The following is a 56450-nucleotide window of genomic DNA, read 5'->3' on the forward strand; positions in this document are numbered from 1 at the left end:
CACCGAGCTCTTCCTGCCCTACCTCGAGGCCAACGGGTACGCCGTCCGGATCGAGGAGTCGCCCGCCGTCTACGCAGACGCGGAGGCGATGGCGGCCACCGACCTGGTCCTGCAGTCGATGACGATGTCGGAGGCGACGGACGAAGAGGTCAGCGGTCTGCGCGCCGCGGTCGCCGCCGGCACCGGCCTCACCGGCTGGCACGGCGGCATCGCCGACTCGTTCCGCGCATCCTCCGACTACCTGCAGCTCGTGGGCGGCCAGTTCGCGACCCACCCCAGCAGGTCTCCGGATGCCGTCGCCGCCGACGAGGCGAACGGCAATGTCCTCCCGTACACGGTCGAGATGACGGCACTGGGGCGCGAGCACCCGATCACCGCGGGCATCGGGGACTTCGAGCTCGAGACCGAGCAGTACTGGGTACTGCACGACGACCTCATCGACGTGCTCGCCACGACGACGCACCCCGTGCGGCCGTGGCATCCCTGGCATCGGCCCGTTGTCTCGCCCGTGGTGTGGACGCGGCTCTGGGGCAGGGGCTGCGTCGTGGTGAGCACGCCCGGGCACAGCCTCGACGTGCTCCGCGACCCGAATGTCCGCACCATCATCGAAAGAGGAATCCTGTGGGCCACCCGTACCGCGTAGGAATCGTCGGGCTCGGCAACATCTCCGGGCAGTACCTGTCGACCTTCGCCGGCGCGAGCAGCGTCGTCGTCACGGCGGTCGCCGACCTCGACACCGACCGCGCGGAGGCCGTGGCGGCGACGCTGCCCGCGGCGGCGGTCCTGAGCGCCGACCAGCTGGTGGCCTCGCCCGACGTCGATGTCGTGCTCAACCTGACCATCCCCGCGGCACACCGCGAGATCGCGCTCGCCGCGATCGGCGCGGGCAAGGACGTCTACGGCGAGAAGCCCCTGGCCGTCACCCTCGAGGACGGCCGCGGCATCGTCGAGCGCGCCGCGGCGGCGGGGACGCGGGTCGGGTCGGCGCCGGACACGGTCCTCGGTACGGGAACCCAGACCGCGCGATCGGCCATCGAGCGCGGCCTGATCGGCGCGCCGATCGCCGCCTCGGCGGTCATGGTGACGCCCGGGCACGAGCTGTGGCATCCGCGCCCCGCCTTCTACTACCAGCCCGGTGGAGGCCCGCTGCTCGACATGGGGCCGTACTACGTGTCGGCGCTCGTGCAGCTGCTCGGCCCGGTGCGGATCGTCACGGGCGCCGCGAGTGCGCTGCGGCCCCACCGCACGGTGGCGACGGGGGAGCTCAAGGGGCAGACCATCGATGTGGCGGTGCCCACGCACGTGACGGGCGTGCTCGAGCACGACTCCGGAGTGCTCTCCACGATCACCATGAGCTTCGACAGTGCCGCGACGGCGTCGTCCCACCTCGAGGTGCACGGCGAGGAGGGCAGCCTCATCGTGCCCGACCCCAACGGCTTCGGCGGCGACGTGCTGCGGCACGGCGTGCAGGGCGGCGAGTGGACGCCGGTGCGAGTGGACGCCGGCTACGCGGACGCCTCGCGCGGCGTGGGGCTCATCGACTTCATGGCGGCGACCGCCGACCGCCCGGCGCGGGCGAGCGGCGAGTTCGCCCTGCACGTGCTCGACATTATGACCACGCTGCTGCGCTCCGCCGACCTCGGCCGCGCACTGCGGCTCACCTCGACGGCCATCGTGCCCCCGCTCGTGCCGCTCACGCCCCCGGGCGAGTGGAGGTCGAGCCTCTGACCACGAGCTCGGAGGGCAGCTCGATCCGCTCGTGATGGACCGCGCCGTTCCGCAGCTCCTGCACCAGCTCGACCGCACGGGCCGCCATCGCCTGCAGCGGCTGCCGCACCGTGGTGAGCGGCGGCTGCATCACACGTGCCCGGGGCTCGTCGTTGAATCCGACGACACTCACCTGCTCGGGGATCGCGAGCCCCAGCTGATCGGCAGCGCGGTAGACGGCCGCCGCCATCTGGTCGCTGCAGGCGAAGACGCCCGCCGGTCCGCCCGCGGCGAGGGCGTCGAGCAGCTGGCGCGTCGGGGCCGAGCCGGTCCACGGCGATTCGACACGGGTGATGGATGCCGACGGCGCACGCTCCGCGACCGCACGCCGGAACCCCTCCTCCCGCGCCCGCCCGAACCGGTACGGCGGCGTCCCGCCGACGAGGACGAAGCGCCCGCGCCCCGTGCCCGCCAGATGCGCCCCGGCGTCGTAGCCGCCCTGCCAGTCGGTGGTGCCCACGCTCGCGAGCTCGCCCTCGGGATCAGACCGCGGGTCGAGCAGCACGAGGGGGATGTTGAGCCCGCGGAGCTCGTGCAGCTGGCGGTGGGTGGGCCGGATGATCCCGAGGATCACGCCGGCCGGCCGCCGGGTGGCGACCCGCGCCGGCCAGTCGTCGGCGGGGTCGTCGCGCTCGAGCGTGAGCACCAGGTCGAAGCCGAGGCCGAACGCGCTCTGCCGGGCGCCCGCCGTGATCGCGTCGGTCCAGGCGTCGTCGAACCCGCCGAGCACGAGCTCGATGAGGCGGGAGTCGAGCGCGGCGGGGCGGCCGCGCGGCTCATCGGCCCGGTTGTACCCGAGGTCGCGGGCCGCGGCGAGGATGCGCTCCCGGGTCTCGGGGCGGAGGTCGCCACGGCCGGCCAGCGCGCGCGACACGGAGGAGACGGAGACCCCGGCGGCGTCGGCGATCGCGCGGAGGGTCGCACTCATGCTCGTCAGGGTATCCCGCCGGACGTTCTGCGCCGGCGCCTCCCGACTGGACGACGGGCTGGGCGGGCGAGAGGTCTGGGGATCCGAGGGGCGTGGAATCAGTGTCGCACCGGCACGGTACGGTCATGGGATGACGACCGCCACCGCTCAGCGCAGGGGCGGCACGGTCGGCGCGGCGGGGCTCGTGCTCATCGGTCTCATCTGCCAGGACATCGGCGCCGCCTCCGCTGTGACGCTCTTCCCGCAGGTCGGCGCGCTCGGCATGGTCACGCTGCGGCTGGTGTTCTCGGCCGCGATCCTGATGGCCGTGTTCCGGCCCCGCCTGCGCGGGCGCTCCAGGGCCGATTGGCTCACGGTCGTCGCGTTCGGCCTCGTGCTCGCCCTCATGAACGGGCTGTTCTACGAGGCGATCGCGCGGGTGCCGCTCGGCACGACGGTGACCATCGAGGTGCTGGGGCCGCTCATCCTGTCGGTGGTGGTGAGCCGCAAGGCGTCGGCGTGGCTGTGGGCGGTGCTCGCGTTCGTGGGCGTGGCGATCCTCGGCTGGAACGGGTTCGAGCAGCTCGACCCGGTCGGCGTCGCGTTCGCGTGCGGTGCTGGCGTGATGTGGGTCGCGTACATCCTGCTCTCCGCGCGCACGGGGCGGCGCTTCGAGCGGCTCGACGGCCTCGCCATCGCCATGAGCATCGGAGCCGTCGTGACCGCGCCGTTCGGCATCCTCACCGCCGGCCCGCCGCTCTTCCACATGAACGTGCTGCTCATCGGCGTCGCCGTCGCGGTGCTGTCGTCCGCGATCCCGTACGGACTCGAGCTGCTGGCGCTGCGCCGGCTGCCCGCGGCGACCTTCTCGATCCTGATGAGCCTGTCACCGGCACTCGCCGCGACGGCCGGCCTGGTCATCCTGCACCAGGCGCTGACCGTGCCGGATGCCGTCGCCATCGTCCTCGTCGTGATCGCGAGCATGGGGGCGGTGCGCGCCGCCGCCAGAGCCGAACGGCAGCTGCCGGTCGTACTCCCGGGAGAGTAGGCGGTCTCATCCCCGCGCCCGATGTATTTCACAGCCTCATCGCCGAGAGTGGGGTCATGACAACGACACGAGCCGTTCGGATCCTGGTCGTCGACGAGGAGGAGCCCCTCACCCACGTCCTCACCCTCGCCCTGGAGCTGGAGGGCTGGGAGGTGCGGGTGGCCCCGACCGGTGCGGGTGCGCTCGACGCCGTGCCCGAGTTCCAGCCGGACATCGTGCTGCTCGACATGATGCTGCCGGACGCCCTCGGCACCGAGGTGGTCACGGGACTGCGCGCGATGGACGTCACCGCGCCGATCGTGTTCCTCACCGGGCGCACCTCGCACGAGGACCGCCTAGCGGGCTACGCCGCGGGTGCCGACGACTACATCACCAAGCCGTTCGGGCTCGAGGAGGTCGTCGACCACCTCCGCCCGCTCGTGCGCCGCCTCGGCCTCGCGCCGACGAGCCACGCGTACGCCGATCTCGTGCTCGACGACTCCACGGCGGAGGTGTGGCGGGGCGACGAGCGAATCCCGCTGACCCCCATCGAGTTCGAGATGCTGCGCGCCCTGCTGGAGAACCACGACACGCCCCTCACGCTCGGCCAGGTACTGCGCTCGCTCGCGGTGCGCGGCACGCGCGTGCCCCGCGAGCTCGCCCAGCGCATGCTCGACCGGATGCTCACCCTCGTCAACAGCGACCGCACGCCGCTCGTTCACGTCGTGGGCGCCGGCGGGTGGATGCTCGCGGCGTAGCGCCTACAGCAGCGACCGCGCCGCCTCGACCGCGGCGATGCGGCCCTGGCGGGTGGGGGCGAGCGGCGCGATCATGAGGGTCGTGACTCCGGATGCCACGAGGGCAGTCACCCGGTCGCGCACCTCGGACTCCGTCCCGATGAGCGCGGTCTCGCGCACGAGCTCCTCGGGCAGGGCCTCGGCCGCCGCGGCCTTCTCCCCGGCGAGGTACAGCTCCTGCACCCGGGCGGCCTCGTCGCCGTAGCCGTAGCGCACCGCGAGGTCGTTGTAGAAGTTCGCGTCCCGCGCGCCCATTCCGCCCACGTACAGCGCCACGCGCTGGCGGTGCGCGTCGAGAGCCTGGTCGGCGCCGGGGCCGATGTGGAAGGGCGCCGTCACGATCACGTCGAGCGGCCCGAGTGCGGGGTCGCGGCGAGCGGCACCGGCGGCAAGGGCATCCCCCCACGCGGCCGCGCTCTTCGTCGGGTGGTAGAACAGCGGCAGCCAGCCGTCGGCGATCTCGGCGGTCTGCTCCACGGCCTTCGGAGTGAGGGAGGCAAGGGCGATCGGGATGCCCTCCCGCACGGGCGTGTTGATGAGCTTGAGCGGCTTGCCGAGGCCGCCGGGCAGCGGGATCGTGTAGTTCTTGCCCGCGTGCTCGAGCCTCTCCCGCCGCCACACCGAGCGGCAGATCTCCACGATCTCGCGCTGGCGGCCGAGGGGCGCGCTGAACTGCACCCCGTGGAATCCCTCGATCACCTGGGCACCGGAGGAGCCGAGGCCCAGCTCGAAGCGCCCGCCCGAGACCGAGTCGAGCCCGGCGGCCGTCATGGCGAGCAGCGCGGGCGTGCGCGAGTAGATCGGCAGGATCGCCGAGAGCAGCGCCACGCGCTCGGTGATTGCGGCGAGGTAGCCGAGGCGGCTCACGGCGTCGAACGAGTACGCCTCCGCGACCGCGACGAGGTCGATGCCCGCGCGCTCGAACTCGACGACCTCCGTGGCGGAGTTGGCGAAGTCGTCGGCGTAGTCGACGGTGATGCCGAGGCGGGTCACGGCGCTACTCGATGACGGCGAGCGCGTCGATCTCGACGAGCATCTGGGGAAGGGGAAGCGCGGGGAAGACCGTGGTGCGCGAGGGCAGGATGCCGCTCGGCACGAACTCCGCCATGAACTCGGTGTACACGGCGTTCATCGCCGCGAAGTCCTCGCGGGTGGTGAGGTACACGCGCAGCATGATGACGTCCTCGAACGAGGAGCCCGCTGCGACCAGGATCGCCCGCAGGTTCTGGAGCGTCTGGCGGGTCTGCTCCGCGATGTCCGCCGAGAACTCGCCCGTGGCCGGGTGGGCGCCGCCCTGGCCGCTCACCGCGAGCAGCGGCCCCTTGCGGACAGCCTGTGAGAACACGGGCATGGGTGCCGGCGCGGCGTCGGTGACGATCCTCATCTTCATGCTGCCAACGCTAGCCTGAACGCATGCAGGACGTCGCGCTCGGGCCGTGGGCCAAATCGTTCCCGGCATCGAGCTGGGGGATGACGCAGCGCGAGTTCCTCGCCACCGAGCCCCGGCTCTCCGCCTTCGCCACGCCGCTGCTCACCATCGACCGCTCCGCCACCGCGAACAACGTCGCCGTCATGGCGGACTGGCTCGTCGAGCGGGGCCTCGAGATCGCGCCCCACGGCAAGACGACCATGGCCCCGCAGCTCTGGCAGCAGCTGCTCGACGGCGGCGCGTGGGGGCTCACCCTCGCCACCGCCTGGCAGGTGCAGCTCGCGCGCTCGTTCGGCGTGCGGCGGATCATCCTCGCCAACGAGCTCATCGACCCGGTCGCCCTGCGCTGGCTGGGTGTCGAGCTCGCCGACCCGGCCTTCGAGTTCACCTGCTGGGTCGACAGCATCGAGGCCGTCGCGCTCATGCGGTCCGGTCTCGCGGGCGCGTCCCGGCCCGTCGACGTCGTGATCGAGCTCGGCTCCGGCCGGGCGGGCGCCCCCTCGGTCGAGGATGCCCTGGCCGTTGCCGCGGCGGTCGACGCCGCCCCCGAGCTCCGGCTGGCGGGGGTGGGCGGCTACGAGGGCTCCGCCGGGAGCACCCGGTCGTCCGCGGACGTGGACGCCGTGCGCGCCTACCTCGACCGCGTGGTCGAGCTCCACGCCGCGATCGCCTGGCGGTCCAAGCCCATCGTCACGGCGGGCGGCAGTGCGTACTTCGACCTCGTGGCCGACGTGCTCGGCCCGCTCGTCGGGGCTGCGACCGTCGTACTGCGCTCCGGCGCGTACCAGTTGCACGACGAGGGCTTCTACCGCGGGATCACGCCCCTGCCGGGCCTGCGCTCGGCGATGCACGGCTGGGCGCGCGTGCTCTCCCGCCCCGCGCCCGGCCTCGCCATCCTCGACGGGGGCAAGCGCGACTTCCCCTACGACCTCGACCTGCCGACGTCGGTGTACGGGCCGCTCTCGAGGGTGAACGACCAGCACGGGTACCTCCCGTACGCCAGCGAGGGCCCCGCGATCGGCGACGTCCTCCGCCTCGGGCTGTCGCACCCCTGCACGGCGTTCGACAAGTGGCGCCTCATCCCGGTCGTCGATGATGCCGACGCCGACGACCCCCGCGTCGTGGACCTCGTGCGGACGTTCTTCTAGCGCTGTTCCGGCCGGCCTAGCGACTTTCCCGCCGCGCTACAGGTTTTGTTTCGCGCGCCACAATTTGCTGTAGCGCGACGCGGAATCTGTAGCGCGGGGACGACTAGTCAGCTCCTCAGGGCAGCCAGCCCATGGGGTCGACGCGCGTGCCGCCCGCGTAGACCTCGAAATGGAGGTGGGGGACCGACGCGTAGCCGGTCTGGCCGACGATGCCGAGCGCGTCGCCCGCGGCCACGAACTGGCCGACGGAGACGCTCTGCGAGCCCGAGACCATGTGCGCGTAGAGGGTGTAGATGCCGCCGCCGTGGTCGACCTTCACATAGGCGCCCCAGCCGTCGTCCTCGGCCACGGTCACGACCGTGCCGGGGGAGGCGGCGACGATGGTCGAGCCGCCCGGAGCCATGATGTCGACGCCGCCGTGGAACTCGCCGCCGTCGCGGTAGCCGAAACCGTCGTTGATGCCGCCGTTGCCCGGCCACATCATGAGCGTGCCGGTGATGGAGAAGGCCAGGGCGGGCTCCTCCTCGATGGTCTGGACGCCGAACGCGTCGCGCGAGACCGGGGTGGGCGCGTCGAAGTACCCCGAGGCGAACGACTGCGCCTCGATGGGGGCGGTCGACGACGCGGGGGCGGCGGTGTACGAGTAGTTGTTGCCGGCGATGGCCGCGGCGGGGATGCTGACACCGATGATCAGGGTCGTGACAGCACACAGCGTCAGTGAGCGTTTCAAAAGTCTCTTTCGGGTCTTGTTTACGGCAAACTGGCCAGTTGAAACCCCCTGGTTTCGCCTCAGTCGCCACATGATTCGCGTTGGCGAACATCACGTGCATCCGACCGGACACTGACCTCCGGCGCGACCCGGAAATGCACGGGACACGCAAGCAAGCGTTTAACAGAGTACCAGACGCCCTCCCGAAGGGGTCAGGTTGGCCGTGTGTTCCCCGATAAACACTGGTGTGGTGGTATACAGGTCACGTGTCGACAGCACTGGAAACCAGCGGTTCGATCCGCCCTGACTACCCCGAGCCACTCTGGATCCAGGCGGTGAACCTGATCACCTCGGAGATCGAATCAGGGGTGCTCAAGCCGGGAATGCGGCTTCCCCCGGAGCGCGAGCTCTGCCAGCAGCTGAGCATCTCACGCGTCACCCTCCGCAAGGCGCTCAACCAGCTCGTGCAGGACGGGCTGCTCAACGCCTCCCACGGCCGGGGCTGGTACGTCGCCGCCGCCGGGTCGAGCAAGGAGTGGCCGAACAGCCTCGAGTCGTTCACCGAGACGGCGGCACGGATGGGCCTCACGTCGAGCTCGACGGTGCTGACCTCGGCCGTGCGGCACGCGTCCATCGACGAGGCTGAGGAGTTCTCCATCGCCCCCGGGACCCGGCTCTTCGCCCTCGACCGCGTGCGGTACCTGGGGGATGTTCCCATCGCGATCGACTTCACGCGCATCCCCGCCGATCTGGTCCCGGACTTCGAGCAGACCGACTTCCGCACCGCCTCGCTCTACGACGTTCTGCTGCGCGCCGGCCTGTCGCCGGCGCGGGCGGATGCCACGATCGAGGCCCGCGAGGCGGACGCGTACGCCGCCCAGCACCTGGACCTCGAGGTAGGCAAGCCGCTGCTCGTCATGAACCAGCTCGTGGTGGACGCCTCAGACAAGCCGCTCTTCGCCTCGAAGATCCAGTACAGCGGCGACCGCTACCGCCTGCGCACGTTCTTCGCCCGCGGCCCCCGTCGCTAGCGAGGGGTGAGTATCGCGCCCTGGCGCGCGTATCGAAACGGTCCGGTTTCGATACGGCCGCGGGCGGCCTACTCAACCCACCGGCCGCGGGCGGCCTACTCAACCCACCGGCCGCGGGCGGCCTACTCAACCCACCGGCAGCGCTACTTGCCGTACCCCGCCGACAGGCCCTGGATGAACTGCCGCGAGAACACCGTGAACAGCACGATGAGGGGCAGCGCGCCGAGCGTGAGGGCGGCGAGCAGCGCCGGGTAGTCGCTCTGGAACTGCCCGACGAACTGCTGCACCCCGAGGGTGACCGTCTGGTTCTGCTTCGACGGCGCCAGGATGAGCGGGAACCACAGGTCGTTCCACACCGGCAGCATGGTGATGGATGCCACGGCCGCGAGCCCCGGCCGCACGAGGGGCAGCGCGATCCCGAGCACCCGGAACTCGCCGGCCCCGTCCATGCGGGCGGCCTCCTTCAGCTCCCCGGGCACGGATCGGAAGTACGTCATCATGAGCGCGATCGCGAGCGGCAGCTGCATCGCGGTGTAGACCAGCACGAGCGCCAGGAGGGTGTCGATGAGCTGGGTGGCGACCATCATCTTGATGATCGGCACGGTCCCGAGGCGGATCGGCAGCATGATCCCGATGATGAAGAAGCCGGTGAGCAGGGGCGAGATGCGCACCTTGTACTCGACGAGCGCCCAGGCCGCGCCGGTCGCGAGCACGATCGTGGCGGCGATGGTCGCAACGGTCACGATGATGCTGTTCGCGTAGTTCGCGGCGAAGTTGCCGCGCGTGAACACGTTCTTGTAGCCGTCGAGGTTGAACGTGTCGGCGGCGGGCAGGGCGAACGGCGCCCCGAAGATGCCCATGGTCGTCTTGAAGGAGTTCATGACGACCACGAGGATCGGCAGGATCGCGACGATCGCGAACACGATGAGAAGGCCGTGCACGAGGGTCGCCGAGGCGGCGTCGCCCTTCTGGAGTCGGGCGCGGCGCTGCTTGAAGGGAACGGTAGTCACGGGGTCGTCCTAGAGCTCGTAGGTCTTCAGGCGGCGCTGCAGCACCACGAAGTAGGAGGCGGTGGTCACGAGGATGATGAAGAACACCACGGAGGCGATCGTCGCGCCGAGGTCGGTGTCGGCGACCTGCCCGCTCGACCCGAAGAACGTGCGGTAGAACATGGTGCCCAGGATGTCGGTGGAGTAGTTGGGGCCGGGAGCCGAGCCGTTCAGCGCGTAGACGATGTCGAAGCCGTTGAACGTCCAGATGTAGGTCAGGATGGCGATGAGCCCGAACTGGGGGAGGATCAGCGGGAACTTGATCTGCCAGAAGGTCGCCCAGGCGCGGGCGCCGTCGATGCGCGACGCCTCGAGGATGTCGTCGGGGATCGCGATGAGGGCGGTGAACAGGAAGATCATCGGGATGCCGATGTACTGCCAGACGGACATGAGCGAGATCGTGGGGAGGGCGGTCGTGGCATCCCCGAGCAGCGGGAACGCGACGAGGCCCCAGAGCGGGTTGATGATGAGCCGCCAGAGGAAACCGACGATCACCACGGAAAGTGTCGCCGGGATGAAGAGCAGAGTGCGGTAGACCCCCCGCGAGCGGCGGATGGAGTTCGAGGTGAGGAGGGCCGCCATGAGCAGGCCGATCGGGAGCTCGACCACGAGGTGGATCGCGAAGAACTCGACGCTGTTGCGCAGCGCGTTCCAGAAGCGCTCGCTCACGTACGGGTCCGTGAAGAGGTACACGTAGTTGCCCAGGCCGACGAACCCGGCCGACCCCTTGTCGGAGTCGAAGAAGCTCAGGGCCACCGAGCTGAGCAGCGGGTACACGGAGAACCCGCCGTAGACGAGAAGGGCCGGCAGCACGAAGAGGGCCAGCAGGCGGTAGCGGGTGCCGGTGCGAATCATGGTGCTCCCATTGTGGTGGTGGAGAAGAGGGAGCGGCCCGCGCCGATGGTGCTGGCGCGGGCCGCTGGAGTGGATCAGCCTGCCGGGGTGTACCAGCTGTCGAGGTCCGTCTGGAGCTTCGACGTGGCATCCGTCGCCGACACGCCGTCGTTGAAGACGGTCTGCAGCACGGCCCAGGTGTTGTCGTCGAGCGGCGGGGTGCCGGCGCTCAGGCGGTCGAGCTGGAGGCGCGGCGTGAGCAGCGCGTCCGTCTTCAGGTCGGCGAACTCCTGGGCGAGGGCGTTCGTGTAGGTGACCGGCTCAGAGCCCATCGAGAAGAACCCGGGGACCTTGTCCACGTAGATGCTCTGGAAGTCGCTCGAGGCGAGCCAGGACAGGAACGTCTTGGCGGCGTCCTTGTTCTTGCTGTCGGCGTTGAGGCCGACACCCTGGTCGGGCATCTCCTGCAGGTAGCGCTGGTCGCCGGACGAGACCACCGGCGGGGCGAAGACGCCCACGTCGAGGCCGGTCGCGGTGGCCGCGGTGACATCCCACGAGCCGTCGGGCATGATGGCCGCCTTGCCGAGCGTGAACAGCTGCATCTGGTCCTCGTAGGTCAGGGACTGGTAGCCGTCGGGCATGAACGACTTGAGGTCGGAGACGGCCTGGAAGGCGTCCACGAACTCGGGGTCGGTCAGCTTCTTGGTGCCGTCGATGAGGCCGAGACGGCCCTCTTCGCCCTTCCAGTAGTTCGGGCCAATGCTGTCGAGCACGTTGTACGAGAGCTGCCAGCCGTCCGCAGAGCCGAGGGCGAGCGGCGTGTACTTGCCGTTGTCCTTGATGGCCTGCAGCACGTCGGTGAACTCGGCCATCGTCGTGGGGATCTCGAGGCCGAGCTCCTTGAAGATCGCCTTGTTGTAGTAGAAGCCGGCGAGCACGGAGGCGATCGGCACGCAGTACGGGTTGCCGTCGTTGCCCTGCCACGCTGCGAGAGCGGTGTCGGTGAACCCGTCGATGCCGTCGAGACCGGTGAGGTCGTCGAAGTAGCCGTCGTCGATCCACGCGCGGTTGACGTCGAACGGGCGGCACATGATCACATCGGGGCCGGTCCCGCTCTCGATCTGCGACTGGATCGCAGCGTTGTAGTCGTCCGTGCCGGTCGGCTGGTACGTGACCTTGATGTCCGGGTGGGCGGCCTCGAACGCCGGAATGACGTTCTCCTCCCACAGGGCCTGGTCTTCGACCCGCCAGTTGCCGAACGTGATCGTCGTGACGTCGCCGCTGTTTCCGGCGTCGCCGCCGGTCGAACAGCCTGCGAGCGTCAGGCCGAGTGCCGCGACGGTCAGGGCCGCGAGCGGTGCAAGTGTGGAACGCATGGTGTCTCCTCTCAACACTTAGTGCTTCGGGATGAAGCTCAACACGGCTGTGCCGCTAGGGCGACGCGTTGTATCAGCGACTATAGGGGGCAGTTACAAGAGGTAGCAAGAGGTATCTATTATTTCGTTATTGGTAGACCAAGGTAGAACCTCTAGCTATCATGTGGTTTGCGTGCGAGAGACGCTCGCGAACAGGGAGGCACCACGTGGTAGGCATCGGAATCCTCGGGTCTGGCTTCATCAGCGACCAGTACGTCGACGGCCTGCAGGACGTGCGCAACGCCACCCTCGTGGCCAACTACTCCCGCACGAAGGCCCGCGCCGTGGAGTTCGCGGCGAAGTGGTCGGAGCCCTGGGGGCCCATCCCGAACCAGTACGACGACATCGAGGCGCTGTGCGCCGACCCCGCCGTCGAGCTCGTCATCATCGCCCTGCCCAACGAGGCGCACGTCGAGGCGGTGCGGCTCGCCGCGAAGCACGGCAAGGGCGTCATCTGCACCAAGCCGCTGGCCCGCACCGGTGCGGAGGCGAAGGAGATCCTGCGCATCGTGAAGGATGCCGGCATCTGGGCCGCCTACGCCGAGTGCTCAGTGTTCTCCCCCAACGTGGTCAAGGCCTACGAGATGGTGCAGGCCGGCGGAATCGGCGAGCTGCTCACCATGCGCGCCCGCGAGGGCCACTCGGGCCCGCACGCTCCCCACTTCTGGGACGCCGAGACTGCCGGCGGCGGCGCCCTCCTCGACATGGGCTGCCACACCGTCGAGTCGGCCCGCCACTTCTTCGGCAAGGACAACCCCATCACCGAGGTCTGGGCGTGGGGCGCGACGCTGGTGCACGGCGACAAGACCACGGGAGAGGACACGGCGGTCGCGATGCTCAAGTTCGCCGGCGGCCAGATGGCCACGGTCGAGTCGTCCTGGATCGAGAAGGGCGGGATGCAGCTGCGCCACGAGTTCGTCGGATCCGCGGGGCGGCTCGTGACCGACAGCTCCGCCACCCCGGTCTGGGGCTTCATCCAGAACCCGGTCGGCTACCTGGTCGAGAAGTCGGACGCCGAGACGGGCTGGGTCTACCCCGTTCCGGAGGAGGCCCGCGCCTACGGGTTCTCGCAGCAGTTCCGCCACTTCGTCACCGCGTTCGAGAAGGGCGAGGAGCCGGACGAGACGTTCGAGGACGGGTACATCGTCAACTGCGTCCTCGACGCCTGCTACCGCTCCATGAGGTCGGGCGTCTGGGAGCCGGTGCTCGCGTGACACTCGCCCCCACCGCCCCCCGGGCGGACAGCGCCGACCCGCTCTGGATCCAGGCGGTCGACCACATCACCCGCGAGATCGCCGAGGGGCGCCTCGCCGCGGGCACGCGACTACCGCCGGAGCGCGAGCTGTGCGCGGATCTGAGCATCTCGCGCGTCACGCTGCGCAAGGCGCTGCTCAAGCTCGTGGACGACGGCGTGCTGCGCTCGTCCCACGGCCGCGGCTGGTTCGTGGCGGCGGGCCAGCAGAAGGACTGGCCGAACAGCCTGGAGTCGTTCAGCGAGACCGCCGAGCGCATGGGGCTCGTGGCATCGTCCCGGATCCTCCGCGCCGAGATCGCCCCCGCCACGATCGACGAGGCCGAGGAGCTGTCGATCGCGCCCGGAGCCCCGCTCTTCCGCCTCGAGCGGGTCCGGATGCTCAACCAGGTGCCGATCGCGCTCGACGACTCGCGCGTTCCGGCCGCACTGGTGCCCGGGTTCGACACCATCGACTTCGCGCACGCCTCCCTCTACGAGTCGCTGACCCGCGCCGGGCTCGACCTGCTCCGCGCAGAGTCGACGATCGAGGCCAAGCCCGCGGACCAGTACCTCGCCGCCCACCTCGCGGTCGAGCCGGGAACACCCGTGCTCGTCATGCACCAGGTCGTCGTCGACGGCGCCGACCGGCCCATCTTCTCCTCGCGCATCCGGTACGCGGGCGACCGCTACCGCCTGCGCACCTTCTTCTCCCGCACCGCCTAGACCAAGGAATCCCATGCCGATCAGCGCTTCCCTCGCAACGCTCACCGCCGACGAGATCACCGCCAACCGCGCCATCCTCGAGGCCGCGGGCCTCGCCGGGCCCGACGTGCACTTCTCCTATGTGGGCCTCGTCGAGCCGGACAAGCGGCTGCTGCTGACGGCGGGCGGCGCCGACCGCCGCGTGCGCAGCATGCTCGTCGACATGGCGACGAACGACTCGTGGGACGTCGTCGTCTCGATCGCCGAGGACCGCGTGGTCAGCACCCGCAAGCTCGACCACGCGGTCGACGGACAGGTGCCGGTGGTGATCGACGAGTTCCACGTCGTGGAGGTCATCAAGGAGAACGCCGACTGGCAGGCGGCCATGGCCAAGCGCGGCCTGACCGACTTCGACAAGCTCGTCATCAACCCGCTCTCCGCCGGGGTGCTGAGCGTCGCCGAGACCGGCCGCCGCATCCAGCGCTGCTTCACCTTCGTCATGGACTCCCCGGACGACCTCGGCTGGGCCCACCCCGTCGACGGCGTGACCGTCATGTTCGACGTGGTGACGAAGGAGGTGCTCGAGGTCGTCGACTACGTCGAGCTGCCGGTTCCCCTCGAGAGCGGCAACTTCCACCTCGAGACCTGGCGCGGGCCCGACCGCGAGGGCGTCAAGCCGATCGAGATCACCCAGCCCCAGGGGCCGAGCTTCACGATCGGCGAGGACGGCACGCTCTCCTGGCTGGGCTGGAACCTGCAGGTCGGGTTCGACCAGCGGGAGGGGCTCGTCTTCCACAACATCACCATCGACGACGAGGGCACGGCGCGGCCGGTCATCTACCGGGCATCCATCGCGGAGATGATGGTGCCGTACGGCGACCCGAGCCCCCAGCGCTGGTTCCAGAACTTCTTCGACTGCGGCGAGTACCTGCTCGGCGGCTACGCGAACTCGCTCGAGCTCGGGTGCGACTGCGTCGGGGACATCACGTACCTCGACGCGGTGGTCGCGGGCAACGACGGCCACGCGCACGTCATCCCGCAGGCGATCTGCATCCACGAGGAGGACACGGGCATCCTCTGGAAGCACACCGACAACTGGAACGGCTCCAGCATCTCCCGCCGCAACCGCCGCCTCGTCGTGAGCTTCTTCGTCACGGTGGGCAATTACGACTACGGCTTCTACTGGTACTTCGGCCTCGACGGCACCATCGAGTTCGAGGTCAAGGCGACCGGCGTGGTGTTCACGTCGGCCTACCCCGGGGCCGGCTACAAGTACGCGAGCGAGCTCGCCCCCGGCCTCGGCGCCCCGTACCACCAGCACCTGTTCAGCGCGCGCCTCGACATGATGGTCGACGGCCTGGGCAACTCGGTCGACGAGCTCGAGGCGGCCCTCGTGCCGCGCGGGCCGGAGAACCCGACGGGCACCGGCTTCACCCAGCTGGTGACGAGGCTGAAGAGCGAGCGGGATGCCCAGCGCCTCGCCGACAACGCGAGGGGCCGCGCGTGGCTCGTCACGAATCCGTCGGTGCAGAACCGCCTGGGCAACGACGTCGGGTGGGTGCTGCTCCCCGAGGGCAAGCCCGTGCTGCTGGCCGACTCCGACTCCGACATCCACAAGCGCGCGACGTTCTCGACGAAGCACCTGTGGGTCACCGAGTACGAGCCGACCGAGCTGTACCCGGCCGGCGACTTCGTGAACCTGCACCCGGGCGGTGCGGGACTGCCGGCCTGGACGGCCGCGAACCGGAACGTCGACGACAACGACATCGTGCTGTGGCACACCTTCGGGCTCACGCACTTCCCCCGGGTGGAGGACTGGCCGATCATGCCCGTGGACACCTGTGGTTTCGTCCTGAAGCCGCACGGCTTCTTCGGCCGCAACCCCGCGATGGACATCCCGGAGTCCTCCAGCGACCACTGCGCGCCCGGCGGCCACGACCACGGTGACCACAACGGCCACGACCACCATGAACATTAGACATACCTGTTGATACATCTATAGACCAAAGCTAGGCTGTGGTTCGGCTTGGACTACAGCACCTGAACGGGAACGGCGGAACATATGCGCGGCTACATCACCTTCGCGAGCGCGAGGGCGACGCAGGCTGAGGCCCTCGAGGCGGCCATCGCCTCCATCGCGGACGACGTGCGCGGCCAGCAGGCCGGGGGCGCCTTCAGCGGTCCGGGGCCCATCTTCGTGGGCATCGGCGCGAGCCTCGCCGCGGCGTGCGCGCCGGTGTGGACGCTGCGCGAGCGCGGCATCCACGCCTGGCGCCTCGGCTCGGGAGACTTCCCGCTGCCGTTCCCGAGCGACGTGCACCCCATCATCGGCATCTCGCAGAGCGGCAAGAGCACGGAGACCATCGCGGTGCTCGACTCGATCGACCCCGCGCTGCGCTACGCCGTCGTCAACAGCGACCCCTCGCCGATGTCCGACCTGAGCGACCACGTCCTCTCCCTCGGCAACATCCCCGACAGCTACGCGTCAACCATCGGGTACACCGCGACGATCGTCGGGCTCGGGATGATCGCCGACGCGTGGGGCGGCGGCGAGGTCGACCTCGGCTGGAGCACGCTGCCCGAACTCTTCCGCTGGACCGAGGAGACCGTGGGCGCCCGCGCCACCGAGCTCGCGACGACGTTCGACGGCGTCACGACCGCCGACTTCGTCGGCGCCGGCCCCTCCGTCGGCTCCGCCGAGGCAGGGGCACTGCTGTTCCGCGAGGTCGCGCGCATCCACGCCGCCGGCATGAGCACGCGCCAGTACCTCCACGGCTCGATGGAGTCCGCGGGCGACGGCGTGCACGTGCTCTTCGGCGACGACCGCGAGCTCGAGGTCGCCGCCACGCTCAGCGCGGCGGGGCACCGCGTCATCCTGATCTCCGGGCAGACCGTGGCCGAGGGCCCGAACCTGCAGACGGTGAAGCTGCCGCAGGTCGCGCCCTCGCAGCGCGCGATCCTCGAGGCCCTCGTGATGCAGATCCTCGTGGGCGAGGTGGCGCACCGCCACAACGTCGAGATCGAGGAGTTCGTGTTCCACAACTCGGACACCAAGGTCGAGGCGCCGCAGTGACCCTGCCCGGCACCGCGGGCCAGGTGCTGGTCGGGCTCGACGTCGGCGGGACCAAGACCGCCGTCATCGTCGAGACCGTGTCCGGCCGGGAGCTCGTCGACACCGTCGTTCCCTCGGACGGCTGGGACGCGGAGCCGCTCGAGCACGGCGTCGCCTGGATCGAGCGCTGCATCGCCGCCGTGGTACCGTCCGGGTACGAGATCGTCGCGGTCGGCATCGGCGCGCAGGGGCTGGACAGCAACGAGATCTCCCACGAGTTCGCGGCCGCGGTGGCGTATCCCGCGGTCGCGGTCAACGACGCGGCCCTGCTGCCGGCAGCGGCCGGGCTCGAGGAGGGGCTCGGCCTCATCGCGGGCACCGGCTCGATCGGCGTCGGCCGCGACGCGGGCGGCAGCTATGTGATCACCGGCGGCTGGGGCTGGGTGATCGGCGACGAGGCAGGGGCCGCGGGCATCGTGCGCGAGGCCGCCAGGGCCGCGCTCTGGGCGCACGACTCCTCGCTTCCCGACGACGGACTCCTGCGGGCGCTCTGCGACGCGTTCGGCGTGGCGGACGCCGAGCGGCTCGCCCGCGCCGTCAACGACGAGCCGACCATGGACAACTGGGGCCCGCGCGCCCCGGCCGTGTTCGCCGCTGCCGACGCGGGCTCGGCGCTCGCGGCATCCGTCATCGACGCCGCCGCAGGCAACCTCGTCGCGCTCGTCGGCCAGCTCGTCGCCCGCGGCGCCGTCGGCTCGACTGTCGTCGCCGCCGGCAGCGTCATCGTCGGCCAGCCGCGCCTGTTCGACGGGCTCGTGCGCGGTCTCGCCGCCGCGCAGCCGCAGTTGGACGCCGTACTGCTCACCGATCCACCCGTCGTGGGAGCCCTCGCTCTCGCGCGCCGCCTGTATGAAACGAAGGAGTTCTGATCATGGCGATCGCTACCGTCAACCCCACCACCGGAGAGGTCGAGAAGACCTTCGAGCCGCACACCGCGGCCCAGGTCGAGGCGATCCTCGACGCGGCCGACAAGGCCAACGCCCTCATGCGCGTGACCACGTTCGCGCAGCGCGCCGCCTGGATGCACAGGGCCGCGGACCTCATGGACGCCGAGCTCGAGACCGTCGCAGCTCTCGCCTCGACCGAGATGGGCAAGACCATCGGCACGGCCAAGTACGAGGTGACGAAGTCGGCGAACGGCATGCGGCACTACGCCGACCACGCCGAGGAGTACCTCGCCGACGAGTCGCCCGTGCCGGCCGGGGCGGTCGGCGCCTCCGCGGCCCGCGTGGTGTTCCAGCCCATCGGCACGGTCCTCGCCGTCATGCCGTGGAACTACCCGTTCTGGCAGGTCATCCGCTTCGCCGCGCCCGCGCTCATGGCGGGCAACACCGGCCTGCTCAAGCACGCGTCGAGCGTGCCGCAGGTCGCGCTGTACCTGGGGGAGCTGTTCGAGCGCGCGGGCTTCCCGAAGGGCGCGTTCCAGACCCTGCTCGTCGAGGGCGCCGCGGCCTCGAAGCTCATCGACGACCGCCGCATCCGCGCTGTCACCCTGACCGGGTCCGTGGGCGCGGGCTCGGCGGTCGCCGAGGCTGCGGGCCGCAACATCAAGAAGAGCGTGCTGGAGCTGGGCGGCACCGACGTCTTCGTCGTCATGCCCTCGGCCGACATCGCCCGCGCGGCGGAGTTCGGCGCCAACTCCCGCACGCAGAACTCGGGCCAGAGCTGCATCTGCGCCAAGCGGTTCTACATCCACGAGGACGTCTACGACGCGTGGTTCGAGGCTTTCACCGCGCGCATGGCGGCCATGGTGCCCGGCGACCCCTTCTCGGCCGAGACGTCGTTCGGCCCGATGGCGACGCCGTCCGTGCGGGCGGAGGCGCACGAGCTGGTGGAGGACGCGATCGCCAAGGGCGTCACCGTGCACACCGGCGGCGTCCTCCCCGACGGCCCCGGCTTCTTCTACCCGGCGACCGTGCTCACGGATGTCACGCCCGAGATGCGCATCTACCGCGAGGAGTGCTTCGGACCGGTCGCGTGCGTGTACAAGGTCTCGTCGGTCGAGGAGGCCATCGCTCTCTCCAACGACTCGGACTTCGGCCTCGCCGCCTCCGTCTGGTCCGCCGACCAGGCCGAGATCGACGCGCTGCAGCTGGGCCTCGAGTTCGGCGCGGTGTTCGCGAACGGCAACACCGCCTCGTTCTTCGGGCTGCCGTTCGGCGGCGTGAAGGACTCCGGCTACGGGCGCGAGCTCGGCCAGTTCGGCATCCGGGAGTTCGTGAACGCGAAGACGGTGTGGACGGCGTAGGCAGGCACCTCCGCCGGGAGGCCCCGCTGCACGTCCTCATGCTGGGCGTGATGGCGGCTGCCATGGCCTCCCACTCCGCGTTCGCGTCGATCGCGGGCGCGGCACTGCTCGTGGTGGTGTCAGTGCCGTGCGCCGCCCTCTCGCGCACCCGGGAGTTCTTCCGGGCGCACGTGCTCGACCTGTGGGCGATGGCCCTCGCCCTCGTCGCCTTCCTGCCGTGGGGCGGCAGCGGCCACCACGTGGTCGCGCTCCAGTCGGGGTGGGCGTTCGCCGCGATCGTCGCCGCGTGGGCGGGGGCGCGGGTGTGGCTCGGGATGCACGGCGCCGGCGCAGCGCGGGCCGCTGCCGCGGCATCCGGAGCACTGACCGCTGTCGGCCTGGCGGCGATGGCCGTGCTCTGTAGTTAACTGGGCGGGTGGAAGACGCCGAGGTCCTGTTCTCCGTGCGGGGCGCGGTCGGGCACATCGTGCTCAACCGGCCGCGCGCCATCAACGCGCTCACACAGGGAATGGTGACGGCGATCTCCGCACGGCTCGAGCTCTGGGCCGCGGACGACACGGTGCACTCCGTGGTGCTGACGGGCGCGGGGGAGCGCGGCCTGTGCGCCGGCGGCGACATCGTCGCGATGTACCGGGATGCCACGGCCGGCGACGGCTCCGCGGCCGAGAAGTTCTGGCGCGACGAGTACGCGATGGACGCCCTCATCGCCCGGTACCCCAAGCCCTTCGTCGCGATCATGGACGGCGTGACCCTCGGCGGCGGTGTCGGAATCTCGGCGCACGCCTCGCACCGCGTCGTGACGGAGCGGTCGAGGGTCGGGATGCCCGAGACGACGATCGGCTACGTGCCCGACGTGGGCGGGCTCTGGCTGCTCGCGCGCGCCCCCGGCGAGCTCGGCACCTACCTGGCGCTGTCCGGCGAGTCCGTCGGACCGGGCGACGCGATCGCCCTCGGCCTCGCTGACTACTTCGTGCCGTCGTCCCAGCTGGTTGAGCTTGTCGACGCGCGGTCGGTGGAGGCCCTCGCCGAGACCCCGCCCGCCCCCGTGCTCCTCGCCGAGCGCGCGTGGATCGACGAGGCCTTCGCGGGCGACGACCTGTCCGTCATCCTGGCGCGCCTCGAGGGCCGCCCGATCGCCGACGCGCTCGCCGCGAAGTCGCCCACCGCGCTCGTCGTGACGCTCGCCGCCCTTCGGCGCGCGAAGTCCCTGCCGACGCTCGAGGACGGGCTCGCCCAAGACCTCCGGGTGTCGCTGCGGAACCTCGCCTCGCCGGACTTCGCGGAGGGCATCCGGGCGCAGGTCGTCGACAAGGACAGGAACCCGCGGTGGAACCCCGCCCGGGTCGAGGATGTGACCGGCACGGAGTCGTTCTTCGCGCCGTTGGAGAGGGAACTGTGGACACCATAACCGTCGAGACGCGCGGGCGCGTCGGCATCATCACGCTCGACCGGCCGGAGGCGCTGAACGCTCTCAACGCGCGGCTCATGGCGGAGGTCATGGAGGCCGCGGCGGCCTTCGACTCCTCGCGCGACATCGGGTGCATCGTCATCACCGGCTCGCCGAGGGCCTTCGCCGCGGGCGCCGACATCAAGGAGATGGCCGACCTGCGGTACCAGCAGGTGTACCTCGACGGGCTGCTCGGCGGCTGGGAGCACTTCGCGGCGCTGCGCACGCCCGTGATCGCCGCGGTCTCCGGCTACGCGCTCGGCGGCGGGTGCGAGCTGGCGATGATGTGCGACTTCATCATCGCGGCGGACACGGCGAAGTTCGGCCAGCCCGAGATCAACCTCGGGGTCATCCCGGGCCTCGGCGGAAGCCAGCGGCTCACCCGCGCGATCGGCAAGGCCAAGGCGATGGAGATGATCCTGACGGGAAGGACGATGGATGCCCCCGAAGCCCTTGCGGCCGGGCTCGTCGCCCGCGTGGTGCCGGCGGACGGGCTGCTCGATGACGCGCTCGACACGGCCGAGCTCATCGCGTCGAAGTCGCTCGCCGCGGTGTACGCCGCGAAGGAGGCCGTGAACGTCGCCTTCGAGTCCACGCTCGCCGAGGGACTGCGCTTCGAGAGGCGCTCCTTCGGCGCCCTCTTCGCGCTCGACGACCGTGCCGAGGGCATGTCCGCCTTCATCGAGAAGCGCGAGCCGCGGTTCAACGCGTAGCTGGTTGAGTAGGCCGCCCGCGGCCGTATCGAAACCGCCCGCCCGCCCAACCCCGCCCCGCCCCACCTCGCCCGGCCCCCACCCATGCGGAGGTTTTGACACCATGCGCCCGCCGAAACCTCCGCATGGAGTCAAAGCCACCGCGTCGATCGACGCGGGACGATCCCGTGCTCCGCGAGCCGGGCAGCGAGAGCGCGTCGATCGCGCGCCACCGACCAGTCCCAGCGCACGACACCGTTGACGACACGGCGGAGTCTGTCCTCTCGCCGCTTCTCGGCGATGAGCACCTCTTCGGCCGTGAGCCCCCTGGCATACCGCCGAGCGTCGCCGTACTTCGAGTCGCCATCGAACTCGCCCACGATCCCCCGGTCGCGCCAGAAGAAGTCCCCGTCCCCGATCCAGCCCGCGGCGTCGTAGAACGACACCTGCAACTCCGGAATGTCCACGCCGAGAGCGAGCATCTGCACGCGGCTCAACGATTCGCCGGCAGATCCGGATCGGCCGTCGGCGAACTGCACGGCGTGCGCGGCTCTCGCGAAGCCCGGGACCTTGCCGAGTTGATCGAGCTCGTCCACGATCTCGTGCTTTCCGGGAACCGCAAGCCCGTGCCGGTACTCCGTCTCGTCGTGCTGCCGCAGTCCGTCATCGAGCATGGCGACCGCGCGCGCGAACCGCCGGTGGGTGGCCATCTCGGCAAGAGTGCGCGCCAGCGACGAGACCCGGACGCCCTCGATCGAGGTGGCGCGCGGGTCGAGCCCCACCCCGTGGCGTGTGAAGAGGGCGGTTGATCGACCGCCCGACTCCCTCGGAGCGGACACGTGCGCAAGGTTCGGCCACGGTCCGAGGCTCGGAAGCCGCCACATCGCGGCGGCGGAATCGTGCGAGAACTGGACGTGGGGATGCAACTGAGCGAGGGCGATCATGCGGAGCCGGAACGCGGCGTCCCGGTCAAGGGCGGCGAGGTCCGCAGTTCGCGCGTAGGCTCCGGGCGCGATGCGGGTGACGATGCCGCGCGCGTACCAGTGACGAAGTTGGCGGTCCATGCCGAGGGCGGCGAGTTCGCGGCTGTACAGGATTTCGAGCATCCCGAGATCGTCGCCGACCGCGGTCGCGCCCGTCGGCAGTTCCCCCTGGTGGGTGCATCGTGGAGACCGCGGAGTCCACGGGAGGAGTAGTGCCCCCACGCCCATGCGGAGGTCTCGACTCCATGCGGAGGTATCGGCGGGCGCATGGAGTCGAAACCTCCGCGCGGGCGACGGGGTGGCCCCCGCAACTCTCGGCGCGCGCGGGCGAGGCGAGCTCCGGGATGCCCCGCGCTACAGCCCGCGGGCGAGCGCCTCTACGGCGTTCTTCGCCTCCTTGAGGCTCACGTTGGTGTGCTCGCGGTAGAGCTTGATCGCCTCGATGAGCTTGCCCTGGTTGAGCGCGTCGACGACGTCGGGGTAGGCGCCGGTGGAGGAGAGCATCCCGGCCGTCTCCAACTGGCCGAGGCCGGCGCGGCGGTAGAGCACGCCGACCAGGTCGTCCAGTCGGCGCACCTGGCGCTCGAGCTCGTCGATGCGCTCGCTGTCTGTGGGCATGGAAAGGGCCTCCGTCCGTGGTCTCTCGACGCTACCGGACGGAGGCCCCGCTCTCGCTACTTCTTGTCGAAGACCTCGGACTCCATGGCGTCGTAGCCCTCCTTCTGCGGGTCGCCGTGCAGTCCGCCGCTCAGGGCGTACTCCTCCTCGGGCGAGAGCACGAGGTGGTGGCGGCGCCAGATGGCGAAGCCGGCCAGGATGACCACGTAGACGATCGCGATGGCGATGATCGCGGGCTGGAACGTCGGGTTGATGAGGAACCCGACGAACACGAGCGCCGCGATGATCAGGGCGACCCATGCACCGGGGAGGCCCCACGGGCTCTTGTAGGGGCGCTCGGCATTCGGGAACTTGCGGCGCAGGATGATGAACGAGACCATCTGCAGCCCGTAGGCGAGCACCGCGCCCCAGACCGCGATGTTCAGGATGATCGCGCCGGCGACGGCACCCACCCCTTCGACGTTGGCGAGGAGGTCGAGCACGATCAGCGCAATGAAGCCGAGGACGGCGCCCACCACGAGGGCGACCCACGGCGTCTGGCGCTTGCCCGTGAGCGAGAAGAACTTCGGGTAGTAGCCGGCGCGGCTGAGCGAGTACATGTTGCGGCCGTAGGCGAACATGATGCCCTGGAGGGATGCGAGCAGTCCGATGAGCGCGAAGAGTGCGAGCACCGCGGCCGCCTGGTCGCCGACGATCGCGCGGAAGCCGTCGAGCAGTGGCTCGCCCGCCGTCCCGGTGGCCTCGGCCCCGATCACGCCCGTGTTGAGGACGAGCACCAGGATGCCCGTGACGATGAGCGTGCCACGGGCGATGAACCCGGCGCGCGGGATGTCCCGCGTGGGGTTGACCGACTCCTCCGCCGCGAGCGGCAGCTCCTCGATGCCGAGGAAGAACCACATGGCGAACGGCAGCGCGAACAGGATCGGGATGACGCCGTGCGGAAGGAACGCGGTCTGGCCGGGGTCGGGCACGATGTTGAACAGCGACGCCGGGTCGAACTTGCCCGAGAAGAGCGCCATCGCCGAGAACACCAGCAGGATCGCGATCGAGATGATCGAGACGACGATGGCGAACTTGAAGGAGATGTTCGCGCCGGCGCTGTTGAGCGCGATGAACACGATGTAGAGCACGGCGTACCAGATCCACATCTTGCCGGTCAGGTCGAAGCCGAGCAGCTCGGTGGTGATCCCGTTCGCGTAGCTGGCGGAGAAGAAGACGATCACCGCGGTGGTCGCGACGTACTCGATGGTCTCCGCGAGACCCGTGACGAGCCCGCCCCACGGCCCCATTGCCGAGCGGGAGAAGGAGTAGGCGCCGCCGGTGTGCGGCATGGCGGCGGCCATCTCCCCGATGGAGAAGATGAGGCCGTAGTACATCGCGACGAGGATGATGAAGGCGATGGTCATACCGCCGAAGCCGGCGAAGTCGATGCCGAAGTTCCAGCCGGAGAAGTCGCCGGAGATGACGGCGGCGACGGCGAGGCCCCAGAGGCCCCACACGCCTGCGCTGCGCTTCAGCTTGCGCTTCTCGAAGTAGTCGGCTCCGGCGGTCGTGTACTTGACGCCGGAGACCTTGCGGGTCTCTGCCATGTCCGGTCCTTTCCAAAACTGAATCGGGTGCGGGATCCACGGCAGACCGCGGCGTCCACGCTTTCCTGAGAGCTTGGCGTCTATTGGTACCCGATGTCTACCTTTGGATGTAAACAGCGCGTTACGTTGGGCACATCGGGCGGGCATCCGCTGTGGTGTAATGGTCGGAACTCACTCGAAGTGGAGCACAGGTGGCAACAGGCAATCTCACGGTCGAGGCACTCTCGGAGCTTGTGGCGGCGAAGGAGATCGACACCGTCATCATCGCGTTCACCGACATGCAGGGCCGCCTCGTCGGCAAGCGGGCGTCGGCCCGGCTCTTCCTCGAGGAGCTCGCGGAGCACGGCGCCGAGTGCTGCAACTACCTGCTCGCCGTCGACGTCGAGATGAACACCGTCGACGGCTACGCCATCTCCAGCTGGGAGCGCGGCTACGGCGACATGGCCATGATCCCCGACCTCGACACCCTCCGCCTCGCGCCCTGGCTCCCGGGCACCGCGATCGTCACCGCCGACCTCACCTGGCTCGACGAGACCCCCGTGAACCCCGACCCGCGCCAGGTGCTCAAGCGCCAGCTGAAGCGGCTCGAGGAGCGCGGCCTCAGCGCGTTCGTCGGCACCGAGCTCGAGTTCATCGTGTTCGACGACAGCTACCGCGAGGCGTGGAAGCGCAAGTACGAGGGCCTCACCCCTGCGAGCGACTACAACATCGACTACGCGCTCATGGCATCCACCCGCATGGAGCCGTTGCTGCGCGACATCCGCAACTCCATGGACGGCGCGGGCATGTACTGCGAGGGCGTCAAGGGCGAGTGCAACCTCGGCCAGCAGGAGATCGCCTTCCGCTACATGGACGCGCTCGCCACGTGCGACAACCACTCGATCTACAAGAACGGGGCGAAGGAGATCGCGGATGCCCACGGCAAGTCGCTCACGTTCATGGCCAAGTTCAACGAGCGTGAGGGCAACAGCTGCCACATCCACCTCTCCGTCGTGGGCGAGGGCGGCGAGCCCGTCATGGCCGACAAGAGCGGGCAGTACGGATTCTCGAAGCTCATGGAGCACTGGATCGCCGGCCAGCTGGCGACCCTCCGTGAGTTGACGCTGTTCTTCGCCCCCAACATCAACTCCTACAAGCGCTACGTCGAGGGCAGCTTCGCGCCCACCGCCGTCGCGTGGGGCCTCGACAACCGCACCTGCGCGCTGCGCGTCGTGGGCCACGGCCGCTCGCTCCGGGTGGAGAACCGCGTGCCCGGCGGCGACGTGAACCAGTACCTCGCGGTCGCCGCGCTCATCGCCGGCGGCCTCTACGGCATCGAGCACGAGCTCGAGCTGGAGCCGATCTTCGAGGGCAACGCCTACACGTCGGATGCGCCGCGGGTGCCGTCGAGCCTGCGGGAGGCGACCGAGCTCTTCGCGGGATCCGAGATCGCGGTCGAGGCGTTCGGCGAGGACGTCGTAGCGCACTACCTGAACAACGCGCGCGTCGAGCAGTCCGCGTACGACGCGGCAATCACAGACTGGGAGAGGGTTCGTGGCTTCGAGCGCTTCTGAACGACGGCCGATCATCGGCCTCACCACCTATCTCGAGCAGGCCCAGACCGGGGTGTGGGACGTGCCGGCGGCGTTCCTCCCGAAGGTCTACTTCGAGGCCGTCACGAAGGCGGGCGGCATCGCCGTCCTCCTGCCGCCCCAGCCGGTCGACGCGCAGATCGCGTCGCGCGTGCTCGACGGCCTCGACGGCCTCATCATCACGGGCGGCAAGGACGTCGACCCCGCCCGCTACGGCCAGCCCGCCCACCCCGAGACCGACGAGCCCCGGCGCGACCGCGACGCCTGGGAGGACGCCCTGCTCACCGCCGCGATCGAGCGCGAGCTGCCGTTCCTCGGCATCTGCCGCGGCGCCCAGATGCTCAACGTCGCCCTGGGCGGCACGCTGCACCAGCACCTGCCCGAGATCGTCGGGTCCACGCGCTACGGCCTCGGGCACGGCGAGTTCGCGCAGAACGAGGTGACGGTCGAGGGCTCGAAGCTCGCCTCCCTCATCGGCGAGACGGTCGTCGGCAAGTCGTACCACCACCAGGCCATCGACCAGGTCGCGGAGGGGCTCGTCGTGACGGCGCGCTCCGACGACGGCACCATCCAGGCCGTTGAACTGCCGAGCGTGCCGTTCGGCGTCGCTGTGCAGTGGCACCCCGAGCAGGACGCCGAGGACATCCGGCTGTTCGCAGGGCTCGTCGACGCAGCGAAGGAATACCGTGGCTAGCACCCTCCTCATCAACCCGGCCACCGAGGCCGAGATCCGCACGGTCGAGCACACCACGCTCGAGGGCGTCGACGACGCCGTGGCCAGGGCCGTCGTCGCACAGCGGGCCTGGGCGGCGCTGGCGCCTGCAGCACGCGCAGGTGCGCTGCGCGACTTCGCGACGGCCGTTGGCGGCGCGATCGAGGAGCTCGCGCTTCTCGAGGTCGTCAACTCCGGGCATCCCCTCGGGCAGGCCCGCTGGGAGGCCGGCCACGTGCGCGACGTGCTCAACTACTATGCGGCGGCGCCCGAGCGGATGATCGGCAAGCAGATCCCGGTCGCGGGCGGGCTGGACGTCACCTTCCTCGAGCCGCTCGGCGTCGTCGGCATCATCGTGCCGTGGAACTTCCCGATGACCATCGCCAGCTGGGGCTTCGCGCCGGCGCTCGCGGCGGGCAACGCGGTAGTGCTGAAGCCCGCCGAGTGGACGCCCCTCACCGCGATCCGCCTCGGTGAGCTCGCGCTCGAGGCCGGGCTGCCCGACGGCCTGTTCCAGGTGCTGCCGGGCAAGGGCTCGGTCGTGGGGGAGCGCTTCGTGACCCACGAGAGCGTCCGCAAGATCGTCTTCACCGGCTCGACCGAGGTCGGCAAGCAGGTGATGGCGGGATGCTCGGCGCAGGTCAAGGCCGTGACACTCGAGCTCGGCGGCAAGAGCGCCAACGTGGTGTTCGCCGACTCCGACCTCGAGAAGGCCGCGGCGACGGCGCCGTACGCGGTGTTCGAGAACGCCGGGCAGGACTGCTGCGCGCGCTCCCGCATCCTCGTCGAGCGCAGTGTCTTCGACAGGTTCCTCGAGCTGCTCGAGCCCGCGGTGAAGGGTGTCGTCGTCGGCGATCCGACCGACGAGAAGACGGAGATGGGCCCGCTCGTCTCGAAGGCGCACTTCGACTCGGTGACGGCCTACCAGCCGGACGACGCGGACGTCGCGTTCCGCGGCAGCGCGCCGACCGGGCCGGGCTACTGGTTCGCGCCGACCGTGATCACTCCGGCGTCCCGCACCGACCGCCGCGTCACGGAGGAGATCTTCGGGCCGGTCGTGAGCGTGCTCCCGTTCGGCGACGAGGCGGACGCGATCGCCCTGGCCAACGACAGTGTCTACGGGCTGAGCGGCTCGATCTGGACGCGCGACGTCGGCCGTGCCATCCGGGTCGCCCGCGGTGTGGAGAGCGGCAACCTCTCCGTCAACTCGCACTCGAGCGTGCGCTACTCGACGCCGTTCGGCGGGTTCAAGCAGAGCGGGCTCGGGCGCGAGCTCGGGCCGGACGCGGCGGCCGCCTTCACCGAGACCAAGAACGTCTTCATATCCACTGATTGAGAGAAAGCGGGTTGAGTAGCGCGCCAGCGCGTATCGAAACCAATCTCGATACGGTCCTGGCGGGCCTGCTCGATCCACGAAAGGCAGACATGGCACTCACCAAGATCGACCTCACCCAGCGCCTCGCCGGGAAGGTCGCCGTGATCACCGGCGGCGCGAGCGGGATCGGCCTTGCGACGGCCCGCCGGTTCGCGGCGGAGGGCGCGCGCGTCGTCATCGGCGACTTCAACGCCGACGCGGGCGAGAAGGCTGCCGCCGAGGTCGACGGCCTCTTCGTGCAGGTCGACGTCACCGACGAGGCCCAGGTGAACAACCTGTTCGACACCGCCGCGTCCACGTACGGCTCGGTCGACATCGCGTTCAACAACGCGGGAATCTCCCCTCCCGACGACGACTCGATCGAGACCACCGAGCTCCCCGCCTGGGACCGCGTGCAGGAGGTCAACCTCAAGAGCGTGTACCTCTGCTCGCGCGCCGCGCTGCGCCACATGGTCAAGCAGCAGTCGGGCTCGATCATCAACACGGCGTCGTTCGTCGCGGTGATGGGCAGCGCCACCTCGCAGATCTCGTACACGGCGTCGAAGGGCGGCGTGCTCGCGATGACGAAGGAGCTCGGTGTGCAGTTCGCGCGACAGGGCATCCGCGTCAACGCGCTGTGCCCCGGCCCGGTGAACACGCCGCTGCTGCAGGAGCTGTTCGCCAAGGACCCCGAGCGCGCCCAGCGGCGGCTCGTGCACATCCCGAAGGGCCGGTTCGCCGAGCCCGAGGAGCTGGCGGCCGCCGTCGCGTTCCTCGCGAGCGACGACGCGAGCTTCATCACGGCGTCGACGTTCCTCGTCGACGGGGGCATCTCGTCGGCGTACGTGACCCCGCTGTGACGCCGCGCAGGCTCCGATGACTGACGCGGGGGACGCGACCTACGAGGGCCTTGCCGACGAGGTCCTGTTCCGCCCGGTGCGCAACGGCAACGCGTTCGAGGACACCGTGGCGCGCCTGCTGCAGACGATCCGCCTCGGGATCGTCGCGCCGGGGGAGGCGCTACCGCCCGAGCGCGACCTCGCCGCGCGCTTCTCGGTGAGCCGCGACACCGTGCGGGAGGCCATCCGCTCGCTCAGCGACGCGGGGTACCTCGTCGCCCGCCGCGGCCGCTACGGCGGCACCTTCGTGAGCGACACCATTCCCACGACGGCGATCGGCCCGGATGCCGCGGCCCCCACGTCCGCGGAGATCGAGGACGTGCTCGGCCTCCGCAGCATCCTCGAGGTGGGAGCCGCGCGCGCGGCCGCCGGGAGGGAGCTCACGGCGGTCGAGCGCGATCTGCTGTGGACTCGGCTCAGGGAGACGGCGGCGGCATCGGCCGACGACTACCGCCGGCTCGACTCGCGGCTGCACCTGACGATCGGCGAGCTGGTCGGCACACCCTCGCTCGTGTCCCTGCTCGCGGACAACCGCACCCGCGTCAACCAGCTGCTCGACGGCATCCCGCTGCTCGCTCGCAACATCGAGCACTCGAACGAGCAGCACGAGGCGATCGTCGTGGCGATCCTCACCGGCAGCCCGGAGCGTGCTGCCGACGCGATGGTCGAGCACCTCGCGGGCTCGGCGGCGCTGCTGCGCGGCTTCCTGTCCTAGCCGGGCCGCGCTCCGGTGCGCGCCTCGAACCCGCGCGCGTCTCGAAGCCGTGCGTGTCTCGAACCCCGCGCGGCCGGTGCGCGCCTCGAACCCATGCGGAGGTTTCGACACCATGCGGCTGCCGAAACCTCCGCATGGGGTCGAAGAGTCCGCGCGAGCTGCGCGGAGCTTTCCCTACGGCCCCGGCGGGCCCACGAAACCCGGCTCAGCTGACCGCGTCGATCGCCTTCGCGAGGTTCTTGTCGCGCGTGGCGTCTGACCTCGCTGCAGACCACGGCGACACGAAGCTGTTCTGCTTGGAGTACGAGAGCGCCTGGAACTTCTCCAGCACGCCCGCGTTCTTGAGGGCGAGCGCGAACTCCGCCGGCAGCTCGAGCACGCGCGGAGCGTCGTCGATCTCGACAGTCACGTCGACCTCGTCGCCGCCCTTGACGCCCGCGAGCTTCTGGTTCTCCGAGCTCACGCTGATCATGAACGCGCCCTTGTACCAGGAGACGCTGTTCCGGTACGTGTGGGAGCCGTTGATCGAGACGACCACGGGGTAGCGCTTCGCCGGGCCGAGCTGCGCCATGAGGTCTTCGGGCACGGCGATGCCGGCGGCGGTGTATCCCTCGCCCTTGAGAACTGTGCGGAAGCTGATGCCCACCTAGACCGCCGGGGGAGCCTTGGGGGTGCGCGGCTTGGCGGCCGGCTTCGTCGCAGGCTTCGCTGCGGACTTTGCCGGCGGAGTGACGGGTGCCGGCGGCGTGACGGGCGTCGTGGGCGCAGCGGGGGCCGTGGGCGCGACGGCGGTGGGAGTCGCTGCGGCGGGCGCGGTGGGCGTGGGGGCCGGGCTCGTCGGGGCCGGGCTCGTGGTAGCGGCGGGCTTCGCGGGCGAGTTCTTCGCCACGTAGATGCGCGCGGCGGTGGTCGCAACCAGCAGGAAACGGACGAGCAGCACGAGCACCGCGACGACGACGGCGAGCGCGATCAGCCAGAAGAAGCCGACCACGAGCAGGCCGAGGCCGTGGATGAAGTCAAAGGGTCCGTAGGTGTTCCACATGGTTCAGTCCTCCAGTTCGTTCTGCGTCTGCGCTTCCTTGACGACCGTGCCGACGGCTATCGCCACGGTGAGCCCCCAGCTCACCCACATCAGGATGAGGCGCCAGTCGCGAGGCCCTTTGCGCGTCGCCTGCACCGTACCCCATCCTCCGAAGAGAGCGCTGAGCAGAGTGGTATTGAAGATGAACTTCCGCATGTTCTGAGGCTACCTCGCGGCGCGATTCCACCCCACCCCTTGCGTGGTATCTCCTAGGCCGGAATCTCTCGCGCAGAAATGAAGTAGTGAGCCACCTCGTGTTTGTTGACGAAGAGCACGAGTTTGTATCTGCCGGAGGAGGGAATGTGCGGGCCCCCCGACAGGACCAACGGAATTGTGAATGGCTCGTCGGGAGCTTCGAGGCCGATCGGCTGGCCGAACACTTCTTCATAGCTGGGCACGCCTCGGTCCTCACCGTTTTCGCCGACCAGCTCTATTCGGACAGTGAAGTCCTCTGTGAGGTCAGAGTCTTCGATAAGGAGCTGTACGGCAATCGTGCTCGTGAACTCTGCCGGGAATGTCGCCCTGCCGATGCGGCTAATGCCCGAACCAAGGACATTGAGAAGCCCCTCCCGAATGGAAGCTGCGTCACAGACGGTGAAGATGGGAGCAGAAACTAGCGCCATTGAGCCTTCTCCCCTGTCGCAGAGCCCTGGGAAATCTGTGCGTCGGTCGTGGACAGGGCAGCATTTGCCCCTGCAATTGCGCGCGTGTGGACAAGATGATGGCCTGGGGCCACCATGCGATCACGGTCTGCCATGGTCAGAGCAACGGTTTCGGGCGCGCGCCGCTCGGCTCGTGCGCGACTGAATTCGCCCACTCGCGCGACGATGAGGTCAGCTTCGAAGCCCATGACCGCCAGATACTCGCTGAGGGTATCGATCTGTATGTTTCCAGAACCATTGAGAACCTGATGGACGGCGGAACGTCGCACGCCAAGGCGTAGTGCAATCTCGGACTGAGTCTGTTGCGAGCGCTCGAGGCTTGCGTTCAACACGGCGACGATTCGCGAGCGCAATCGCGCGGCCGCGCGCATGGTCTCGGGTGCTGCGACGGCCGATCGATTGGACTTGCGTCGCGCCAGGGCGTCAACCATGCGCTTTGTCTCCCTTTACTATCCACAAGCCCCGGTCCAGCTGGTTCCGTGGGATTTTGTTGTCTGCAGTTCGACCAGTTGCTTTTGCGAACCAGTGAGTGATTCTGACGGCCTTCCTGTGCGTTGCCGTTGCCTCAACCCAGTAGAACGGCAGTCGATCTGATGAGGTCTTGACTTCCCAGAGGTCGTCGACGAGATGCCTCATCTGAAGCGGTTGGTCAAGCTCTCCGTACGCTGCAAGCTGCTCTAGGCGTTCCAGCAGGTCGAAGTAACGCTTCTGAGCCCTCCGGTTCTTGGAGTTTCCGAGCTTCTCCAGTTCGCTCGCGGAGGGCACCTCACCGAACCGGTCATATGCGCCCTCCACGATCAAGGTCGATCCACTCGCGAACACAGGGCGATCGCACGAGGAGCAAGCGGGCCCGTGTTCAGTTAGAACTATACTCACGCGACCTTACCAATCGCCCAAAATTGTCCACAAGATTGGCCCAGTGTAGGGCGCGGCACCAGCGCTGCATCCAGTCGTACAGTTGACTGTGAAATCCGCGATCCTCGGCGCCGTCCTCCTCGTTGTCGGCGCTGTCCTCGTTGCCACGGGCGTACTGCCGGTGCCGGATGCCCTCGCCGTCGCCGACCGGGTATGGCCGATCCTGCTCTTCGTCGTGGCGATCACCGTGGTGACGGAGCTGGCGGCGGAGGCGGAGCTGTTCCGCGTCGTGGCGGAGCGCGCCGCCCGCTGGGGCCTCGGCCGTGCGTGGCTGCTGTGGCTGTTCGTGGTGCTCATCGCGGTGGTGAGCACCGTGTTCCTCTCCCTCGACACCACCGCGGTGCTGCTGACCCCGGTGGTGGTGCTGCTGGCGCGCCACGCCGGCCTGCCACCCCTGCCGTTCGCCCTCACCACCGTGTGGCTCGCGAACACGGCATCCCTTCTCCTCCCCGTCTCGAACCTGACGAACCTGCTCGCCCAGCACGCCCTCGGCGGCATCTCGCCGTTCGCGTTCGCGGCCCTCATGGCGGTGCCGGCCCTGGTCGCGATCCTGGTCCCGGTGCTGGTGCTCCTCGTCATCTCGCGCCGCGCGCTGTTCACACGCTATGAGCCGGATGCCCCGGCCCCCGCCGCGGACCGCGTCCTCCTCGTGGCGAGCGCCGTAGTGGTGGTGCTCCTCCTTCCCGCGCTCGTCTCCGGCCTCCCGGTGTGGATCCCCGCGCTTGCCGGCGCCCTCGTCCTGGTCGTGTTCTTCGCGGTGCGCCGCCGCTCGGCGCTCCGCTTCGGCCTCGTCCCGTGGCAGCTCGTGCTGCTCGCCTCCGGACTGTTCCTCGTGATCGAGGCCGCCCACTCCCTCGGGCTCCCGGCCCTGCTCTCGGCGCTCGCCGGCCACGGCGACGACCCGCTGAGCCTGCTCCGCCTCGCGGGCTCCGCCGCCGCCGGCTCGAACGTGGTCAACAACCTGCCCGCCTACCTCGCATTCGAATCCATCGCGGACAGCCCCGTCCGCATCGCCGCCGTCCTCATCGGCGTGAACGCGGGATGCCTCATCACGCCGTGGGCGTCGCTCGCCACGCTGCTCTGGCACGACCGGCTCACGGCGCTCGACGTCGAGGTGCCGTGGAAGAGGTACATCCTTCTGGGGCTCGTGGTCGCTCCGCTCACGGTGGGCCTCGCGACTCTGGCGCTCGCCGCAGTAGCTGGTTGAGTAGCGCGCTCTGGCGCGCGTATCGAAACCGGGGTTCGAGGATGCGAGGTTTCGATACGGCGCTAGAGCGCCTACTCAACCCGCGCTAGAGCGCCTACTCAACCCGCGAATTAGCTGAACGTTCACTGCCAAACTGACCGATCGGACAGATTCTGACCGATCGGTCAAGTACCGTCGAAGACATGACCACGAGGGAAGAACTCCGCACCATTGCGCTCGCCGAGTTCGCGGCCGCCGGCTACGGTGCCACCTCCCTGCAGCGCATCGCCGAGCTCGCCGGCGTCTCCAAGTCGAGCGTGCTCTACCACTTCGACTCGAAGGAGCACCTGCTCGAGGCGGCGATCGGCCCGGCCATCGACCGGATGCACGTCGTGCTCGCGCCGCTCGAGGTCGCCGGCATCGGCGACCGGCAGGCCTTCCTCGAGGCGTTCGTCGACTTCCTCCTCCAGTACCGCCTCGAGGTCAACATGTTCATCAACCAGGGGCCGTCGCTCGTCGACGTCCCCGTCATCGAGCGCGCGAACGAGCTCGTGCGCCGGCTGGCGGAGTTCTTCGCGACGAACTCCGACTCACTCGAGGAGAAGATGCGCTTCGGCATCGCCCTCGGCGGCGCGGCCTACATGCTGTGCAGCGTTCAGACTTTCGACCTCACGCAGGCCGAAACACCAGACGAGACCAGGGCTGCTCTCATCACCATCCTCACCGACCTCCTGGGGTAAAAAATGGCAACGCTCCTCTACCGTCTCGGCCGCTTCTCGTTCCGCCACTCGTGGCGGGTGATCGGCGTCTGGGTCCTGCTCCTCATCGCCACGCTCGGCGGCGGCATCGCCCTCGGCGGGCAGACGCAGGACTCATTCGCGATCCCCGGCACGGAGTCGCAGGCGGCGCTCGACCGGCTCGAGGCCGTGTTCCCCTCTGTTGCGGGAGCCAGTGCGACGGGCGTCGTGGTCGCGCCGGACGGGGCATCCGTCGACGATGAGAAGGCCACGATCGACAAGCTCGTGACCGCGATCGAGAAGGTGCCCGGAGTCGACTCCGTCGTCGGCCCGTTCGACAAGTACGCGGGCAATGCGATCAGCGACGACAAGTCGATGGCGATCATCAAGATCCAATTCGACGGACCCTCGACGGATGTCACGGACAAGACCATCGCGGACCTCAAGGCGACGGCCGCCATCGGCGACGCCGCCGGGGTGCAGGTCGAGTTCGGCGGACAGGTGTTCCAGGAGACCTCCGTGCCGATCACCATCACGGAGGTATTCGGAGTGGTGTTCGCCGGGGTCGTGCTGTTCATCACGTTCGGCTCGCTGCTCGCCGCTGGGATGCCGCTACTGAGTGCCCTGCTCGGCGTGGGCATCGTCATGGGCGGGATCATGGCGACCTCCGCCTTCACCACCGTGTCAAGCTCGGCGCCGCTGCTCGCGCTCATGATCGGCCTCGCGGTCGGCATCGACTACGCGCTGTTCATCCTCTCCAGGCACCGGTCGCAGCTCGCCCGCGGCGAGGACCCCGAGGAGTCTGCCGCCATGGCCGTGGGCACCGCCGGCAGTGCGGTGGTGTTCGCCGGACTGACTGTGATCATCGCGCTCCTCGGACTGCTGGTCGTGGGCATCCCGTTCCTCTCTGTTATGGGTGTCGGCGCCGCCGTCGCCGTGCTGCTCGCGATCGGCGTGGCCACCACCCTGCTGCCGGCGCTGCTCGGCCTCGCGAAGGGGCGGCTCGCGCCCAAGGAGGGCTCGCGCGCGTGGAAGCGCGCGGTGGCCGCGGAGAAGGGCGATCAGAAGACCATGGGGATGCGCTGGGTGAAGGGCGTCATGAAGCGCCCGGTGCTCGCGACCCTCGGTGTCGTCGCCATCCTCGGCACGCTCGCGATCCCGGCCCTCAGCCTCGACCTCAACCTCCCGGACGGCGGATCGCAGCCGGAGGGCTCCACCCAGCGCCAGGCCTACGACCTCGTGAGCGAGGGCTTCGGCCCCGGCTACAACGGACCGCTCATCGTCGCGGTCGACATCACCCAGACCGTCAACATTCTCGAGGACCTCGACTCGATCGGCACTCAGCTGCGCGGCCTCGACGACGTCGCGTACGTCTCGCAGGGCTTCCCTGACGAGGGCCTCGACACCGCGATCATCCAGGTCACGCCCGACAGCGCCCCCGACTCGGTGGCGACGAAGGAGCTCGTGCAGAAGATCCGCGACCTCGCGCCGTCGATCGAGAAGAAGTACGACACCCCGATCTCGGTCACGGGCACGACAGCCGTGGGCATCGACATCTCCAACCGGCTCACCAACGCGCTGATCCCGTTCGGCCTCATCGTGGTCGGGCTCTCGATCGTGCTGCTCATGGCCGTGTTCCGGTCGGTGCTGGTGCCGGTCAAGGCGGCTGTCGGATTCCTGCTCTCCGTCGTCGCGTCGTTCGGCGTGGTCGTCGCGATCTTCCAGTGGGGATGGCTCAGCGATCTGCTTAACGTCGAGAACCCCGGCCCGATCCTGAGCTTCATGCCGATCATCCTGATGGCCGTGCTGTTCGGGCTCGCCATGGACTACGAGGTGTTCCTCGTCTCCGGCATGAGGGAGGAGTTCGTCAAGACCGGGGACGCGAGGTACGCGGTCGCGCACGGCTTCGCCAACGGCTCGCGGGTCGTGACCGCCGCCGCGCTCATCATGTTCTTCGTCTTCTTCGCGTTCGTGCCGGAGGGCAGCGGGATGATCAAGCCGATCGCCCTCGGCCTGGCGGTCGGCATCGCGTTCGATGCCTTCCTGGTGCGGATGACGCTCGTCCCCGCGCTCATGACCCTCTTCGGCAAGGCCGCGTGGTGGATGCCGAAGTGGCTCGGCCGCATCCTGCCGAACGTCGACATCGAGGGCGAGCAGCTGCGCGAGCACCGGCACGCCGTCGAGTGGGCGAAGGCGGAGGGCGACATCGCCCTGAGCGCCCAGTACCTCCTGGCCGGGTCGCGGGAGCACTCCGTGGGACCGCTGTCGATCAGCGTCGAGCGGGGCGCCGTCGTGATGGCCAGCGGCGACCCGGTCGACCGCAGGCTCGTGGCGGCGACGCTCTCCGGCCGGCTCGACCCGCTCGCCGGGCGCGCGCAGGTGGCGGGGCATCCCCTGCCCTCGGAGGCTTCTGACGTGCGCTCGCTCGTCGCGCTCGCCGACGTCGGGGGAGCTGCCCGTGCCGAGACGAGCGTCACGATCGGGGAGCTGCTCGCCGAGCGCCTCGAGATGACGCAGCCCTGGTACCGCTTCTTCAGCACGGCCCGCAGCGCGCGCCGCTGGCTCGACCGCGTCAACGCCGTGCTCGGCGACGACCGCGTGACGGTCCGCACGTCGAGCACCCTCGTCGAGCTGCCCCAGCTCGAGCGGGCTGTGGCACTGGCCTCCGTGGCACTCGCGGAGCGCACGCCCATCGTCATGCTCGACCAGCTCGACTCGTTCGCGAGCGACGAGGAGGAGACGGCCTTCGTCTCCGCCGTCGCCCGCCTCGCCCCCGCCACGACGACCCTCGTGATCGGCACGCCGGTCCCCTCCCGCTGCGGCTCGCTCGCAGACCGGACGGTCGTCACCATCGACCTCTACTCGCTCTCGGAAGAAGGGCTTCTCCGATGAAACGCTCCACCTGGCTCCGCTGGACCGGCCTCGCCGCCGTCGTCCTCATTCCGCTCGCCTTCGCCGGCCTCTTCGTCGGGGCCGTCGGCCAGGGCGACAAGGCGCTCGACTCGATCCCGGTCGCGATCGTGAACGACGACACCCTGCAGAAGACGACCGCGCCCGACGGCACGGAGCAGAACGTCTTCGCCGGCCGCCAGTTGGTCACGGAGCTCACCGGCTCCAAGGGCTTCGACTGGACGATCACCAATAAGAAGGATGCCGCGGCCGCCCTCAAGGCCGGCGACGTGTACGCCGTTCTCACCGTCCCGTCGAACTTCTCGTCCTCGATCCTGTCGCTCTCGGGCGACAACCCCCAGAAGGCGGACATCTCGATCCGCACCGATGACGCGCACAGCTACCTGACCGGGTCGGTCGCGCAGGTCGTCGGCCAGACGATGGCGGACACCTTCGGCAACGCCATCACGGCGCAGTACATCGGCGGCATCTACTCCTCGCTCGGCGAGCTCGGCACGTCGCTGGGCACCGCCGCGGACGGCGCGGCGCAGCTGTCGAGCGGCGCCTCGCAGTTGAGCTCGGGGCTTACGCAGTACACGGACGGCGTGCAGTCCCTCTCCAACGGGCTCTACCAGCTCAGCGACGGCGCGGCCGGCCTCACCGATCTCAGCACAGGCATCGGCACCTACACCGGCTCGGTCTCCCAGATCTCGGCGGGCCTCACGGCCCTGGCTCCGGCCATGTCGTCAGCGGACCCCGCCCTCACGGCGAAGTTCAACGCCCTCGTCGCCGGGCTCGCGAAGGCCGCCGGCCAGGGCGGCACGCTCGCCGACTCGACGTCCACGGCGATCTCGGGCGTGCAGGACGGCATCGCGCAGAGCGCCTACGGCTCCTACCAGCTGGCCCAGAACGGTCCGGCCCTGGTCGACGGCGCCAACGGCCTGGCCTCCGGCGCGACCAGCCTGTCCACGGGGCTCAAGTCGGGCGCCGACCAGATCCCCGCGACCAACGCGGATGCCGCGGCATCCTCTGCGGAGATCGCCGCCGACCCTGTGCAGCTCTCGGTCACGACCGACAACCCGGTCTCGAAGGTCGGCCAGGTCGTGGCGACGTTCTTCGTGCCGCTCGGCCTCTGGATCGGCGCGCTCGCGGTGTTCCTGGTGCTGCGGCCGATCACCCGCCGCGCCCTCACCTCGACGGCCCGCAACGGGCGGCTCGTGGCATCCGCCATCGCCCGCGCCAGCCTCGTGACCGGCGCCCAGGCGGTGCTGCTGACCGCCCTGCTGCACGGCGCGCTCGGCGTCAGCTGGAGCCTCCTGCCCGCGACCCTCGGCTTCTCGCTGCTGACGGCCCTCGCGTTCACGGCGTTCCACTACCTGCTCACGATCGGCCTCGGCCGCGCGGGCCTCGTGGTGTCGCTGTTCCTGCTCGCCGTGCAGGTGACGTCGACGGGCGGCATCTACCCGATCCAACTGCTCTCCACCCCGTTCCAGGTCGTGAGCCCGTTCCTGCCCCTGACCTACGCGGTCAGCGGGATGCAGGGCATCCTGTCGGGCGGAGACCCGGGGTCGGTGATCGTCTCGGCGCTCATCCTGCTCGCCTTCGGGGCCGGCAGCATCGTGATCTCGCTGTTCGCCATCCGGCGGACGCGGCGGGCCGGTGCGCTGGGGCTGGTGCCGCGCACGGCCTGATCGACGGCTAGTCGCGCAGGGCGCGCACCACACGGTCCCACCAGTCCGCTGACGCCGCCCGCTTCTCGTCCGAGAGGCGGGCGGCGTTCTCGCGTATCTCCTGGCGCCGCGCCCAGACCCGGGATGCCACGGCCCCGCCCCGCCCCGCGACCAGCTCCTCGACCGGCAGCACGCCGTCCTGGCCGAAGTTGCCGAGGGCGCCGCGCAGTTTGACGCCCGTGTAGTCGTCCACCGGAATACCGATCGCCGGCACGCCCGCCGGCACCGCGAAGACGACGGGGTGGTAGCGGCTGCTGACGACGAGAGCCGCTCCCCGCGCGAGGCGGGCCGCCTCCTCCGACGTGGTCGGGGTGATCACCGAGGCGGGGGAGCGCATGGCGCCGATGACGCGGTCGTGCATCACCGAGTCGCCGCGGGACTCGCCAGGGACCAGCGAGCCGAAGTGGGCGAGGAACCGGACGGGGAGCCCGAGCCCGTCAAGCAGGGACGCGATCTCGCGCACGACGGCGTCGCGATCGGCAGCGCCCACGTGGCTGGCGAGGCTGACAAGGCAGTAGTCGCCGACGACCGGCCGCTCGTCCACGAGGTAGCTGGCGTCGTCGATGGTCAGCTCGGCGGTCGCGGAGATGCCGAGCCGGTCGACGAGGGCGCGCGAGCTGGGCTCGCGCAGCCCGACGAGCCGCGCGGAATCGAGGAGCCGCGCGACGAGCGCCGCGTCAGCGTCGATGAGCTCCGGGCCGATCGTCTGGCCCGTGATCACGAGGGGAGTGCCGACGGCCGTGGCGATCGCGCCCAGTGTCGCCCGCTCGTAGATGTGCTGGGGCCACAGGGAGGTCATGTTGCCTCCGCCCGCGATGACGACTCCGTCTGCCTCGCGGACGGCGTCGATCACGGCGGCGGCGCGGGAGTCTGGGGCGGGGCCGAGGGCGGCGCGCATCCGGGCCCCGTTCTCGACCCGGTCTGCCCCGAAGCCGATCGGATCGAGGGCTCGGACGCCGTACCGCTCCGCGCTCTCGGCGGGGTGGGAGGAGAGCCCGACGATGTCGGCGGCCCCGCGCGCTCGGAGGGCGTTGACAAGGGCGCCGAACATGGCCTCGTCGCCGATGTGGACCATGTCGTCCACGACCCCGATGTCGCCGATGGCAATGATGCGCACGTGCCCCCCTTTTACATCGTCATGGCCTGTTCACGCTAGCCGATGACCGTGTTCGCAACATCCGCTTATAGTCGGTAGAGGTGCCAGCACCCGGCCCAGAAGGCCGAGTCGGCCGGAAGGGTCAACGTGGGTATCCTCACCTCCTTGGATGCAGTCCAGCAGGCAGATCGCCTGGTCGACTCGATGCGCCTGGCAGACGACCTCGCGTTCGAGGCGAGCCGTGACAGCGGTGTGCGCACCATCCGCGTACTCACGACAGCCCTGGCCAGTGACGACCAGGTCGTCGCCATCGCGGCCACCCACGCGCTCGCCGGGATCGTCGACGCCCAGGCGGACGTGGCCGTCTCCCAGCTGCTCTCCAGCGATCGCGGATTCCTCCGCGAGCACGCGGCGTGGGCGCTCGGCTCCAGGCTTCCCCGGTTCGACGCGGTCGGCCGGCTCATCGGCCTGGTCGCCGAGGGCGGTTTCGCCGGGATGGTCGCGCAGCGCACTCTCGAGCAGTGGTCCGTCTCCGCGCCCGAGCACATCGCGGTGGGCCTCGAAGGAGCGCTCCTCGGCATCGCCGAGCCGCCCGCCCGGTACCGCGTGGTGGAGACCCTCGGGCTCGTCCGCGCGCAGCTGAGCCTCGCCCCCCTGCTGCGGATCGCCTCGGACCCGGCCGAGGACCACACGGTGCGCGTGGCCGCGGTCTCCGCGCTCGGGCAGCGCGCCGGAATCGAGTCGGTGGCGGTGGCACTGCGCGAGCTCGCCTCCGGTGATGACTTCCTCTCCGACGTGGCACGGCTCTCGCTCATCGACCTGACGATCAGGGACGCCGAGCCGCAGCCCGGCGGCGGGCTCACGGTGGCCCAGCTCTTCCTCCACGCCGACATCGACGCGGATCTCACCCACGTGGGCAGCGGGGACAACGGCGGCATCGCCACCCTCCTGGTCCGCCTGGGCGACGCCCTCATCGCCGACGACAACCGGGTCGACAGGGTCATCACGATGTCGCGCGGCTCGGCGGCGGGAGCGATCGAGAGCGTGAGCGAGCTCGGTGCGACCACGGTCGGCCACGTCTTCGGGCGGGTGCCGCCGCTGAGCCCTCCGGTGCAGTCCGCGAACGCGTGGCCGCTGCGGGTCGCGGTGCGCCGGGGCATCCGCCGCATGCTGCGCGCCGCCGGCGGGGTCGACGTCCTGCACCTGCGCATGGCCGACGTCGGCAGCCTCGCCGCCGCCGACGTGGCCCGCGAGCTCGACATCCCGGTGGTGTTCACCGTCGCTCCCGACCCGCACGCGGTCATCGACTCCCTCGACAAGTCGGGCCAGCTCACCCGCTGGAACTTCGGCGACGTCGACGAGCGCGAGCACTTCTGGTTCCGAGCGCGGCTCGTGCAGCAGCTCGCCGGCAACGCCGACCACACGGTGCTCTTCCCCCGCCCCGACCTCGAGCGCGACATGCGCCGGCTCGTGGGCATCGACATCACCGCGCATCCCGAGCGGCACTCGATCGTGCCCGAGGGCATCGACCTGGGGGTCATCGACCGCGCCGTCGCCGAGGCGGAGGCGCGCGCCGCCGGGCTGCCCGCCACTCCCGCGATCGGGCGCCTCGAGTCCCTGCTGCGCTCCATGCCCGCCCGCCGCCGCGGGCTTCCGCTGCTCGTCAGCGTCGGCCGCTTCCACCGCGTGAAGGGCATGGCGTCCGTCGTCGACGCCTGGGCCCGCGGTCCTCTCGCCGACCGCGCGAACCTCCTGCTCATCGGCGGCGACCTCGACAGCCCCTCCGCCGACGAGGCGGAGCAGCTCGCGGCGATGGACGCCGTCGTCCCGCCCCGCCAGCGTGCGGCGCGCGGCCTGCTGCTCGCCGGCCACCAGCCGAACGACACGGCGGCGCGGTGGGTGGCCGCGGCGCGGTTCGGGATTCCCGGGCTCGCCGCCCCCGACGGCGTCTACGTGTGCGGCAGCTTGAAGGAGGAGTTCGGCATCGCGCTGCTCGAGGCCATGGCATCCGGCCTCTTCGTCGTGGCTCCGGACGGCGGCGGCCCCGCCACCTACGTCCGCCAGGGCGTGACCGGCCTGCTCGCCCCGACCTGGGACGTTGCCCTGCTGCGCGCGGCGATGACGGATGCCCTCGCCCTCGCCGGCACGCACGACCCGCGTGACTCCCGGGCGACCGTGGAGGAGAGCTTCACGATCCAGGCCATGGCGCACTCGCTGAGCTCCGTGTACTCCGACGTGCGCGCGGCGCAGGTCGCACTGCGCGACTGGGTGGTCCCGACGCCGTGACGCTGCTGGTCATCTGCCCCGACTACGCCTCCCACCTGCTGCCGCTGCTCACCCTGGCGACGTCATGGCGCGACGCGGGGGAGCGGGTCGTCGTGGCGACCGGTCCCGCGACCGCCGCGATCGTCGAGCAGTTCGGGTTCGAGCGGGTCAACCTGCAGCTCGGCAAGGGCTCCAATCCCGGCGTCATCCGGGCCGAGGACCAGCCGAAGGGCGAGGACGACGCGCTCCGCGGCTTCTTCGACGCGACCCGCCGCGGCATGGTGCCGACCCTGGCGTACCAGGCCGAGGCGCGACTGAGCGACTTCATGTGGGAGCCCGTGCGCATCGGGCGGGAGGTTCGGGCTGTGGTGGAGTCCGTCGCCCCCGACTCGATCATCGTCGACCACCTCGCGTTCAGCGCCCGGCTCGCGCTGATGGCGTTCGGCATTGCCCACGCCGACGTCGTGGTCGGGCATCCCTCGGCCCTGCCCGTCGTGGGCGAGGTCTACGGCTACCCGCCCGAGTGGCCGGCCGCCTTCACCCCGTCGGCGGCGGAGCTCGCCGAGCTGCGCGACCTGTGCGTGCGCGTGAGCGAGCACTTCACCGCCGAGTGGAACGCCGCCCTCGCCGAGCTCGCCCCCGGGTCCGCGCGCTCGGCCAGCGCGTTCGAGGAGCACGGCGACGTGCTGCTCTACAACTACCCGGCCGAGCTCGCGACGCCGCGGGGCGGGGCCGTCTACCTCGGCTCCGCCGTGCGGGAGGAGGAGCCGGACGACGAGGTCGAGCGGTGGCTCGCCTCGAGCGCCGAGCCGTTCGTCTACCTGAGCTTCGGCAGCTTCCTCTCGGTGCGCTCCGACGTGCTCGCGCGCGTGTGCGCCGCCCTCGCCTCGCGCGGCCTGCGCGCCGCCGTCGCGCTGGGCTCCGCCGATCGCGCCGACCTCGGAGACCTGCCCTCGGGATGGCTCGTGCGCGAGTTCCTCCCGCAGGTGCGGCTGCTCGGCTCCGCGGCCGCCGCGGTCACCCACGGCGGCAACAACAGCGTCACGGAGGCGATGACCTTCGGGGTGCCGCTGCTCGTGCTGCCGTTCTCGACGGACCAGTTCGCCGGTGCCGCCGCCCTCGAGCGCGCGGGCTTCGGCATCGCGCTCGCTCCCAACGAGGCGACGGCCGACGAGCTCGCGACGGGAATCGACCGCGTGCTGGCCCTGCCCCGGGAGCAGCTCGAGGCGCTCTCGGCGGGCCTGCGTCAGCGCCCGGGAAGCGTGCGGGCGTTCGACGCGCTCAACTCGCGCATCGCCTCGGCATCTCCCGACGCCGCGCGGTAGCGCTCCATGAGCGCCGCGTTGGCGTCGTACTGCTCGCCCTCGCGGGGCTGCGCCACGTGGTGCAGCGCGAACACGAGCCCCGGCTCGCGTCGGGGCGGCTCACCCAGGATCGTCTCGTGGGCGAGGTACCACGCGGCATCCTCGAAGCCCCACCCGCGGAAGCGCTCGTCCTGCCCGCCGTGGCTCGCCCAGGTGCGCGGCGTCGTGACGTACACGCCCGAGCACGCCCCGCGCACCAGCTCGAACTCGCAGTCCTCCAGTCGCGCGCCCGCCGCGAACTGCGCGGTTCCGGATGCCCCGAGCCAGCGGTACTCGTCGTAGGGGAGGTGCACGCGGCCCGACACCGCGGCGCCCTCGATCGCGGCGAGCAGGGATTCGCGCTGCGGAAGCGTGTCCGCGTCGCCGATGACCACGACCTCGTCCGGGTCGTCGACCGACGCGACGCCGATATTGCGAGCCTGCGAGAGGTTGAAGATGTCGTCGACGCAATCCACCAGCCGGATGTCGGCGCCCGGGAGGTTCTCGCGGTACCACGCGGTCACGGCATCGAGGGCTGCCAGCCGGGAGGGCTGCGGGCGCCAGGGGATCACGACGACGGTCATCGGATCAGCTTAAGGCGGGTTGAGTAGCGCGCTCTGTCGCGCGTATCGAAACCGGGCGCTCGCGGAGATCACGCTAGCGCTCGCGACTTCGCATCCCCTATTGTGAGTGCTGCTCACCACGAGGCTGGCGCGTGGTCGGGTCTTGTATCCCGTCCGTGTGCTTCGACTGGAGCTTCATGCCTGCCTCCTCCCTCTCGTCTGTTCTGGCTCGCGTCGCTGTTGCGACTTCGCTCGTTCTGGTGGTGACGCTGATCCAGCGGGTGCAGTTCGTGGCGGCCGAGGAGGTTCAGCCCATTCCGGAAGACGCTCTTGTTCCCGCGGCCCCGGCGACGGCGCTCGAGCAGACGACGTTCCCCGTCGAGGGCGACTACTCGGAGCCCCTGGCGCACACGGAGAGCCTTATCGATCTCCTTCGCAACCCGGCGTCCACCCAGGTGCGGTCGACGGAAGAGGCGGATCTCGACCTGTCTGAGCTCGTGCTCACGGACGACCAGCTCGTGTCGCAGGACGAGTTCACGAACACGTACGAGGTTGACGGCCTCAAGGTAGCCGACATGTCGGCGGTGCCGATCAACACTCGCACCAATGGGCTCCTTTGGGCATCCTGTTCTTGCCGATATGGACCTCCGGACTCACCTTGTCTTGGGTTGCCGGCCACATGAGCCCGGGAGGTGTGGGTGTTGGAACCCACTAGAAATGTTCGCTGGCATTGAAGGGACTGGGTATGCGAAGGTCCGCAGCTAGAACGACGATAGGCGCTGGATTGGTCTTGGTTGGATTGCTTCTGCTGTCGGGGTGCGACCAGTTCCCGTCGGATGAAATGGCACTCCAAGTCAGGGGCGATTCGATGATCCTGGTGCTGTGCGAGCCTCTAGAGGGCAAGGAAGTCACGATGCAAGAGCGTCTCGATGGGGACTGGGCAACTTTCTATAAGTCGTTCGATGAGTTCTCTTTCAGTGTCGGTGACGAGATAGTGATTGGTGGGGACGAGGGCGACTCTCTGGATACAACTATCGATCGTCTTCCGAGCAGCAAGGAGGGCACGGACATCTCGATACTGCTGGGAGGAAGGGGCGCGGATCGACTGCAAGGAGCGTTCACTATTCCAGAAGGAGGAGTTCCCGCGGAAGGCTGGCTTCGTCCCGACGGTTCGCAGTCCGAGTCTCCGTGCGACTAGCAGGTGCTCAGGAGGCACTTGCTAGCGACTGAATTGTCTTAGTCACTATTCGCCAGTCCCATCTCGGTGAGACGATAAACAGCAGGCGAGGAGAGATGCTCTTTGATACTGACCAGCCCGGTCTTGGCACCAGCTTTTGGATAGGCCAGAGACACCCACCCCGGAATTGGCTGCTCAATGGTGGGCCGATCGCGCTGCGGACGGGGTCTTCCGGACGAACGACAAAGAGTTCGACGATGAAGTCTGGGATCGAGCGATGGAAGTCTCGACGATTGTCGACGAGTTCGCTAGTGACCCGCGGTCACTGGGTCGATTGATTGAGGTCCTCGCTGCGGTTGCTCCGACCAAGGAGAATCTCCCATTCATCGGCACGGTCCATCTTGAGAACGCATACATTTCCATTGGCGACGAGGCACTACAAATCCTGGAATCAACTCACCTGCCCAGAGAGAGCAAGATCGCTATCCTAAGCGGGTTTCAGAACCCTGGTTATCCTGGCCCGCAACGCTGACCTCGTACTATGCAGAGGCGTGATCACTGCCTATTGCAAGACAGGAGTGGGAACTGACTGCCCACCCCGGTGTTGGTGCGTGAAACAAGCGGCGAGATCACCGAGCCGCCTTGCCCTCAGATCAAGATCGCCATCCGCATCGGGTTTCAGAACCCTGGTCATTCTGACCCGTAGAGAGGACCTTGTACTTTGCAGAGCGGTGTTGTGGTGTTCGGTGGCCTAGTAACGCTGGGTGGTGTCGTGATCGTATTGCTTCGCGGGAATCTGGGGCGATTCGCGCACGGATACTGGTCCGCCGTCGGCTCTAAGCGAGCGGCGAAGAGTGAGAGGTATTGGGTTGAGTATTCGCTTGCGACGGGAGTCATCGTCACGGTCGTAGGAGCGGTGGTCGCTCTAGTTGGCTTGTTCGGTAGTTCGGCCTAGGAGTGGTTCCTGAAGAATCGCACTCAGGAACTCTGGGCCGGGGTGTCTTTGCCGTTGGTCGTAGCTGGGGAATTCTTCGTGTTAGTCGGCGATGAATTCCAGGGATTGGTTCCCAAAGTCTTTGAGTCACACTCGATAAAGATGCAACTTGACGACCATCAAGCTGGTGCCCTTGCAATCTGGGCTGGAAACACGGTGGGGTTCTGGACTGGAGATGGGAAGCAGACTTTTAACCTCGAGACGGGGCACCAGGACGGCGACTTGCCCTACTGCATGTTCAACATTCAATGCAACCCGAATGGACGAGAGGACGGACCGTGACTAGTCGAAAGCCAACATCCTTGAGAATGTCCACGGTAGTACTAGTTTTCTCAGCGATGCTCGCGCTGGCCGGATGCGCATCTGAAGAGTCCATCGAAGGCTCTCTGAAACAAGCTCTGGAAAGTGATGTGGCTGAAGGAAGCTCGCTCATAGACTTTGACGCTCTTGTCGGCGGTGCTTGGACCGAGCTTGTGCTTGTTTGTGACAGCGCGTCGCCAGCCGATGTCAATCACGCGCTCGGTTTCGCTTGGGCCTCGGGTGATCAGCCGTTGCATTCGATGATGCTCTTCGCAGACGGCTCGAAGATGATCGCAACCTTCGACAGTGGCGATACGGCCCTCTCAAGGCAGCCTTGGATATACCCGTGCACCCCACTCAGCATTCAGACTGGGCCTCGTCAGGAGCCGGTCACTCTAGAACGGTCTTCGAGTGAGGTCCGGTTCACGTTCGACGATTCAACCTTCGGTTTCCCGCTGTGGTACATCGACGAGGGTGACTTCGACAGCTTGAGCGGCTGACGGAAGTGTTCGCGGCAGCACGATCTTGAGTTCTCCCGTGCGACAATCCGAACTGGGGTCATCTTGGACTGGCTACGGCCGGTAGGTGGCACCGCTGTTGAAGCTTCTGCCTGGACATCCTTTCAGTCGGTGCCGGGTACGCCCCGGGCTCAAGGCAGGTTGCTCTGCGAGTTTTTCCTACACATTCTGAGTAAGGGCGTGCATGTTTCCTCTCCATTCACCGTTGCTAGCCCTTGGTCTGATTCTGCTCGTGCTCGCCGTGATTCAAACGCTCACGAGGCGCGCATGGATTGTTCGCGCGAGACAGATAGTCGATCAACTGGGATGGCGCTGGTTCGTTGAACGCGGGCCGTCCTGGTGGGGGACGATCACAGTGATGATCCTCGTGCTCTTCTACGCGGGCGCTGCAGCGTGCCTAACTGTGGGGCTTCTGTGGGGCTTGTGAGCCGAAGTGCGGGAAGAATGAGGGTTCTATGTTGCGTGGACGCAACGGGGAAGACTACCGGTGCACGGGGCGCATCGAGGTGTAGCGAATGAGAGCCTTCTCGGCGGACGCTCGCGGCCGTGAGGTTTCGATACGGCCCTAGAGGGCCTACTCAACCCACGGCCCTAGGGGGCCTACTCAACCCGCGACGGAACTACGCGGCCTTCGAGCCCAGGCGCTCCGCGAGCGATCCGCCCTCGCGGGCCGCGGTGACCTCGCGCTCGACGTCCACGTCGACCGAGTCGGGGCCGGTACGGCGCACGAGGAGGGTCTCCTCGATCTCGTGCCACAGTTCTTCGTGTTCGGCGATGGTAGTCGGCGCCGCGACCCGGCGACCCGCAGCCTGAGTCGGGTTGAACGCGGTAGCGACGTGGTGGGCGATCGTGTCGGCGACGGTGGAGACGAAGACCGAGTCTTCGGCGGTGGCGCGGCCGAGAGTGATGCGGAAGCTGCCGCCGGGGCCGAACATCTCGAAGAGGCGCTCGCGCATCAGGTCGAAGACGATCTGCTGCTCCGCTTCGCTGCTGGTGGTGTGGCGCTCCGACATAGTCCCCAGTGTGGAGGACGCCTCAGGAGCGGCGCCGACAACACGCCGGAACTACAGCCAGTCGCGCTTCTTGAAGACGACGTACAGCACGACGGCGGAGGCCGCCATGAGGCCCAGCGCGAAGGGGTAGCCCAACGGCCACTCCAGCTCGGGCATGAACCTGAAGTTCATGCCGTAGATGGCAGCGATGAGTGTCGGGGCGAACAGGATCGCAGCCCATCCCGAGATCTTCTTCACCTGGTCGCCCTGGGCGATGCTGGCCCGGGAGAGGGCGCGCATCTCCTCGTTCTGGTTCTGCGTGACCAGCGTCGACTGCACGGTGAGCGCGTTCTGCAGCAGAGCCCGGAACGAGTCGGCCCGCGACACCGCGCTGAGGCTGTGGTCGAGCACGTCGTGCAGGTTGCGCCGCAGCTCGAGGTTGACGTCCTTCTTCTCATAGCCGTCTTCGAGGAGCTGCAGGATGTCGGCGAGCGGGTGTGTCGCGCGCTGGAACGCCATCACCTCGCTGGCCAGCTTGTAGATGCGCTTCGACACCTCGGGGTCGCCCTCGAAGAGCTGCCCCTCGATCTCGTCGATGTCGTTCTCGAGGCCGGCGATCACGGGCTGGAACTCGTCGACCACCTCGTCGAACACGGCGTACAGCACGGCGTGGGGGCCGAGGGCCAGTAGCTCGGGGGTCTTCTCGAGGCGCTTGCGCACGCGGCCGAGGTCGGGAGACTCGGCGTGCCGGATGCTGATCGCGAAGTTCGGCCCGATGAAGAGGTGCACCTCGCCGAACTCCACCTCCTCCGGCGCGTCCAGGTAGCGGGCCGAGCGCAGGACGATGAACAGCACGTCGCCGTAGTGCTCGATCTTGGGGCGCTGGTGGCCGGTCAGGGCGTCCTCGATGGCGAGGGGGTGGAGGCTGAACTCCTGCGCGACCGTGCGCAGCTCCTCCTCCGTCGGGCGGTACATGCCGATCCACGCGAAGCCTCCGTGGTCGCGCAGCTGCTCGAAGGTCTGGTCGAGGGTCACCGGCTCGGTCGAGCGCACGCCCGCGCGGTAGATCGCATTGTCAACGATGGGCATTGCGACAGGCTAGTCGCTATACGGCGGTACTTTGGCGGCGCGAGCGCCCGATGGCCACGTGCGTGCGGCCGAAGGCCACGGTCTCCGAGAGCATCGCGATCCGCTCGGCCTCGCGGCCCGCGCCGCGCGTGGCCACCTCGGCGATCAGCGAGCCGTTCCAGCCGCGCTGGCCGAGGTACTGCAGCACCTCCGCGACGGGCTGCGTGCCGAGGCCGGGCACGAGGTGCTCATCGGTGTGGCCGGCGCCGGTGGAGTCGCACAGGTGCACGTGGCGCAGCCGCCCGCCTGCCGCCATGGCGAGCTCGAGGCTGTCGCGGCCCGCGAGGGCGGCGTGCGAGAAGTCGAGAGTGATCGCGCGGGCGCCCGAGGCGATCGGGTCCCAGCCGGGGGAGAAGGCGCCGACGCTCAGCGGGCCGAGCGAGATCGGGAACATGTTCTCGACAGCGACCTCCACCCGGTAGTCGCCCGACACCTCGTCCACGTGCTCCATGAACCTGCGCGCGTAGCGCGGCTGCCAGCGGTACGGGGGATGCACGACCACCGTGGTCGCGCCGAGCTCGATCGCCAGCTCGGCCGAGCGCTCGAGCTTGAGCGCGGGGTCCGTTCCCCACACGAACTGCGTGAAGGGGAGAACCGGCGCGTGCACCGAGAGCACGGGCAGCTCGTAGCGGCGGGAGAGGGCCTCGAGCTCCGTGACGCTGCGGGTGGCCGGATCCTCGGTGATCATCACCTCGACGCCGTCGAAGCCCGCCTGTGCCGCGAGCCGGAACGCGTGCTCGAGAGACAGCGGGTAGACGCAGGAGGTGCTCATCCCTATCTGGATCATCAGTGCCATCGTGGGGGCCGCGGTTGTACGTCGCGGGTGCACCGGGTGAACGAGCCGTGAAGATCGCGCTGGTAACGTGGAAACGCAATGGCCTCTCCGACGCACGCGGAATACGACTTCGTCGTCGTCTCCAACCGCCTGCCCGTCGACCGGGTAGTCGCCGCGGACGGCACCTCCAGCTGGACCCGCTCGCCGGGCGGCCTCGTCACCGCGCTCGAGCCGGTGATGCGCTCCGCGGACGGGGCCTGGGTCGGGTGGGCCGGGCAGGCCGACCTCGAGATCGAGCCCTTCGAGAATGAGGGCGTGCACATCATCCCGGTGCCGCTCAGCGAGTACGACATCGCCAACTTCTACGAGGGCTTCAGCAACGACACTCTCTGGCCGCTGTACCACGACGTGATCGCGAGCCCCGGCTACCACCGCGAATGGTGGGAGAACTACGTCCTGGTGAACCAGCGGTTCGCGGATGCCACGGCCGCCGTCTCCGCACAGGGCGCCGTCGTCTGGGTGCAGGACTACCAGCTGCAGCTCGTCCCCCGGATGCTGCGCGAAGCACGGCCCGACCTGACCATCGGGTTCTTCAACCACATCCCGTTCCCGCCCTACGGCATCTACTCCCAGCTGCCGTGGCGCACGCAGATCATCGACGGGCTGCTCGGCGCTGACGTGATCGGCTTCCAGCGGGTCGCCGACGCGAGCAACTTCTCCCGTGCGGTGCGCCGGCTCACCAACTACGCGACGAAGAACCCCGCGATCGAGGTGGCCGTCCAGGGCCAGCCGACGCGCCGGGTCATCGCCAGGCCGTTCCCGATCTCGATCGACTCCGCGAGCTTCGAGGAGCTGGCGCGGGAGCCGCGCATCCAGGAGCGCGCGCGGGAGATCCGCGAGGGGCTCGGCAACCCGAAGACGATCATGCTCGGCGTCGACCGGCTCGACTACACGAAGGGCATCGGCCACCGGCTGAAGGCGTTCGGGGAGCTGCTCGCGGAGGGGCGGCTGAGCGTCGAGGACGTCACCCTCGTGCAGGTCGCGAACCCGAGCCGCGAGCGCGTGGCCGCCTACATGCAGCTGCGCGACGAGATCGAGCTCACGGTGGGCCGCATCAACGGCGACTTCGGCACGATGAGCCACCAGGCGGTGAGCTACCACCACCACGGGTATCCGCGCGACGAGATGGTCGCCCTCTACCTCGCGGCGGACGTGCTCCTCGTCACCGCCCTGCGCGACGGCATGAACCTGGTCGCGAAGGAGTACGTCGCGAGCCGTTTCGACGACGACGGCGTGCTGGTGCTGAGCGAGTTCACGGGCGCGTCCGACGAGCTCAAACGTGCACTTCTCATTAACCCGCACGACATCGACGGCATGAAGGATGCGATAGTGCAGGCGATCGAGATGCCGGCCAAGGAGCGGACCGCCCGGATGCGCACCATGCGCCGGCGGGTCCTGGAGAACGACGTGCAGCGCTGGTCGAGCAACTTCCTGCAGACGCTCGAGCAGGCGCGCAAGGGCCGGTACGACCGCATCGCCCCCATGGAGCTGCCCGACGAGCTCGAGTGGACAGTCGACCGCCGGTGGTCCAACTGACATGGTCGACGTCGACACCGCCCCACCCTGGTCCAAGCTTCCCGAACCGCTGATCGGCGCCCTGCGCGAGCTCGCACGCGCGAAGCGCCTGCTCATCGCGCTCGACTTCGACGGCACGCTGGCGCCCGAGGTCGACGACCCGGAGATGGCGCGAGCACTGCCCGAGTCGCGTGCCGCCGTGCTCAGACTGCTCGGGATGCCCAACACCCGCGTCGCGCTGGTCTCGGGCCGCGCGCTGCGCAGCCTGGAGGCCGTCGCCGACCTTCCCGACACCGCCCTGCTCGTGGGCTCGCACGGGATCGAGATCCGCCTCGACAACCCGGAGGACAGCGTCTCGCTCGACACCGCGGAGTTGAAGCAGGTCGACATGCTCAACACAGTCCTCGGCGAGGTCGCGGACGCGGTCGACCAGGTCTGGCTGGAGCCGAAGCCGGCCGGCTTCGCCCTGCACACCCGCCTCGCGACGGAGTTCAACAGCCGCATCGCTCACCTCGTGGCGCGCAGCGAGGCCTCGGCGGAGGTGTCGGGCCTGACGATCCGCGAGGGCAAGAACGTGCTGGAGTTCTCGGTGCGCTCGACGACCAAGGGCGAGGCGGTCGAGCACCTGCGCCGCTACACCCAGGCCGACGCCGTCTTCTACGCCGGCGACGACGTCACGGACGAGGACGCCTTCGCCGCCCTCACCGCCGACGACTTCGGACTCAAGAGCGGCGAGGGGCCCACTCTCGCGAACTTCCGCGTGCCCGGCCCCACCCAGGTCGCGCGCGTGATCGCCCTCCTCGCCGACCTCCGCGAAGGGGACGTGCACGAGCAGTAGGCCGAGCCGCTCGCCGCTCGCCGCTCGCCCCTCGCCGCGAGCCCCTCGCCCCTCGCCGCGAGCCCCTCGCCGCGAGCCCCTCGCCCCTCGCCGAGCGAGCTTGCGTCCTCGCGCTCCGCTTCCGCCCCGCCTCGCCGCACCCCGATTGCCGTTGCGGAGGACGGCGCGCCGTCTCCCGCGCGCCGAGCCGGACGTTTTCGGCGCGCCGTCCTCCGGAACGCCTGGGTGGGCGGCGCGCCGTCCTCCGGAACGCCCGGGCGGGCGGCGCGCCGTCCTCCGGAACGCCCGGGCGGGCGGCGCGCCGTCCTCCGGAACGCCTGGGCGGGCTGCGCGGAGATGGCGGGCCGAACGGGGACCGGGCGCCGGGAAGCTCGGCGGCGCGAGGGCCTGCCCAGGCGCACCGCGGCACGGGGCATCCGGCCGCAGGTTCTACACTCGTAACATGCCGGAAATGCCTGATCTGAAGCCGCGCTCGCGCACGGTCACCGATGGAATCGAAGCCACTACGTCGCGCGGGATGCTCCGCGCCGTCGGCATGGGCGACGCGGACTGGGACAAGCCCCAGATCGGCATTGCGAGCTCGTGGAACGAGATCACCCCGTGCAACTTGAGCCTCGACCGTCTCGCGCAGGCGGCGAAGGAGGGCGTGCACGGCGGCGGCGGATATCCGCTGCAGTTCGGCACCGTCTCCGTCTCCGACGGCATCAGCATGGGCCACGAGGGCATGCACTTCTCGCTGGTCAGCCGTGAGGTCATCGCCGACTCCGTCGAGGTCGTCATGCAGGCCGAGCGCCTCGACGGCTCCGTGCTCCTCGCGGGCTGCGACAAGTCGATCCCCGGCATGCTCATGGCCGCGGCCCGCCTCGACCTCGCGAGCGTCTTCCTCTACGCCGGCTCCATCGCCCCCGGCTGGGTGAAGCTCAGTGACGGCACCGAGAAGGACATCACCATCATCGACTCCTTCGAGGCGGTCGGCGCGGTCAAGGCCGGCAAGATGACCCTCGAGGACGCCAAGCGCATCGAGTGCGCGTTCGCCCCCGGCGAGGGTGCCTGCGGCGGCATGTACACCGCCAACACCATGGCGTCCGTCGCCGAGGCGCTCGGAATGAGCCTGCCCGGCTCCGCGAGCCCCGCCGCCGCGGACCGCCGCCGCGACTACTACGCCCACCGCTCCGGCGAGGCCGTCGTCGAGATGCTCCGCCTCGGGCTCACGGCACGCGACATCCTCACCAAGAAGGCGTTCGAGAACGCGATCGCCGTCGGCATGGCGCTCGGCGGCTCCACGAACATCGTGCTCCACCTCCTCGCCATCGCGCACGAGGCGGAGGTCGAGCTCACCCTCGACGACTTCAACCGCATCGGCGACACGATTCCGCACATCGGCGACCTCAAGCCGTTCGGCAAGTACGTCATGAACGACGTCGACCGCCACGGCGGCATCCCCGTGCTCATGAAGGCGCTGCTCGACGCGGGCCTCCTGCACGGCGACGTGATGACCGTCACCGGCAAGACCATGGCCGAGAACCTCGCCGAGCTGAACCCCGACCCGCTCGACGGCGAGGTGCTCCGCACGCTGGAGAACCCCATCCATGCGACCGGCGGCCTGACCATCCTCAAGGGCTCGATGGCCCCCGAGGGCGCTGTCGTGAAGTCCGCCGGGTTCGACGCCAACGTCTTCGAGGGCCCGGCCAGGGTCTTCGAGCGCGAGCGGGCAGCGCTCGACGCGCTGACCGAGGGCACCATCGAGGCCGGCAGCGTCGTCGTCATCCGCTACGAAGGCCCGAAGGGCGGCCCCGGGATGCGCGAGATGCTCGCGATCACGGCCGCCATCAAGGGCGCTGGCCTCGGAAAAGATGTACTACTCTTGACGGACGGCAGGTTCTCAGGCGGCACAACCGGACTGTGCATCGGCCATATAGCTCCCGAAGCAGTGGACGCAGGTCCTATTGCCTTCGTGCGCGATGGTGATCTAATATGGGTCGATATCGCAGCTCGCTCGCTCGACCTACTTGTCGAGCCGGCTGAGCTCGAAGCTCGCCGAAACGGCTGGGCTCCCCTTCCTCCGCGCTACACCCGTGGCGTCCTCGCGAAGTACTCGAAGCTGGTTCATTCGGCTGCTGTCGGCGCGGTCACGGGCTAACAACCAAAGGATTCACTATGTCCACGGATACCACTCCGCGGCCGAAGAGCTCCGCCCCCGAGGTGCTGACGGGATCGGGCGCGATTCTGCGCTCCCTCGAGCACCTCGGCATCACGGACGTCTTCGGCCTCCCCGGTGGCGCCATCATGCCGTTCTACGACGAGCTCATGGCCTCCACCGCCATCCGCCACATCCTCGTGCGCCACGAGCAGGGCGCCGGCCACGCCGCCGAGGGGTACGCCTCCTCGACCGGCAAGATCGGCGTCGCCATCGCGACGAGCGGCCCCGGCGCGACCAACCTCGTGACCGCTATCGCTGACGCCTACATGGACTCGGTGCCGCTGCTCGCGATCACCGGCCAGGTGTTCTCCACCTCGATGGGCACCGACGCGTTCCAGGAGATCGACATCGTCGGCATCACCATGCCGATCACGAAGCACTCCTTCCTCGTGACGAAGCCGGAGGACGTGCCCGCCGCGCTCGCCGCCGCCTACCAGATCGCGACGACCGGCCGCCCCGGCCCGGTGCTCGTCGACATCACGAAGGACGCCCAGCAGAACTCGGCCCCGTTCATCTGGCCGCCGAAGGTCGACCTCCCCGGCTACCGCCCGGTGATCAAGGCCCACGGCAAGCAGGTTGTCGCCGCCGCGCAGCTCCTGGTCGAGGCCGAGCGCCCCGTGTTCTACGTGGGCGGCGGCGTCATCCGTGCCGGTGCCTCGGACGAGCTACTCGAGCTCGCCGAGCGCGTCGGCGCCCCCATCGTCACCACGCTCATGGCCCGTGGCGCGTTCCCCGACTCCAACAAGCTCCACCTCGGGATGCCCGGAATGCACGGCGCCGTCCCCGCAGTGCTCGCGCTGCAGGAGTCGGACCTCATCATCTCGCTGGGCGCCCGCTTCGACGACCGCGTGACCGGCAAGCCGAGCGAGTTCGCCCCGCTGGCCAAGATCGTGCACGTCGACATCGACCCGGCCGAGATCGGCAAGATCCGCGCCGCCGATGTGCCCATCGTGGGAGATGCGAAGGACGTGATCGTCGACCTCAGCGCGGCGTTCGCCGATGCATCCAAGGCCCACAAGCCTGATTACTCGGCCTGGTGGACCCGACTGGACACGCTCAAGTCGCAGTACCCGCTGGGCTACACGATGCCCGACGACGGGCTGCTCTCGCCGCAGCAGATCATCCAGCGCATCGGCGAGCTCACGGGGCCGGAGGCGGTCTACGCCGCGGGCGTCGGGCAGCACCAGATGTGGGCGGCGCAGTTCATCAAGTACGAGCGCCCCAACTCGTGGCTCAACTCTGGCGGCGCCGGCACCATGGGCTACGGGGTTCCCGCGGCCATGGGCGCGAAGGTCGCCAACCCCGACCGCGTGGTGTGGGCGATCGACGGCGACGGCTGCTTCCAGATGACCAACCAGGAGCTCGCGACCTGCACGATCAACAACATCCCGATCAAGGTCGCGATCATCAACAACTCCTCCCTGGGCATGGTGCGCCAGTGGCAGACGCTGTTCTACGACGGGCGCCACTCGTTCACCGACCTCAACACCGGCCACG

54 protein-coding genes (2 of these 54 only partly in view) are annotated in these 56450 nt (G+C 69.3%); 33 read left to right on the top strand and 21 right to left on the bottom strand.

What is annotated here, in order from left to right:
* On the top strand, positions 1-643 hold the 3' portion of the coding sequence (locus AC1RTC_RS10550; protein WP_493155485.1) for a ThuA domain-containing protein. 56 nt of this gene lie to the left of the window's left edge; the window shows 643 of its 699 coding nt (coding positions 57-699); its start codon lies off the left edge, out of view; it ends in the stop codon at positions 641-643.
* Positions 622-1728 (top strand): Gfo/Idh/MocA family protein, encoded by a 1107-nt coding sequence (locus AC1RTC_RS10555; protein WP_493155486.1) that lies wholly within the window; start codon positions 622-624, stop codon positions 1726-1728. Before AC1RTC_RS10550 ends, AC1RTC_RS10555 begins: the two co-directional genes overlap by 22 nt.
* On the opposite strand, the gene AC1RTC_RS10560 is transcribed toward AC1RTC_RS10555, so the two are convergent.
* A complete protein-coding gene (locus tag AC1RTC_RS10560; protein WP_493155487.1) occupies positions 1694-2695 on the bottom strand; it encodes a LacI family DNA-binding transcriptional regulator in 1002 nt (333 codons plus the stop codon). The genes AC1RTC_RS10555 and AC1RTC_RS10560 overlap by 35 nt on opposite strands.
* Positions 2696-2825: 130 nt before the next feature.
* Here AC1RTC_RS10560 and AC1RTC_RS10565 point away from each other — a divergent pair, with 130 nt between their 5' ends.
* The gene (locus AC1RTC_RS10565) at positions 2826-3722 is read left to right on the top strand and encodes an EamA family transporter (RefSeq protein WP_493155488.1); all 897 of its coding nucleotides are present in this window, start codon (positions 2826-2828) and stop codon (positions 3720-3722) included.
* Between the two features lie 56 nt (positions 3723-3778).
* On the top strand, positions 3779-4459 hold the full coding sequence (locus AC1RTC_RS10570; protein ID WP_493155489.1) for a response regulator transcription factor: 681 nt from the start codon (positions 3779-3781) through the stop codon (positions 4457-4459).
* 3 nt (positions 4460-4462) lie between these two features.
* Here the strand turns inward: AC1RTC_RS10570 and AC1RTC_RS10575 are convergent, their stop codons facing one another.
* Complete coding sequence (locus tag AC1RTC_RS10575; protein ID WP_493155490.1) at positions 4463-5491, bottom strand: LLM class F420-dependent oxidoreductase; 1029 nt, start codon at positions 5489-5491, stop codon at positions 4463-4465.
* A 4-nt stretch (positions 5492-5495) separates the two neighbouring features.
* Complete coding sequence (locus tag AC1RTC_RS10580; protein ID WP_493155491.1) at positions 5496-5888, bottom strand: RidA family protein; 393 nt, start codon at positions 5886-5888, stop codon at positions 5496-5498.
* Between the two features lie 23 nt (positions 5889-5911).
* On the opposite strand from AC1RTC_RS10580, the gene AC1RTC_RS10585 reads away from it, so the two are divergent.
* The gene (locus AC1RTC_RS10585) at positions 5912-7075 is read left to right on the top strand and encodes an alanine racemase (RefSeq protein WP_493155492.1); all 1164 of its coding nucleotides are present in this window, start codon (positions 5912-5914) and stop codon (positions 7073-7075) included.
* Between the two features lie 115 nt (positions 7076-7190).
* Here the strand turns inward: AC1RTC_RS10585 and AC1RTC_RS10590 are convergent, their stop codons facing one another.
* Positions 7191-7805: a M23 family metallopeptidase gene (locus tag AC1RTC_RS10590; protein WP_493155493.1), complete on the bottom strand. Its 615-nt coding sequence runs from the start codon at positions 7803-7805 to the stop codon at positions 7191-7193.
* A gap of 245 nt (positions 7806-8050) precedes the next feature.
* Between AC1RTC_RS10590 and AC1RTC_RS10595 the strand changes: the two genes are divergently transcribed.
* A complete protein-coding gene (locus tag AC1RTC_RS10595) occupies positions 8051-8815 on the top strand; it encodes a GntR family transcriptional regulator (RefSeq protein WP_493155494.1) in 765 nt (254 codons plus the stop codon).
* Between the two features lie 143 nt (positions 8816-8958).
* On the opposite strand, the gene AC1RTC_RS10600 is transcribed toward AC1RTC_RS10595, so the two are convergent.
* From AC1RTC_RS10600 to AC1RTC_RS10610, 3 genes are all read right to left on the bottom strand, one after another.
* Complete coding sequence (locus tag AC1RTC_RS10600) at positions 8959-9825, bottom strand: carbohydrate ABC transporter permease (RefSeq protein WP_493155495.1); 867 nt, start codon at positions 9823-9825, stop codon at positions 8959-8961.
* Between the two features lie 9 nt (positions 9826-9834).
* Positions 9835-10719, bottom strand: a complete 885-nt coding sequence (locus tag AC1RTC_RS10605) for a carbohydrate ABC transporter permease (RefSeq protein ID WP_493155496.1) — start codon at positions 10717-10719, stop codon at positions 9835-9837.
* 74 nt (positions 10720-10793) lie between these two features.
* A complete protein-coding gene (locus AC1RTC_RS10610) occupies positions 10794-12074 on the bottom strand; it encodes an ABC transporter substrate-binding protein (protein WP_493155497.1) in 1281 nt (426 codons plus the stop codon).
* 206 nt (positions 12075-12280) lie between these two features.
* Between AC1RTC_RS10610 and AC1RTC_RS10615 the strand changes: the two genes are divergently transcribed.
* The 9 genes from AC1RTC_RS10615 (at position 12281) to AC1RTC_RS10655 (ending at position 21569) form a co-directional block, all read left to right on the top strand.
* Positions 12281-13327 carry a Gfo/Idh/MocA family protein gene (locus AC1RTC_RS10615; protein WP_493155498.1) on the top strand — a complete coding sequence of 349 codons (1047 nt, stop codon included), beginning with the start codon at positions 12281-12283 and terminating at the stop codon, positions 13325-13327.
* On the top strand, positions 13324-14070 hold the full coding sequence (locus AC1RTC_RS10620; RefSeq protein WP_493155499.1) for a GntR family transcriptional regulator: 747 nt from the start codon (positions 13324-13326) through the stop codon (positions 14068-14070). The genes AC1RTC_RS10615 and AC1RTC_RS10620 overlap by 4 nt, the downstream gene beginning before the upstream one ends.
* 13 nt (positions 14071-14083) lie before the next feature.
* A complete protein-coding gene (locus tag AC1RTC_RS10625; protein ID WP_493155500.1) occupies positions 14084-16027 on the top strand; it encodes a primary-amine oxidase in 1944 nt (647 codons plus the stop codon).
* 84 nt (positions 16028-16111) lie between these two features.
* Complete coding sequence (locus AC1RTC_RS10630) at positions 16112-17122, top strand: SIS domain-containing protein (protein WP_493155501.1); 1011 nt, start codon at positions 16112-16114, stop codon at positions 17120-17122.
* A complete protein-coding gene (locus AC1RTC_RS10635) occupies positions 17119-18030 on the top strand; it encodes a BadF/BadG/BcrA/BcrD ATPase family protein (protein WP_493155502.1) in 912 nt (303 codons plus the stop codon). Before AC1RTC_RS10630 ends, AC1RTC_RS10635 begins: the two co-directional genes overlap by 4 nt.
* A 2-nt stretch (positions 18031-18032) precedes the next feature.
* A complete protein-coding gene (locus AC1RTC_RS10640; RefSeq protein WP_493155503.1) occupies positions 18033-19409 on the top strand; it encodes an NAD-dependent succinate-semialdehyde dehydrogenase in 1377 nt (458 codons plus the stop codon).
* On the top strand, positions 19397-19816 hold the full coding sequence (locus AC1RTC_RS10645) for a hypothetical protein (RefSeq protein ID WP_493155504.1): 420 nt from the start codon (positions 19397-19399) through the stop codon (positions 19814-19816). Before AC1RTC_RS10640 ends, AC1RTC_RS10645 begins: the two co-directional genes overlap by 13 nt.
* Before the next feature lie 8 nt (positions 19817-19824).
* Entirely contained in the window at positions 19825-20817 is a 993-nt protein-coding gene (locus tag AC1RTC_RS10650; protein ID WP_493155505.1) for an enoyl-CoA hydratase/isomerase family protein, read from the top strand.
* Complete coding sequence (locus AC1RTC_RS10655) at positions 20805-21569, top strand: enoyl-CoA hydratase (RefSeq protein WP_493155506.1); 765 nt, start codon at positions 20805-20807, stop codon at positions 21567-21569. Before AC1RTC_RS10650 ends, AC1RTC_RS10655 begins: the two co-directional genes overlap by 13 nt.
* Before the next feature lie 131 nt (positions 21570-21700).
* Here AC1RTC_RS10655 and AC1RTC_RS10660 read toward each other — a convergent pair whose 3' ends face one another.
* The 3 genes from AC1RTC_RS10660 to AC1RTC_RS10670 form a co-directional block, all read right to left on the bottom strand.
* Entirely contained in the window at positions 21701-22654 is a 954-nt protein-coding gene (locus tag AC1RTC_RS10660; RefSeq protein WP_493155507.1) for a hypothetical protein, read from the bottom strand.
* Positions 22655-22885: 231 nt separating this feature from the next.
* Entirely contained in the window at positions 22886-23149 is a 264-nt protein-coding gene (locus AC1RTC_RS10665; protein ID WP_493155508.1) for a hypothetical protein, read from the bottom strand.
* A gap of 56 nt (positions 23150-23205) precedes the next feature.
* Positions 23206-24738: an amino acid permease gene (locus AC1RTC_RS10670; RefSeq protein WP_493155509.1), complete on the bottom strand. Its 1533-nt coding sequence runs from the start codon at positions 24736-24738 to the stop codon at positions 23206-23208.
* A gap of 191 nt (positions 24739-24929) precedes the next feature.
* Between AC1RTC_RS10670 and AC1RTC_RS10675 the strand changes: the two genes are divergently transcribed.
* The 5 genes from AC1RTC_RS10675 (at position 24930) to AC1RTC_RS10695 (ending at position 29989) form a co-directional block, all read left to right on the top strand.
* On the top strand, positions 24930-26291 hold the full coding sequence (locus AC1RTC_RS10675) for a glutamine synthetase family protein (RefSeq protein WP_493155510.1): 1362 nt from the start codon (positions 24930-24932) through the stop codon (positions 26289-26291).
* The gene (locus AC1RTC_RS10680; protein ID WP_493155511.1) at positions 26272-27003 is read left to right on the top strand and encodes a gamma-glutamyl-gamma-aminobutyrate hydrolase family protein; all 732 of its coding nucleotides are present in this window, start codon (positions 26272-26274) and stop codon (positions 27001-27003) included. Before AC1RTC_RS10675 ends, AC1RTC_RS10680 begins: the two co-directional genes overlap by 20 nt.
* Complete coding sequence (locus AC1RTC_RS10685; protein ID WP_493155512.1) at positions 26996-28357, top strand: aldehyde dehydrogenase family protein; 1362 nt, start codon at positions 26996-26998, stop codon at positions 28355-28357. The genes AC1RTC_RS10680 and AC1RTC_RS10685 overlap by 8 nt, the downstream gene beginning before the upstream one ends.
* Before the next feature lie 89 nt (positions 28358-28446).
* The gene (locus AC1RTC_RS10690) at positions 28447-29235 is read left to right on the top strand and encodes a 3-oxoacyl-ACP reductase (protein ID WP_493155513.1); all 789 of its coding nucleotides are present in this window, start codon (positions 28447-28449) and stop codon (positions 29233-29235) included.
* A gap of 16 nt (positions 29236-29251) precedes the next feature.
* A complete protein-coding gene (locus AC1RTC_RS10695; RefSeq protein ID WP_493155514.1) occupies positions 29252-29989 on the top strand; it encodes a FadR/GntR family transcriptional regulator in 738 nt (245 codons plus the stop codon).
* Between the two features lie 205 nt (positions 29990-30194).
* Here the strand turns inward: AC1RTC_RS10695 and AC1RTC_RS10700 are convergent, their stop codons facing one another.
* From AC1RTC_RS10700 to AC1RTC_RS10725, 6 genes are read right to left on the bottom strand one after another with little or no spacing between them, the layout of a single operon-like run.
* Positions 30195-30635, bottom strand: a complete 441-nt coding sequence (locus tag AC1RTC_RS10700; protein ID WP_493155515.1) for a YdeI/OmpD-associated family protein — start codon at positions 30633-30635, stop codon at positions 30195-30197.
* The gene (locus AC1RTC_RS10705; protein ID WP_493155516.1) at positions 30636-31031 is read right to left on the bottom strand and encodes a hypothetical protein; all 396 of its coding nucleotides are present in this window, start codon (positions 31029-31031) and stop codon (positions 30636-30638) included.
* A 3-nt stretch (positions 31032-31034) separates the two neighbouring features.
* Positions 31035-31226 (bottom strand): hypothetical protein, encoded by a 192-nt coding sequence (locus AC1RTC_RS10710; protein WP_493155517.1) that lies wholly within the window; start codon positions 31224-31226, stop codon positions 31035-31037.
* Positions 31227-31279: 53 nt separating this feature from the next.
* The gene (locus tag AC1RTC_RS10715) at positions 31280-31693 is read right to left on the bottom strand and encodes a DUF6941 family protein (protein ID WP_493155518.1); all 414 of its coding nucleotides are present in this window, start codon (positions 31691-31693) and stop codon (positions 31280-31282) included.
* Positions 31684-32163: a helix-turn-helix domain-containing protein gene (locus AC1RTC_RS10720; protein WP_493155519.1), complete on the bottom strand. Its 480-nt coding sequence runs from the start codon at positions 32161-32163 to the stop codon at positions 31684-31686. The genes AC1RTC_RS10715 and AC1RTC_RS10720 overlap by 10 nt, the downstream gene beginning before the upstream one ends.
* Positions 32156-32533, bottom strand: a complete 378-nt coding sequence (locus tag AC1RTC_RS10725) for a hypothetical protein (protein ID WP_493155520.1) — start codon at positions 32531-32533, stop codon at positions 32156-32158. Before AC1RTC_RS10725 ends, AC1RTC_RS10720 begins: the two co-directional genes overlap by 8 nt.
* 163 nt (positions 32534-32696) lie before the next feature.
* On the opposite strand from AC1RTC_RS10725, the gene AC1RTC_RS10730 reads away from it, so the two are divergent.
* The 4 genes from AC1RTC_RS10730 (at position 32697) to AC1RTC_RS10745 (ending at position 39150) form a co-directional block, all read left to right on the top strand.
* Positions 32697-33854 carry an SLC13 family permease gene (locus tag AC1RTC_RS10730; protein WP_493155521.1) on the top strand — a complete coding sequence of 386 codons (1158 nt, stop codon included), beginning with the start codon at positions 32697-32699 and terminating at the stop codon, positions 33852-33854.
* A gap of 182 nt (positions 33855-34036) precedes the next feature.
* Positions 34037-34573, top strand: coding sequence for a TetR/AcrR family transcriptional regulator (locus AC1RTC_RS10735; RefSeq protein ID WP_493155522.1), 537 nt, complete (start codon positions 34037-34039; stop codon positions 34571-34573).
* 3 nt (positions 34574-34576) lie between these two features.
* Positions 34577-37462, top strand: coding sequence for an MMPL family transporter (locus AC1RTC_RS10740; RefSeq protein ID WP_493155523.1), 2886 nt, complete (start codon positions 34577-34579; stop codon positions 37460-37462).
* Complete coding sequence (locus AC1RTC_RS10745) at positions 37459-39150, top strand: YhgE/Pip family protein (protein WP_493155524.1); 1692 nt, start codon at positions 37459-37461, stop codon at positions 39148-39150. The genes AC1RTC_RS10740 and AC1RTC_RS10745 overlap by 4 nt, the downstream gene beginning before the upstream one ends.
* 7 nt (positions 39151-39157) lie before the next feature.
* On the opposite strand, the gene AC1RTC_RS10750 is transcribed toward AC1RTC_RS10745, so the two are convergent.
* Positions 39158-40306 (bottom strand): polysaccharide pyruvyl transferase family protein, encoded by a 1149-nt coding sequence (locus AC1RTC_RS10750; RefSeq protein WP_493155525.1) that lies wholly within the window; start codon positions 40304-40306, stop codon positions 39158-39160.
* A gap of 126 nt (positions 40307-40432) precedes the next feature.
* Here AC1RTC_RS10750 and AC1RTC_RS10755 point away from each other — a divergent pair, with 126 nt between their 5' ends.
* Both AC1RTC_RS10755 and AC1RTC_RS10760 read left to right on the top strand, forming a co-directional pair.
* Positions 40433-42571, top strand: a complete 2139-nt coding sequence (locus AC1RTC_RS10755; RefSeq protein ID WP_493155526.1) for a glycosyltransferase — start codon at positions 40433-40435, stop codon at positions 42569-42571.
* Complete coding sequence (locus AC1RTC_RS10760; RefSeq protein ID WP_493155527.1) at positions 42568-43875, top strand: glycosyltransferase; 1308 nt, start codon at positions 42568-42570, stop codon at positions 43873-43875. The genes AC1RTC_RS10755 and AC1RTC_RS10760 overlap by 4 nt, the downstream gene beginning before the upstream one ends.
* Here AC1RTC_RS10760 and AC1RTC_RS10765 read toward each other — a convergent pair.
* On the bottom strand, positions 43797-44477 hold the full coding sequence (locus tag AC1RTC_RS10765) for a hypothetical protein (protein WP_493155528.1): 681 nt from the start codon (positions 44475-44477) through the stop codon (positions 43797-43799). The genes AC1RTC_RS10760 and AC1RTC_RS10765 overlap by 79 nt on opposite strands.
* Positions 44478-44653: 176 nt before the next feature.
* On the opposite strand from AC1RTC_RS10765, the gene AC1RTC_RS10770 reads away from it, so the two are divergent.
* The 3 genes from AC1RTC_RS10770 to AC1RTC_RS10780 all read left to right on the top strand — a co-directional run bounded on the left by AC1RTC_RS10770 (position 44654) and on the right by AC1RTC_RS10780 (position 47427).
* On the top strand, positions 44654-45139 hold the full coding sequence (locus tag AC1RTC_RS10770) for a hypothetical protein (protein ID WP_493155529.1): 486 nt from the start codon (positions 44654-44656) through the stop codon (positions 45137-45139).
* Positions 45140-45324: 185 nt separating this feature from the next.
* Complete coding sequence (locus tag AC1RTC_RS10775) at positions 45325-45654, top strand: hypothetical protein (RefSeq protein WP_493155530.1); 330 nt, start codon at positions 45325-45327, stop codon at positions 45652-45654.
* 1281 nt (positions 45655-46935) lie between these two features.
* Positions 46936-47427: a hypothetical protein gene (locus AC1RTC_RS10780; RefSeq protein WP_493155531.1), complete on the top strand. Its 492-nt coding sequence runs from the start codon at positions 46936-46938 to the stop codon at positions 47425-47427.
* A gap of 638 nt (positions 47428-48065) precedes the next feature.
* Here AC1RTC_RS10780 and AC1RTC_RS10785 read toward each other — a convergent pair.
* Genes AC1RTC_RS10785 through AC1RTC_RS10795 form a run of 3 tightly spaced genes read right to left on the bottom strand, consistent with a single transcriptional unit; the run spans position 48066 to position 50352 of the window.
* Positions 48066-48458 (bottom strand): hypothetical protein, encoded by a 393-nt coding sequence (locus tag AC1RTC_RS10785; RefSeq protein ID WP_493155532.1) that lies wholly within the window; start codon positions 48456-48458, stop codon positions 48066-48068.
* A gap of 51 nt (positions 48459-48509) precedes the next feature.
* A complete protein-coding gene (corA, locus tag AC1RTC_RS10790) occupies positions 48510-49526 on the bottom strand; it encodes a magnesium/cobalt transporter CorA (protein WP_493155533.1) in 1017 nt (338 codons plus the stop codon).
* A 16-nt stretch (positions 49527-49542) separates the two neighbouring features.
* The gene (locus tag AC1RTC_RS10795; protein ID WP_493155534.1) at positions 49543-50352 is read right to left on the bottom strand and encodes a sugar phosphate isomerase/epimerase family protein; all 810 of its coding nucleotides are present in this window, start codon (positions 50350-50352) and stop codon (positions 49543-49545) included.
* A gap of 87 nt (positions 50353-50439) precedes the next feature.
* Between AC1RTC_RS10795 and otsA the strand changes: the two genes are divergently transcribed.
* The 4 genes from otsA to AC1RTC_RS10815 form a co-directional block, all read left to right on the top strand.
* Positions 50440-51936, top strand: coding sequence for an alpha,alpha-trehalose-phosphate synthase (UDP-forming) (gene otsA / locus AC1RTC_RS10800; RefSeq protein ID WP_493155535.1), 1497 nt, complete (start codon positions 50440-50442; stop codon positions 51934-51936).
* A gap of 1 nt (position 51937) precedes the next feature.
* Positions 51938-52753 carry a trehalose-phosphatase gene (otsB, locus tag AC1RTC_RS10805; protein ID WP_493155536.1) on the top strand — a complete coding sequence of 272 codons (816 nt, stop codon included), beginning with the start codon at positions 51938-51940 and terminating at the stop codon, positions 52751-52753.
* A gap of 442 nt (positions 52754-53195) precedes the next feature.
* Complete coding sequence (gene ilvD, locus AC1RTC_RS10810) at positions 53196-54893, top strand: dihydroxy-acid dehydratase (protein WP_493155537.1); 1698 nt, start codon at positions 53196-53198, stop codon at positions 54891-54893.
* A gap of 17 nt (positions 54894-54910) precedes the next feature.
* Positions 54911-56450 carry the 5' portion of an acetolactate synthase large subunit gene (locus AC1RTC_RS10815; protein ID WP_493155538.1) on the top strand. 245 nt of this gene lie beyond the right edge of the window, so 1540 of the gene's 1785 nt are visible here — the first part of the coding sequence; the start codon lies at positions 54911-54913; its stop codon lies beyond the right edge, outside the window.

The sequence above is a fragment of the Rhodoglobus sp. GW821-FHT12B09 genome, assembly GCF_058809925.1.

Bases quoted from the DNA above. Each gene is read 5' to 3' on its own strand.
- AC1RTC_RS10560 (WP_493155487.1), bottom strand. From the start codon at position 2,695: ATGAGTGCGACCCTCCGCGCGATCGCCGACGCCGCCGGGGTCTCCGTC.
- AC1RTC_RS10565 (WP_493155488.1), top strand. From the start codon at position 2,826: ATGACGACCGCCACCGCTCAGCGCAGGGGCGGCACGGTCGGCGCGGCG.
- AC1RTC_RS10570 (WP_493155489.1), top strand. From the start codon at position 3,779: ATGACAACGACACGAGCCGTTCGGATCCTGGTCGTCGACGAGGAGGAG.
- AC1RTC_RS10580 (WP_493155491.1), bottom strand. From the start codon at position 5,888: ATGAAGATGAGGATCGTCACCGACGCCGCGCCGGCACCCATGCCCGTG.
- AC1RTC_RS10585 (WP_493155492.1), top strand. From the start codon at position 5,912: ATGCAGGACGTCGCGCTCGGGCCGTGGGCCAAATCGTTCCCGGCATCG.
- AC1RTC_RS10605 (WP_493155496.1), bottom strand. From the start codon at position 10,719: ATGATTCGCACCGGCACCCGCTACCGCCTGCTGGCCCTCTTCGTGCTG.
- AC1RTC_RS10610 (WP_493155497.1), bottom strand. From the start codon at position 12,074: ATGCGTTCCACACTTGCACCGCTCGCGGCCCTGACCGTCGCGGCACTC.
- AC1RTC_RS10625 (WP_493155500.1), top strand. From the start codon at position 14,084: ATGCCGATCAGCGCTTCCCTCGCAACGCTCACCGCCGACGAGATCACC.
- AC1RTC_RS10630 (WP_493155501.1), top strand. From the start codon at position 16,112: ATGCGCGGCTACATCACCTTCGCGAGCGCGAGGGCGACGCAGGCTGAG.
- AC1RTC_RS10640 (WP_493155503.1), top strand. From the start codon at position 18,033: ATGGCGATCGCTACCGTCAACCCCACCACCGGAGAGGTCGAGAAGACC.
- AC1RTC_RS10660 (WP_493155507.1), bottom strand. From the start codon at position 22,654: ATGCTCGAAATCCTGTACAGCCGCGAACTCGCCGCCCTCGGCATGGAC.
- AC1RTC_RS10665 (WP_493155508.1), bottom strand. From the start codon at position 23,149: ATGCCCACAGACAGCGAGCGCATCGACGAGCTCGAGCGCCAGGTGCGC.
- AC1RTC_RS10670 (WP_493155509.1), bottom strand. From the start codon at position 24,738: ATGGCAGAGACCCGCAAGGTCTCCGGCGTCAAGTACACGACCGCCGGA.
- AC1RTC_RS10690 (WP_493155513.1), top strand. From the start codon at position 28,447: ATGGCACTCACCAAGATCGACCTCACCCAGCGCCTCGCCGGGAAGGTC.
- AC1RTC_RS10695 (WP_493155514.1), top strand. From the start codon at position 29,252: ATGACTGACGCGGGGGACGCGACCTACGAGGGCCTTGCCGACGAGGTC.
- AC1RTC_RS10705 (WP_493155516.1), bottom strand. From the start codon at position 31,031: ATGTGGAACACCTACGGACCCTTTGACTTCATCCACGGCCTCGGCCTG.
- AC1RTC_RS10710 (WP_493155517.1), bottom strand. From the start codon at position 31,226: ATGCGGAAGTTCATCTTCAATACCACTCTGCTCAGCGCTCTCTTCGGA.
- AC1RTC_RS10715 (WP_493155518.1), bottom strand. From the start codon at position 31,693: ATGGCGCTAGTTTCTGCTCCCATCTTCACCGTCTGTGACGCAGCTTCC.
- AC1RTC_RS10720 (WP_493155519.1), bottom strand. From the start codon at position 32,163: ATGGTTGACGCCCTGGCGCGACGCAAGTCCAATCGATCGGCCGTCGCA.
- AC1RTC_RS10735 (WP_493155522.1), top strand. From the start codon at position 34,037: ATGACCACGAGGGAAGAACTCCGCACCATTGCGCTCGCCGAGTTCGCG.
- AC1RTC_RS10740 (WP_493155523.1), top strand. From the start codon at position 34,577: ATGGCAACGCTCCTCTACCGTCTCGGCCGCTTCTCGTTCCGCCACTCG.
- AC1RTC_RS10745 (WP_493155524.1), top strand. From the start codon at position 37,459: ATGAAACGCTCCACCTGGCTCCGCTGGACCGGCCTCGCCGCCGTCGTC.
- AC1RTC_RS10765 (WP_493155528.1), bottom strand. From the start codon at position 44,477: ATGACCGTCGTCGTGATCCCCTGGCGCCCGCAGCCCTCCCGGCTGGCA.
- AC1RTC_RS10770 (WP_493155529.1), top strand. From the start codon at position 44,654: ATGCCTGCCTCCTCCCTCTCGTCTGTTCTGGCTCGCGTCGCTGTTGCG.
- AC1RTC_RS10775 (WP_493155530.1), top strand. From the start codon at position 45,325: ATGATCCTGGTGCTGTGCGAGCCTCTAGAGGGCAAGGAAGTCACGATG.
- AC1RTC_RS10780 (WP_493155531.1), top strand. From the start codon at position 46,936: ATGTCCACGGTAGTACTAGTTTTCTCAGCGATGCTCGCGCTGGCCGGA.
- AC1RTC_RS10785 (WP_493155532.1), bottom strand. From the start codon at position 48,458: ATGTCGGAGCGCCACACCACCAGCAGCGAAGCGGAGCAGCAGATCGTC.
- corA (WP_493155533.1), bottom strand. From the start codon at position 49,526: ATGCCCATCGTTGACAATGCGATCTACCGCGCGGGCGTGCGCTCGACC.
- AC1RTC_RS10795 (WP_493155534.1), bottom strand. From the start codon at position 50,352: ATGATCCAGATAGGGATGAGCACCTCCTGCGTCTACCCGCTGTCTCTC.
- otsA (WP_493155535.1), top strand. From the start codon at position 50,440: ATGGCCTCTCCGACGCACGCGGAATACGACTTCGTCGTCGTCTCCAAC.
- otsB (WP_493155536.1), top strand. From the start codon at position 51,938: ATGGTCGACGTCGACACCGCCCCACCCTGGTCCAAGCTTCCCGAACCG.
- ilvD (WP_493155537.1), top strand. From the start codon at position 53,196: ATGCCGGAAATGCCTGATCTGAAGCCGCGCTCGCGCACGGTCACCGAT.